This is a genomic window from Prosthecobacter gellanilyticus, from assembly GCF_007992435.1.
Lineage (GTDB): Bacteria > Verrucomicrobiota > Verrucomicrobiia > Verrucomicrobiales > Verrucomicrobiaceae > Prosthecobacter > Prosthecobacter gellanilyticus.
In genome coordinates this window covers 1-57,671 of record NZ_BKAG01000011.1, presented here as the reverse complement: position 1 = coordinate 57,671, position 57,671 = coordinate 1, and the positions used below count along the sequence as shown (strand labels likewise).

Here is a 57,671-nt window from a genome sequence, read left to right as displayed (position 1 = left end):
CCGTTGCCACGGCCTGCATGATGGGCTCACGGAACAACCAGCCGGCAGCCACCAGGAAACCTCCCAGGAACAGCAGCGCCAAACCGATCATGAACACGTTCGAGGCCCGCTTGGGCTTGTTCACAGGACGGGAGCGAGAGGCACTGGCCCCAGGAGAAGACGGCAAAGAGAGGCCGGCATTGCCCTCGGGGGCTGAGCTGGAACTGGCCTGTGGAGCCGACGGGATGCCACGAGAGAGCAAGCCTGCTGAAGGGGACCTCTCTGAAGAGCCCATCATGGGCAGGGTCGGAGCTCCAGGGATCAAGGCACTATGCCCGTGACCACTCGGACGTGTAGGAAGTGAGGGATGCGCCGATTCTGCGGGAGCGAGCGATGGAGCGGGGCTGGATCCCCAGGCAGGCTGCGGGATAGGAGGTGGGCCGCCAGGACCACCGCCCATCAGGCCACCTCCGGGACTACCAGCAAAAGGAATCTGACCTTCGGAACGACGGGGCGGGAGAAATCCACCCGCTTCCTGAGCTGGAGGAATCAAAGAAGGCGTCTGAGGAGAGAGCGCGGAAGCTGGAACCGACTCCAGCATCGTCTGACCAAAACCAGGATTTTGCCAGGCTGGCGCGGCCGGCGGAAAACCCGAAGGTGCGGAAGCTGGAGGCGGAGACAGAAACCCACCCGCCTGAGAAGGAGGAGAACCTGGGAAAGCGCCTGGCAAGGGCATCACCGGACCAGCCCCTGATCCCAACGGGCGGGAAGCCTGCGGTGCCGGGCTGGATGGAGCAGGCATCGACATGGGAGTAGGCCCAGGGGCCGGCGCTGCCGGACCAAAAGCAGGCGGTGCAAAGGCTGGCGGTGCCGAAACCGTAGGCGCAGGAGACGTCACCGTATTCCCACAAACGGGACAGGGGCCGCTGATCCCGGCCAAGTGCGCCGGGACCGTGAGCACATGCTGGCAACTGCCGCATGCAAACTGGATGACCTCTGGGTTCATGGGGAGGGTGAAAATGCTTAACTGTCGTTTAAAATCGCTCAATTAGATGAGTTCGACAAGCAAGGTTTCTCAGTTTTTTATAATTTTTGTAATTCGATTGTCAGTTAGCCATACCCATCAGATGCCTGAGGAGGTCTTCCTCATGGAGGAGGCCGGAGGGTTCCGACCTAGAATCTACGACCAGACATAGAGAACGGCCTCTTTTCCGTAATCTTTGGAGAGCGAGCAGGGCCCCATCAGTCTCATGGACGACGTCCAAAGTACGCATGTGCTGCCTTACTAGGCGGTCAGCAGGAACCACGGCCGGAAGCGTGCTGAGGTCGATCACTCCGACAAAGGTCCCCTTTTCACCAATGACAGGGAGGGTGCTGCGGTCATGCTCGCGAGCCATGATCTGCGCGGCTGACAAAGGCAGATCTGGAGAAAGGGCCACACTGCGCTTCAAGGGACGCATGAGATCCACCGCGCGCAGGCGGCGGTAGTTGAGCACCTGCTCAATCAGATGGCCGGTGCCCGGAGACAACTGGCCCATCTTTTGCAGAGAGCGGGCCTGCTGACGCAGATCTTCACGGCCCACGGACACATCCGGAATGTTTGACTGGGCATCTGCCGCCAGCTCACGACGGGCAAAGAAGCGGAAGAAAGGCCGCATCAATCCCACCAAGTGCACCAGGGGTGCCAGTGAACGAATGCAGCGGAAGGGGTAACGGCGGAAGAGCTTCTTCGGAAGGATCTCCAGGCCGATCAAGAAAATGGGCAGCGCCACGACAAACGCCGTGAGGTAACCCCAGCCCCCCGTGACATTCACCAGCTTCGAAGCAATGATGACGAAGGCGAAGAGATTCACCACATGGTTGGCCACCGTGATGGAACCGAGCAGCGCATCTCTATCTTCCAGCAGCGGCAGGAGACGCGCAGCGCGCCTGTCCCCTGCCCGCGCGGCATGCCGGACGCGCACACGGCTCACCGCCAGGACGGCGCTTTCCAGTCCGGACAGGGCAAAGGAAAGCGCGAGCGTGACGAGCAGGAGGATCGGCCAGGACATGGGTTGGGAGGCAGACTAGATAAAGAGAACTCTCGGCGAGAGAAGTAGCATTTTACGCGCCCATCTTTCACCAGACGCTTTTCTCTCTTTCCCAAAATCACATTCACGCTAGGACTGCGCGTATCTCTTTTCTCAACCCCACCATGATCACCGGACAACACCTCATCGCAGGCCGCGAGGCAGCCGCCTCTTGCTCCCCCTTCCAGGCTGAAAACCCCACGACGAGCCAGAAACTGGAGCCGCACTTTGGTGATGCCACCCTGGCCGAGGCTGATGAAGCCCTGCAGGCCGCTGACGGTGCCTTTGACGCTCTGCGTCTGGCCCCGGTGGAGACCCGGGCTCAGTTCCTGGAAGCCCTGGCCGATGAGATCATGGCTCTCGGCGACTCTCTTCTGGAGCGTGCCCATGCTGAAACCGCTCTGCCGATGGCCCGTCTGACGGGCGAGCGCGGCCGCGCCATCAACCAGTGCAAGATGTTCGCCGCGCTGATCCGTGAAGGTTCCTGGTCTGCTCTTAATATCGACCATGCGCAGCCTGAGCGCGCTCCTGTGCCGAAGCCGGACGTGCGCAAAATGCTGCTGCCCATCGGCCCGGTGGTCGTCTTCGGCGCCAGTAATTTCCCCTTCGCTATCGGCGTGGTCGGCACGGATACCGTTTGTGCCATGGCCGCAGGCTGCCCGGTCGTGGTGAAAGGTCATCCAGCACATCCAGGCACCTGTGAAATGCTCGGTCGCGCCGTGCTCGCAGCGCTGCGCAAGACCGGCCTGCCGGAAGCCAGCTTCTCCCTGCTGCAGGGGCGTGGCAATGAACTTGGTCGCGCTTTGGTCACTCATCCGCTCACCCAGGCGGTGGCCTTCACGGGTTCTCTGCGCGGTGGTCGTGCGCTGATGGATGCCGCGGCTTCCCGTCCGAATCCGATTCCGGTGTATGCGGAAATGGGATCCATCAATCCTGTCTTCCTGCTTCCAGGCGCTTTGAAAGAGCGTGCCGCGAAGATCGGTGAAGCCTACGTCGGCTCCGTGACGATGGGGGTCGGCCAGTTCTGCACGAACCCGGCTGTTGTGCTCGGTTTGAAGAGTCCTGAGCTTGGCACCTTTGTCCAGAGCGCGGCTGAAAACGCCGAGAAGATCGCCCCGCAGACCATGCTGCATCGCGGCATCTGCGAGGCTTATGAAGCCGGCACTGCGGTGTGGAGCACGATCAGCGGCATCAAGCTGGCCGGCCAGTCCGCCACCGAGCCGAACAGCGATGCCACCCAGGCAGCCTGCCGCATTTACACCACCACGCTGGACGTGCTGGAGTCTAACGAAGAGTTGCGTCACGAGGTCTTCGGCCCCTGCTCCATCGTCACCGAGTGCTCGACGCTGGAAGACATGCTGCGCTTTGCCCGCAGCCTGGACGGCCAGCTCACGGCCGCCATCCATGGCACCCCGGAAGATCTGCGTGAATACGCACCGCTCGTCCGCGTGCTGGAGCGCAAGGCAGGCCGCATCATCTTCAATGGCTTCGGCACAGGCATCGAGCCCTGTGCCTCCATGCATCACGGCGGTCCTTACCCTGCCGCGAGCCACAGCTTCTTCACCAGCATCGGCACGGACAGCATCCTGCGCTTCGTCCGCCCGGTGTCCTACCAGGGCTTCCCGGATGACTGCCTGCCCACGCCTCTGCAGAATGCCAATACCCCCGGCGCTATGCGGCTCGTGGACAACAAGCTGACCCGCGACGCGTCCTAACCACCTTTGCCGATTCCCGCCATGCACCTTTACCGCACCCGCCACGGTTTTTATCTTCATCAAACGGACGCCTGGTTTCACCTGCCAGATACCGACTGGGATGCCTTGATCGCTCATGAAGATCTCCATGGTTACCTGACCAAGGTCGCCACCGAGTTCACCACGATCCCAGGTCCGCCTCCTGACCAGTTTCTCGCTCCCATCGGCACGCAGGAAGTTTGGGCCGCAGGGGTGACCTACTTCCGCAGCCGCACCGCCCGCATGGAAGAGTCCAAGGATGCCGGTGGCGGCAGCTTCTACGATCGCGTGTATGCGGCCGAGCGTCCGGAGATCTTCTTCAAAGCCACGCCGCAGCGTGTGGCTCACCCCGGTCAGGCCATGCATCTGCGCGGCGATTCCAAATGGATGGTGCCCGAGCCCGAGCTCACCCTGGCGATCAATCCCAATGGCAAGATCATTGGTTATACCATCGGCAACGATCTTTCCTGCCGTGATATCGAGGGCGAGAACCCGCTCTACCTGCCGCAGGCCAAGTGCTTCAAGCTCTGCGCCGCCGTGGGTCCCTGCCTCAACATCACCAACGAGCCGCTCAATCCGGACACCAAGATCAGCGTCGCCATCAGCCGCAGTGGAGCCGTGGTCTTCAGCGGTGAAACACCCATCTCCCAGCTCAAGCGCGGAGTTCAGGAGCTGGCAGGCTTCCTTTATCGCGACAATACCTTCCCCACCGGAGCCCTGCTCATGACGGGCACCGGCATCGTCCCCGGTGATGAGTTCACCCTCCAGTCCGGCGACGAAGTGGCCATCAGCATCGAGGGAATTGGCACACTCGTTAATCCGATGGGATGACCGATTCATCCGTATCTCAATATCATGAATCCACCTTCTCTGGCTCAAAAGCTCGGCACTACGACCCATATGTCGTGCCTGAGACACGAGGCTGAGAGGTTTGGGTTGAGGACCGAAAAGGATCTGGTCGATGAGGCCATCGCCCGAGGTTGTTTTCATTTCCTCCAAAGCGACACGCCACCAGCAAGCCGGGTGACAGAAACCGAGTTCCCCAACGAAAAGCTCGCGCTCGCCTTGCTGACCATTGCCAATCGCTACGAGCCCTGGTTAATCCGCGTGGGGGCTATGCTGCTAAGCCATACCGACAACGATGTCCGCCAGATCGCCCGACATACGCGGCTTGAACGCAGCGAGTCCGTGATCCGCGAGATCGCCCTGGCTGGCCAGCGCTATGAGCCAGAGAACCTTTTTTGGAGTGAACTGCTGGGCCTGTTGCCAGAGCTTCCGTCGCCCCAAGCAGGTGTCTTGCCACACCACTCGCGTTACGTTTCGATTCCAGGAAAAATCGGGCCAGGGAGAATGGGCAGCCCTGCCTGGCTCCGACCCAAAAAGGTGACTTCGCTCGGATATGCCGCGTGACAATCCCAGCCATATCCTGCGCACTCTGGATGCAACGTTGACGCATTCAGTGGAACTGACTCTCATCGGTAAAGCTGCCATCTGGCTCGGGTATGATTCACCACCGGAAGATTATGGGAGCACGCTAGATGTCGATGCTGTAGTGCCTTCCTCCGACTCACTGGCGCTCGATCAAGATGCAGCATTCTGGGAAGCTCTCAGGCAGGCTAATGAAGCACTGCAGCCATTGGATCTCTACCTGACGCACATCTTTGAGGAAGGACAGATCTTTCTCCGACCCGACTGGGCAGTCCATCGAGTCCGCATTACCCGCTTGGAATTGCAAAAGATCACTCTTTTCCGCCCATCTACATTGGATTTAATCCTGACCAAGATGATGCGTGGTGCCGACCCCACCCACATGGAAGAGATCCAGTGGATGATTAAGCACGATCACGTGACGCATCGAGAAATGCTCGACTGTCTGGCCGCCGCCAAACTCCCCGAAGACTCGCCTGAGTGGCCAGACCTCTTCCAGCAGGCTCAAAACATCATTTGCCAGATGAGCTACGAAAGTTAACCCAGTTTGCCGGTCCCTCACAACCATCGAAGGATTTGCCTCGTTCTCCTCGTTTAAACCTTTCCTCTCCCCCACCCGGTTTCGTTCCACCCCGTATGTCCCTCCCCCATCTTCCCGCTCTCCGCAAAGGCCGCGCTTACGAGTCCCTCGACAAGGTCCAGGTCAAAGATCACAAAACCGGCGAAGTCTGCGCCGAGGTCAGCCAGGTGAATGCTGGCATCGTCCGCAAGGATCTGGCCCGCATCGGCGAGGCACGGGCGAGCCTGAAGAAGTTCACGGTCCAGCAGTTGATCGACATCACCGCGAAGGCTGGTGATCTCTTTTTGAATGGCACTCTGCCGCTCGGTGACCGGGGCCACACGCAGAGCCCGGAGGAATACATCGCGACGCTCTCCCGCACCAGCGGTCTGCCGCACATCATGGTGAAGCGCAACATGACCAAGATCCACTTCGCCATGACGAACATGCCCATGATCCTGAACGGCCTCTCCCGCGGCCTGGACATGAGTGTCATCGACAATGGCTTCGGCACCCAGGCAGGCTGCCCGGTGGCCTACTTCCCGACCGCGAATGCACTCGGTCTGGTGATGCCGAGCAACTCGCCAGCAGTGAACTCACTCTGGCTGCCTTCCATCGCGCTGAAAACTCCGGTGGTGATCAAGCCAGGCCGTGATGAACCCTGGACTCCTTTCCGTCTCATCCAGGCTTTCATTGCCGCAGGTGCTCCTGCAGAGGCTTTCGGCTTCTATCCGACCGATCACGAAGGCAGCGGTGAAGTGGTGAAGATCTGCGGACGCAGCCTGGTCTTCGGTGATGTGAACATCGCCAAGATGTATGAAAACAATCCGCGCGTGCAGGTGCACGGCCCGGGCTGGAGCAAGATCATCATCGGCGAGGACAAGATCGAGAACTGGAAAGAGTACATCGACGTCATCGTCAGTTCCATCAGCGACAACGGCGGCCGCTCCTGCATCAATGCGAGCGCCGTGCTGGTGCCGAAATATGGCAAGGAGATCGCCGATGCCATCGCCCAGCGTCTCGGCCCTGTGGAACCCCTGGCCTCCGATGACGAGAATGCCCGTCTCTCCGGCTTCGCCAACACCAAGATGGCGGAATACATCGACAGCGCCATCGACAGTGATCTCGCCACCCCTGGTGCCGAGGACGTCACCGCGAAGTATCGCAATGGCCCGCGCAAAGTGGAGTTCCAGGGCGGTGTCTTCCTGCGTCCGACCATCATTCATTGCGATTCCTGGGCACACCCTCTGGCCAACCGCGAATTCCTTTGCCCTTACGCCAGCGTCGTCGAAGTGCCGCAGAGCGAGGTTTTGAGCAAAATCGGTTATTCCCTGATCGTCTCTGCCATCACCGCAGATCCAGCCTTCACGGAGCAGCTTCTCGAATGCCAGACCATCGACCGCCTGAACCTCGGGCCTCTCAGCACCATGAAGATCAGCTGGGATCAGCCGCATGAGGGCAACATGTTCGAGTTCCTCTACAAGCGCCGTTCGATTGACCGCGCGGTCGCTTGATGTCTCGTCATCAGACAGACTTCCGTCATGGCCTACCAGGTCAAAGAATCCCTCACCGCCAAGCCCAGGACGTATGCCCTGGAGGACATCCATTCCGACTACAAGCAGAAGCTGCTGGCCGGAACTGCGCTTGTTTGTGAGGAGAGACAGGACTTCTGGTATTCCGTGGCGGAGTTGGTGGGCGATGCGCCCACTGCTCGTTTCTCCTTCGTCTGCCCGAAATGTAAAGGTATGGTTCCAGCCCGGCAGATTGATGTCGGACTGGAAACGAAGTGTCCTCGTTGCCAGACTCTGGCCCAGGTACCAGATGTCAGGGCACGTCAGAATGCGGTGATGGATCGTCACCTGCTCAAGGAAGCCACCCAGACATTGCTGGCAGGCGCTGCGGTCTTTGTTGTCGGGGCAGGCACGACAGTCGCTAGCTATATGGATGCCATTGACCGTGGTGGCACCTCTTTCTACATCTTCTGGGGTCTTGCTGTCGCTGGCGCTGGCATGATGATCACTGGCCAGGGTCGTCGCCGTCTCTATTTCAAGAAGTATCCAAAAGGCGGCAAGCACTGATAACAACAAGACACCTCCTCTCTTTTCATGGCCTACCTGGTCAAAAGCACCCTTACATCACCACCCGAGCAGCACACACTGGACGGCATCCAGTCTGCATATCGAGAGAAGCGCATGACCAGCAATGCCATGGTGCGTGAGGAGCAGCAGGATTTTTGGTACTCATTGGGTGAATTAATGGGTGAGACTTCCGCGAAAGAGTTTCAATTTTGCTGTCCTACCTGTCGTGAAATGACCAATGCACGCGAGATTGATGTGGGGCTACAAGTCCCCTGTCAAAACTGCCAGACCATGATTTTGGCTCCCGACATCCAGCCCGTGACAGATCCTGAACCTGACCGCCCGCTACTGCGCCGTGGCAATCTCCTGCTCATCGTGGGTGCCGTCATTCTTTGCAGCCAGTTCATTGAGGGTCGCTTCAGGCTCATTGTGTCCGGGGTCGGCATTTGCATGATGATCAACGGTTACGGCAAGCGCAGCCTGTTTTACCAAAAGCATCCGACGGCCATATAGAGACCAACCATATTCGACTCCCCCCGCCTGATGTCACTCCCCCCTTTCGACCACCAGCCACGCACGCGGCTGATCTATGGCAATGGCACACTCTCCCGCCTTGGCGAACTGGCCGCTGACATTGGAGGCAAGCGTGCCCTCATTGTCAGTGATCCTGGTATCGTCAAAGCTGGCTATGTCGACAAAGCCAAGGCTGCGCTGGAAGCCGTCGGACTCGCAGTGCAGGTGTATGGCGAGGTGCGGGAGAACCCGAGCACAGAGGATGTGGATCGTTGTGTCAAAGTGGCCGCAGATTTCCAGACGGATCTCATCATCGGTCTCGGGGGCGGCAGCAGCATGGACACCGCGAAGGGCTGCAACTTCATCCTCACTAACGGTGGCCGCATGCAGGACTACTGGGGCACCGGCAAGGCCATGAAACCCATGCTGCCGTTGATCGCCATTCCGACAACGGCAGGCACTGGCAGCGAGTGCCAGAGCTATGCGCTCATCTCAGATGCTGAAACGCATGTGAAGATGGCCTGCGGTGACACCAAGGCGGCGGCGAAGATCGCCATCCTGGATCCAGAACTCACGGTTTCCCAGCCGCATCGTGTCACCGTCTGCACGGGCATGGATGCGCTTTCACACGCGCTCGAAACAGCGGTGACCAACAAGCGCAACGCTTACTCCACCGTCTTTTCCCGCGAAGGTTTCCGGCTTTGCCATGCAGGCTTCAGCCGCGTGCTGCGTGATTCAAAGGACATTGAAGCACGCGGCCAGATGCTGCTGGGCGCCGCCTACTCCGGCATTGCCATTGAAAACAGCATGCTGGGTGGAGCGCACTCCTGCGCGAATCCGCTGACGGCGAAATTTCACGTGGTGCATGGCGAGGCTGTGGGCGTGATGCTGCCGCACATCATTCGCTTCAACCGCGCGCTTCCTGAGATCGCCGCCATTTACGAAAGCTACTTTGATGGTGATCTGGCGGACCGCGTCAGCGAGCTTCTCTGGGAAGCCCAGATGCCACGCCAGATCAGCCACTATGGTGTCACCGAAGCCGACCTCCCTGCCCTGGCCGAAATGGCCGCCAAGCAGTGGACCGCGCAGTTCAATCCGCGTGCATTGACGGTGGAAGATTTCGTCGCTCTGTATCGCGCAGCTCTTTAACCCAACTCATCTCCTCTTCTTATGCGTCATCAGGTTCTCCTCACTCTCCTGCTGCCGCTTCTGGCGGTGGCACAGCAGCCTGCCACACCACCCACGCCGCCCGCCTTGAAGGAATACGAAGGCCGCGTGATCGCGCAGACGATGCACTGGCAGGGGGCAAACTGGCTGATCCGCAACAAGCGTGAACGTGAGGAGGGTGTGGCCAAGATGCGGGAGGAACTGCACCTCAAGCCCGGCATGGCCGTGTGTGACATGGGCGCTGGCAATGGCTACCACACCATCCCGATGGCCGAGGCTGTGGGAGCCACGGGCAAGGTCTATGCGGTGGATGTGCAGCCGGAGATGATTGTGATGCTGAATGAGCGTGCGATCGAGAAAGGCATCACCAGCATCCAGACAATCGTCGGCGAGTATCATGATCCGAAGCTGCCAGCGAACTCCTGTGACCTCGTTCTGTTGGTGGATGTGTATCATGAGTTCTCGCATCCCGTACAGATGCTGGAGGGCATGAAGAAGGCGCTGAAGCCCGGTGGCCAGATCTGCCTTGTGGAGTTCCGTGCCGAGGATGATGAAGTGCCCATCAAACCCGAGCACAAGATGAGCAAGGTGCAGATCCTGAAGGAGATGAAGGCGAATGGATTGAAGCTCGAACGCGAGTTCGACGGCCTGCCCTGGCAGCACATGATGTTCTTCGGACTGGCGGATGCCAAGTGAAGTTAGGTCTAACAAGACATGCTCATCTAAAGTCATGCGACTCCAGCCTGGCTTGCTTGAGTTGATCATAGCGCAGTGAGGTGATGCGATGGGCGAGCACGGTGATGACGCCTTCCTGGTGCTGCAGTTCGCCGTGGATCTTGAGGAATTTTTCCTGGGTGATGACGAGGCGGCTGGACTCGAAAAGCCTGGAAGGCACGAAGGCATTGGAGATGCCGCTTTCATCCTCCAGGCTGATGAAGCAGTGACCGTTGGCGGTGCCGGGACGCTGACGACAGATGACCATGCCGGCAATGGCGAGACGCGAGCGGTTCTTATGCAACGAAAGCTCAGAAGCTTTCACCACCCGCCGGAGCTGATCTCGAATCAAGGCCATGGGATGCTTGCCGACGGTGAGACCCGTGACCGCATAATCAGCGGCCAGACGCTCATAATCTGACATGGCGCTCAGCGGCGAGGCTTCGGAAGTGGTCGCTGATTCGACCAGATCCTGATGCAAGGGCACGGCGGATTCCCACAGCGCACTGCGGCGGTGGTGGCCAAGGGCATTGAAGGCGCCTGCCTGGGCCAGCACCCGTTTATCGCGCTGACTGAGCTGGCAGCGGCTGAGCAGATCTGTGAGATCCTGCCATGGCCTGACGGCGCGTTGATGCAAAAGATGTTGGGCTGCAGCGCTGGAGAAGCCGCGAAGCTGACGGAAGCCCAGCCTCAGTATCTTGTCTTCCACCACGGTGCATGTTTCATCAGACTGGCAGACACACACGGGCAAGATGCGCAGCCCATGTTGCTTGGCATCGCGAACAAGGGTGGCACAACTGTAAAAGCCCATGGGCTGGCAGTTCAGCAAGGCAGCGTAAAACTCAGCCGGCCGATGCACCTTCAGCCAGACACTGGTGAAGGCCAGTTGAGCAAAGCTGATGGCGTGACTCTCCGGGAAGCCATAGAGGGCAAAGGATTTGATGCTGTCCTTGATGCGCTGCTGCACTTCTTCCTTCACGTTTTTTCGATTCATGGCAGCCGTGAGCTTGGCCATGGCCTTGTCCATCCTCTCCTCACTGCGGTGAAAGCTCATGGCGCGGCGCAGTTCCTCGGCCTCGCTGCCGCTGAAATCCGCGATGACCATGGCCATCTTCAGCATCTGCTCCTGAAACAAAGGCACGCCTAACGTTCTTTTAAGAATCGGCTCAAACTCAGGGTCGATGTATTCGATCTTGCTGGGATCCTTGCGACGGCTCAAATATGGATGAACCATCTTTCCCACGATGGGACCTGGACGGATGATGGCGACCTCGACCACGAGATCGTAAAAGTTCTCTGGCTTCATGCGCGGCAGCGTGGCCATCTGGGCGCGGCTCTCGATCTGGAAGACGCCGATGGTGTCCGCCTTCTGCATGAGATCATAGCAGGCCGGATCATTACACGGGAAAGTGTGAAGCGGCACGGGGTGTCCGCGTCGTTCACTGGTATGCACGGCCTCCTCAATGACCGCCATCATGCCAAGCCCCAGGAAGTCGACCTTGATGATGCCGAGGTCCTCACAGTCATCCTTGTCCCACTGCACGACGACGCGGCCCGGCATGCTGGCAGGCTCCAGGGGGACGATGCCATCCAGACCTTTGGTGCAAAGCACCATGCCTCCACTGTGCTGGCCGAGATGCCGGGGCAGGCCGTAAACCATGGAATAAAGGCTGAGGAACGGCCGCAAGCGCGGATGCTCATTTGGCAGACCAGCCTGCTTGACTTGCTCTTCTAGTTTCAAGGTGTGCGGGAAGTCGCCGTTCGCATAAAGATCTGTGAAGCGTTCGATCACGTCCTGCGGCAGGTTCAGCACCTTGCCCATCTCACGCATGGCGCTGCGACCGCGATAGGTGATGACATTCGCCGTCATGGCGGCACCATAAGGCGCAAAGCGCCGGTACATCTCCTGGATCACTCGTTCACGCTGATCACCGCTGGGCAGATCCAGATCGATGTCCGGCCAGCTTTCGCGGCCTTCAGCCAGAAAGCGCTCAAAGAGCAGGCTGTTCCCCACAGGCTCCACATTGGTGATGTTGAGGCTGTAACAGACAGCACTGTTGGCCGCACTGCCCCTGCCCTGCACCAGGATGCCGTTCTCCTTGGTCCAGCGGACAATGTCCCAGACAACCAGGAAATAGCCGCTGAAGCCAAGCTTGGAGATGAGCGCCAGCTCTTTCTCTAGCTGAGCTCGAACTTTGGGAGTCAGCTGGTTACCTGGGTAGCGTTCGCGTGCACCGATAAAGGTGCGCTCGCGCAGAAAGCTGTCTTGATCATGGCCGGCAGGCACATCATGCGAGGGAAACTCATAACCGAGATTCTCCAGGCCGAACTCCACACTTTCAATCACCCGCGCCGTCTCAGCCAAAGCCTGAGGAATATCCGCGAACAAACTTTGCATCTGATCGGCAGATTTAAGACAGGCCTCGGCATTGGGCGCCAGATGCAAGCCTGCGGCATCCAGGTATGTGTGGTGACGCAGACAGGTGAAGGCATCTTGAAGAATGCGCTGCTCCTGCGCGGCATAGAGCGGAGCATTGGAGGCGACCAGGGGAAGACTCAGGTGCTCGGCGAGATCACGAATGGCACTGAGCCGGATGTCTTCATGCCGGAGCCTGCGGCGATGAATCTCCAGAAACACATGCTCGCTTCCAAAGGTCTGGCAGAGACGCTGCATCAAGGTCACGACCTTCTGTTTGTCCCCCATGTCCAGTGCACGATGCAGCACGCCCTCATGATCACCACTCAATGCGCTCAAGCCTCGGGCATGAGTGGTCAGATTATCCCAGGTGATGCGGCTTTGGCCTTTGGCAGCGGCCAGCTTTGCCTGGGTGAGCATGCGGCAGAGGTTTTGATACCCCTCCCGCGTGCGCACGATGACCGGCAGCACACCGCCGCATTCCAAAGTCAGCTCCGCACCGACCACAGCTCTGATGCCAAGCGCCCTGGCTTCGTGATGCGCTCTGGCCGAACCATAAACACCGTCACGATCCGTGATGACGAGATGACTCATGCCAAGCTTCGACGCCTGCCGCATCATGACTTCAGGACTGGCGGCGCCGCGCAGAAAGCTGAAGGCACTGCGGGCATGCAGCTCATGAAAAGGTGGTGAGTCCTTAGCCATAACGGCCCTCCAGCTTCCAGGCTCCCTTTTCACGCACCAGCCGGTAAAGGCCGCCATCCTGAGTATACACATCCCACACCTCCTGCGACCAGGCCTGCCGGGCATCCCACCAATGACCTGACAGGAACCAGGGGCCGCGACAGTCACTGAGCTGGAGGTCACGAGCACCACTGCGCAGCCCAATGGGTCTGGCATCCTGCAACTTCACATCCGCCGTCCATGAAGGACGAAAGCGGAGCAACGGCAGACCTCGGGTGGAGTCGGCAGGCTGCTCGGTTGAGCTTGGCTTCTCCAGGAAAGGAGAGACCGAAAATGCATCAGGCTGATGAGTGGGCAGAAGCTGGCCCCGGCCTGCGTGATCGTGGCCTAACAGGGCTTCGAGAGCGGACAGGGTTTCCGCAAATTTGGCAGGATCACGCAGTCCGCGATCAAAGAGCAAATCCTGGGCCGCGGAAGGATTGACCGCCATGATCTCCAGCGACACACGCATGACCGGAGCGGAGGCGCTGAGGCTTTCCAGATGCGTCTCCAGGATGCGCAGAAGCACCTCCACATCACGGGTGGGTTCGGCGATGCGCAAGTCCTTGGTGTGAGATGCGCCATCATCAAAGCCTAACTTGAAGTGCAGAAATGAGGCCGCCTTCCAGGCATGACTGAGCTGGGTGCAGAGGCGCTGGCAGAAATCACGCAGCAGATGCATCAAAGGCTCCAGCGTCTCGATACCGTTTTCCAGTTCGATCTCCTGCCGATAATGAACAGGAGGGCGAACCAGCTCCAGCAAGCGTTCCCTGCTCCCATCCGCAAGATCCCAAAGGGCGAGTCCTGCGGGACCGAGCCGCTCACCCACGGCTTGTCGCCTCAAAGCCTTCAGCTCTCCCAGGGTATGAATGCCCCACAAACTGAGGGTCTGCTGAAGCTCCACCGGGGGTGAGAGCACGGAGAGAGGCAGTTCGAGAAAGGCCACCTTTTCGTCGGTCATCGAGTCATGAATGACTTTCACCGGAAAGGCCGCATGCGAGGCCAGCAACGCCATGTCCGGTGTCTTCGCCATGCCCACACAGATCTCCAGGCCACGCTCACGGAAGTCCTGATGCATGTGCCGGCCATGCTCTAACCAGCCTGGCTGCTGGAGACGATGCACACGGCGCAGATCCAGCACGCAGAGACCGGGATGCGTGGATTCGAAATCAGCGGTCCAGGTTTCGGCGCCTTGCAGCAGCAGTTCCTGCAGTTCCTTTTCCGCTGCTTCATCCCGATACAAGCACGCGATCTGCGGGCATCTGGCCAGGGCCTGCGAAGACCGCATGCCGACATGCACCCCCTGCTCCTCCGCAGGCTGGCTCACACACAAAAGCACGTGGTCCTCATTCTTGTGCGAGTCCTGGCAGGGTGTGCCATCCAGCACGGCGGCACGCGCTTTTGCCGGCACTTTCAGGGCCTGAAGCATGAACTGCGGCAGTCTCCAGACAGCATACATGACACGTGAAGGAAGACGGAGGTTCAGCTTGGCAGCGAGAGCTCCTCAGGCTTGGAGTCCGGCATTGCCAAACCCGCACCGCGTTGTGGAATCGCGTGCAGAGCGTTGCGCAAAACATCGCGCTCCTGTTGCAGGCTGTTCAGATCAAAAGCTCCCTTCACCGCCCAGCGTGCAGCGGCACAGCCCACCATTTGAAAAGGCGTGAAGACGGCCACGGAAACATGCGCCTTCTCAGCGAGCATGCGCAGGCGATGCCAGATGCTGGAAGGCAGCCCATGGAGCTGCCGCTCAGGCGCGAGCCGCAGATCCAGAAACACGGTTTGGAGATTCCCATCCCGCAGCAGCATGTCAGCGGCTTTGAGGCTGTCCTTCACTCCATGGGCGCGCAGCCAGAGCACGCGCTGCCGCAGTTCCAAGGGCAGCGAAGTCAGATCCAGGCCATCCGCCGCATCCACCCAGGCCAGCGAGCCTTGAGCCTGCTGGCCCAAATGCAGCATGAGCAGGCCTGCGCCCGCAGCGTGATCGGGAGAGACAATCTCCACCAGCTTCCCTGGAAGCAGTCCGACGTTCTGATTCACCGGGGTGGAAGCCCCAAGAAAACATGCCTGCATGGCCGCCGGAAAGCGGGCCGCCACCAGGGAGCGAAGTTGAGCGAGTTGCGCATTCATAACTGTTCTAAAGAACAGTTATTGAGTCTTCGGAAATCTCAAGCGTTAACTAGCTGTTCAGTGCGGATTCATGCGGCGCCACATTCGCCCTCCTCTCCAAGGACGAATCCCTGACCACCTAACAAGGTTTGCATAACTTCACACCAGCCTAAAAAAAACAGCGCAGAGCTTGTGGCTCTGCGCTGCTGGAAAAAAATGAAAGCGGGCCGTCTTACTTGGCCTTGGGTGTCTCCTCGCTCTTGCCATCGAGTGGCGTGATGATCGGGCGGTCCTTCATCTCAGGGGAGATGGTCCAGGAGTCACCCTGCTTGACGAAGGAGATGAGGAAGAGCTCCTCAATGCGGTCGGTCAGCGTTTCCTGGGAGGTGCGGACGGTGGCGTGCACGTAGCCCTTGTCCTTCTCCTCGACGAGACCGAGCACTTCGATCTTGAGGGTCTCCTGCTTGCGCTTGGTGACTTCAGCGGCGGCATTGATGCGCTTGTGCCAGGCTTCACGGTCCAGAATGTAGAACTCCTGGGGGCTCAGCTTTTCCAGGTCACGGATTTCTTTGACGCCGAAACGCTCCAGCATGGCCTGCTCCTCGGACATGGTCGGAGCGGTCTTGATGATGGCGATGGTCTCCTTTTGCTTACGCTCAAGGGAGGAGGCCTGCAGCAGGTTCGCCGCAGTCTTCCACTCCTGGTTCACCACGCAGGTGAGATATTTTTTCACCAGCTCACCACAGGGATGATCCGCAGGAAGAGGAGCGCTGTGAGAAACACCGGCAAAGGCAAGGAAACCAATGGCCAGGGAAAGACGGGCAACAAGACGGGCAGGATGCATAGAGCTGGATTTGACCGAGCAGGGAGAAAAACGTTCGGGCGAGTTTCTAGCCCGCTGCCTTCACGCCGTCAAATGGAGAAAGGCCCTGGGTTTGGCGAAGGTCCGACCTGAAAGAAACGCGAATAACCAGCCGGGGTGTTTCCCAAGCCACATTTAGCAGATGCCTGTTTGCTGCTTCAGCATGCTTGAATGTTCACCTGGAACCTTTCAAAGCTGCGACACATTTTTTCATTCATGCCTGCCGAGGGCTTGCCCCGGGCCTGCGGACTGCTTGCTTCCCGGCTTGTGAAGATCAGCGATCCGGAAGCCACCCCTTATGTCCTCGGCACCTCCCTCATGGCGGTGCTTTTCATTGCTGGCATGGTCCGTCTCTGGCTGCTGAGGCGGGTGGAGGAAAAACTGCTGAAGAACAAGGACGCACTCGAAAAGCAGGTGCTGACCCAGCAGAAGGATCTCCAGTTCGTGCGCTCAGATGCCAATGCCTGGCGCGCCGAGATGCAGCGGCAGTTTGATCTCTATCGTCACCTGGCCAGCGACCAGCTGAAGGTCGAGGAGTCGCGCTTTGACAATCTGCTGGTCAAATCACGCGAGCGTGAGCAGGCCCTTCAGACCACGCTGGACATCACCCGCCAGATGTGTGCCGAGCTGCCATCCACGAAGGCACGGCTGATGCAGCTCGAAGCCCTGCTCGGCATCGATGCCGGTGAAGGCCTGCCCGCGAGCACGATTCCGACCGGCGACTTGTCGGGTGATCTCTCTCCCCTGCCCGATCTCAATGGCAGCGGCTCCAGCGCACCAGCTGAACCCATCATCACCGCGGCACCCCAAACGAGTTCCACCCCCATCGCCACTGGCGGTTCAGCTCATGAGATGGAGAGCCTGCGGCAGCAGAACGTGGCCCTGCAACAAGCGCTGACCGCCGAGCGTCTGCGTGCCCGCATCAAGGAGCGTGCGAACAACGGCTCCAAGGCAAAGAGCCGACGGAACTAACTGAGCGCAGTGGCAGCGTCTTGCGCTTGCTCAAGCCGTGAGCTTGACGATGGTCCCTTCACTTGAGTAAGACAGGCGGGATTGATGAATCTCCTCTACCCGCGTTTCACGCTGCGCCAGTTTGGCTGGATGCTGCTCTTTGGCTGCGGAGGCGCGGTGATCGCGGGCAGCTATGGCATCGTGCATGATCAGATCACCTTCGAGATCGGGCCGGAGTATTTCACGGACTTTAAGTTCCAGCAGTTCTTCTATCTTCCCAAGACGCAGCCGGAGCGCTTGATCGTGGCTGAGATCGGATTTCTGGCCACCTGGTGGGTGGGCTTCTTTGCCGGGTGGTTCATGGGCAGGCTCACGATACCGCATATGCCCTGGCGAAAGGCGGCCGGACTCAGCCTGAAAGGAGTGGCCGTCATGACGGGAACCGCATTGCTGGCCGCCATCATGGCCTACGCATGGGCTCCAACCGATCAAAACGATCCTCGCATGGAGAACTGGGACGGCATGTTTGCAGGACGAGATGTGATCGACACGGTCGCCTTCGCCCAGGTGGGCTACATTCACAATGCCAGCTACCTGGGCGGGCTCATCGGGCTCATTGCAGCGCTGGTATGGATGTGGAGGAAGCGGACCCGAATGGCGAAGACCCAATGAATTGGGGTCTCACCCTCGATGCTCCGCAAAGAGCAATGACCGCTGCGCCTGCCCAAAAGTTCACTGAATCTGGGAAATATATAACCTCGTCAAAGAAGGTCATTTGGAGCATTTCAGCGTCACTGAACACAGAATTTTTACTAACCAAGACAGATTCCTTACCATTTTCGGATCCTATCATTATTGCGACGTATAAAGCATAATTTTCGACATTTTGATTTACTTCCATATTAAATTTCCATAATTTGAGGCAAATACAGGACGACTATGCCAACCTCGAATCTTCCACGACCAGCGATGGCCTCTTCAGGGCCGGTCTCGGGCAATCTCTTGGAAAAACTCGAAGAACGCCGCGCCCACCGGCAGCGACATCAACCCTCGCCCCACCTCTGGGTGCTGGTCTCGATTATGGGGGATTTGATGATGATCGTGCTGGCAGAGCATCTCGCCTACTGGCTGCGCTTTCACTCGTTCATCCGTGACTATGGCAACTGGTCCAACATGGAACTTCGCCAGTATGCAGGCCACATGGCCCTGGGTTCCCTTTCCCTGCTGCTGGCGCTGGGCTGGCAGGGCCTCTATCACCGTAACATCCTGCTGAGAAACCGCTGGATCGCCTCCCGAATCGCCAAGGCAGTCTTGATCTGGACGCTGGTGTTCCTTTCCTTCAGCCTGGCGCTGAAGCTGGAACCCTCCATCTCCCGTGTTTATGTGGCCCTGAATGGAGCTTGTGCTCTTCTTCTGCTGCTGGGCTGGAGAGGGCTTTTTGATGCCTTCTTGCACTCCCCTGGGCGCATCGCGACCCTCCAGCAGCGCACGCTTTTCGTGGGCTGGAATGACGATGCCCAGCGCCTCTGGCAGACTCTCAGCGCCGACCGCGCTCACGCCTTCGACCTCGTGGGCTGGGTGGATGCCTCCGGCTGGCGGGATGACAATCCCATGCCCGAAAACATTCCCTTCGTGGGCTATGTGGAAGACATCCAGCGCGTGATCGCCCGGCATGAGGTGGACATGATCATCGTGGCGGACCTTCCGAGGCAGCAAATGGTGGAGCTGGCGAACCTTTGCGAACGGGAGATGATCCAGTTCAAGCTGGCACCTTCCGTGTTCCGCATCTTTGTCTCGGGCCTGTCTTTGGAAACCATCGCCGGCACCCCGGTGCTCGGCGTGAACCGCCTGCCGCTGGACAGCACGCTGAATGTCATGCTCAAGCGTGCGCTGGATGTGGCTGGAGCGCTCTTTGGCCTGATGATCAGCTCGCCGATCATCGCCTTCTTTGGGGCCATGGTCTATTTTGAATCCAAGGGGCCCATCTTCTACCGTCAGCGCCGCTGGGGCATGAACGGCGTGCCGTTTGAGATCATCAAAATCCGCTCCATGAAGCTGAATGCGGAGGCCGCCGGCGGTGCCCAATGGTGCGTGCAGGATGACCCGCGCCGCCTGCGTGTGGGTGCCTTCATGCGCAAATGGAACATCGATGAAGTGCCGCAGTTCTGGAACGTGCTGAAGGGTGAGATGAGCCTCGTCGGACCACGTCCGGAGCGGCCGGAACTCATCGCCGGATTCAAGCACCAGATCCCACATTACAATGCCCGTCATGCGGCTAAGCCGGGCATGACCGGCTGGGCGCAGGTCAAAGGCCTGCGTGGCGACACCGACCTGTCTGAGCGCATCAAGTGCGACCTCTGGTATCTGGAGAACTGGAGCCTCCTGCTGGACCTCCAGATCATGTTCCTGACCTTCTTCAAGCGCGACAACGCCTACTGAGACCGGCAAATTCGGGTCACCGGGTTCTTTTTTGCTAAAGCGAAGCAGGGAGAAAGCCCTATGAAGGGGCTGCTCATGGCATGAATGTGGGGTCAGAACATGGAAAATAGTGTCCGATGCTTTGACAAAGCAGGGGGGCTGTCCACACTGCGGTTCCCTTGAAAAGCGTCTTGTTCGTCTGCACTGGAAACACTTGCCGCAGCCCTCTGGCTGAGGCGCTTTTTCGTGGTCTGACCAAAGGGCGTGATGACATCAAGGTGGCGAGTGCCGGGACTGGAGCCTATTCCGGCCAGCAAGCGAGCAAGCATAGCGTGACCCTGGCCAGGGAACGCGGAGTGGACCTCTCCACACATCGCAGCAAGGCGGTGACGATCGACCTGATTGAGACGTCCACCCATATCTTTGCCCTCAGCCGTGGCCATCTCGCCTCGATCCTGGATGATTTTCCAGAGGCGGAGGACAAGGTCTACCTGGTGACTGAATTCGTCGCGGATGACAGTCTGCGCGGCCGTGACATCATGGATCCCTTTGGTGGCGACCTGGATGACTACCGCGAGGTGATGGTCCATCTCGAAAAGACTCTCCCCAGCCTTCTGGCCTACATTGACCAAACTTGGAAAGATGAGGCCGGCCGAGGTAGCACGCAGGGTGATTGAGCTTCCAGATTCCAGGAGAGCCGTCCCCTGCTTCCCCGCCGTCATTTTCCATTTTTCATTTCTCCTTTTAGTTATCCTTCTTTCCTTCCTTCAATGTCTGACCTCCCCAAATCTCTCGCCATCGCCTCCGACCACGGCGGGCTCGATCTGAAGAATGCTGTCGTCTCCCATCTCCAGACCAGCGGTTATACCGTTCATGATCTCGGCGTGCACAACACGGACTCCGTGGACTATCCTGACTACGCCGAGCCTGTGGCCACCCGCGTGCTGGATGGCCGCGCTGACGCCGGCATCCTCGTCTGCACCACCGGCATCGGCATGTGCATCACGGCCAACCGCCACAGCGGCATCCAGGCCAGCCTCGTCCATGATGCGGAAACAGCCGCCATCACCCGCGAGCACAATGCCTCCAACGTTCTCTGCCTGGCTGGCAAGACCACCACGGTCGATACCGCCAAGGAGATCGTAGATGCCTGGCTCAAAACCCCCTTCGCTGGCGGCCGTCATGCCCGTCGCGTCTCCAAAATGAACAAAAACGCCCATCCCCTCAGCATCCTCGCCGCCTCTGATCCTGCCGTCGCCGAAATCATCGATGCCGAGCAGCACCGCCAGCAGAACAACATCGAGCTCATCGCGAGCGAGAACTTCACCTCCCGCGCCGTGATGGCCGCCCAGGGAAGCTGCCTAACCAACAAGTATGCAGAAGGTTATCCGGCCAAGCGCTGGTATGGTGGCTGTGAGGAAGTGGACAAGGTGGAGCAGCTGGCCATCGACCGCGCCTGCCAGCTCTTCGGCGCCAAGTATGCGAACGTGCAGCCGCACTCCGGCTCCCAGGCGAACGCCGCCGTGTATTTCAGCGTGCTGCAGCCCGGTGACAAGGTGCTGGGCATGAACCTGGCCCACGGTGGTCACCTCACCCACGGCAATCCGGCGAACTTCTCCGGCCGCTTCTACAACTTCTGCCAGTACGGCGTGAGCCAGACGGATGAACTCATCAACTACGATGAGCTCGCTGAAGTGGCCAAGCGCGAGCAGCCGAAGATGATCACCGCCGGTGCCTCTGCCTATCCACGCATCATCGACTTCAACAAGATGAGCGAGATCGCCAAGAGCGTGGGCGCTTACCTCTTCGTTGACATGGCGCACATCGCCGGTCTCGTCGCCGGTGGCGCGCATCCATCCCCGATGGAGTATGCTGACTTCGTGACCACCACCACGCACAAGAGCCTGCGCGGTCCGCGTGGCGGCATGGTGCTGACGAACAGCGAGGAGCTGATCAAGAAGATCAACAGCCAGGTGTTCCCAGGCGTGCAGGGCGGCCCGCTCATGCACGTGATCGCCGCCAAAGCCGTGTGCTTCGGCGAGTGCCTGAAGCCTGAGTTCAAGGACTACACCGCCCAGATCGTGAAGAACGCGCAGGCCCTGGCCGCACGTCTCAGCGAGCTCGGCTACCGCATCGTCAGCGGCGGCACGGACAATCACCTCATGCTCGTGGACCTGCGTCCGAAGGGACTGAACGGCAAGATCGCCAGCGAGACACTGGACCACGCCGGCATCACCGTGAACAAGAACGGCATTCCTTTCGACACCGAGAAGATCACCCTCGGCGGCGGCATCCGCGTGGGCACCCCTGCCGTCACGACGCGTGGCATGAAGGAAGCCGAGATGGTGCAGATCGCCAACTGGATCGACCGCGCCCTCCAGGGCAAGGACGACGCCGCAGCCCTCGCCCAGATCAAAGCCGAAGTGGCCCAGATCAACGAGCGCTTCCCGGTGCCGTAATACCTCTGGTTAGGCTGAATTGAATCATGAAACCTGCGAGGCCGCGCGGCTTCGCAGGTTTTTTGTTTCCGAGGACAGGCATCGATGGGAGTGCGGACACTCTGCTTCATCATCCTTTTCGATGTCCACGCAAAAGCAGCGTAGCCACCACCAAGGTCCCCGCGAACCACCAAGGCCACCAGGTGAGGCTGGCGGCGAAGACGCTGGGATCCTCGGCGGGAACGTACATGCGCTCCTCCAACCAATGAGTCTGCCAGCCGAAGAGCAGGGTCATGCAGCCGTAGGCCAGATTCAAGGTCAGGCCACGAAAGCTCAAGGCAGTAGCACGGCGGGCGGAATCCACCTCCGCATTCAAGTAATAGGAGAGGAAGAACTGCAGGAAGCGCATGCCGAGCATCAGCGGCATGATGAGAGCCACACCTAACCATCCTTGCTGCGGATGTGCCGCGCAGAGCAGGCTGCCGAAGATGACCAGAGCGAGCCCCACGAAGTTTCGCGTCATGGAGAAGCGCGTGGAGCAGGTCTCCATGAGTCCTGCGGTCAGCAGACCAAGCATGGAAGCGGTGGTGCCGATGACGCCATACCAGCCTTCCGAGATGCCGACCAGACGGTAGAAGTTGGACGAGACCGTGAGGAAGAGGCGGATGATGCTGTCAAACACCACGCCGAGCACGATGATCTTCAGCGCAGCATGCGTGCGCCAGATCCAGCGGCCGGTTTCCAGGATGCCTTGCCAGGCCTGGCTCACACGCTCCGAGAAACTGGCCTGTGTCGTTTGGAAATGAGACACCTCGGTCATGCGCAAGCAGGTCAGCAGACAGGCCACGCCGGTGAGGAAGTTCAGCGCCAGCGGCAGCTTCATGGTGACATCGCGCGGGATGTCCCCCAGACCTAACCAATGAAGCAATGAGGAAATATTCCCGTGATCATAGAGCACGGAGCCTGAGATGGAGGAGACAATGAAACCGAGCGCCATCGCGCGGCTCAGCCTGGCCATCAGCCGCGACCAAAGGGCGGAGCGATCCTCTTCCGGCAGCGAGTCATAGGCCAGCGCCTCATCAGCACCACTGGCACAGGCTTCAGCCGCACCACTGAGGATGCGGTTCAGCACGAAGAGCCAAAGGACGACATCGTGATTCCCCACAGGCATGAGGCAGAGCACGCCCATCTCCAGCACCATCAGCACCCCGGCGGCCACCATGAGACGTTTGCGGCCAAACTGGTCCGCCAGGGCACCGGACGGCACCTCCAGCAGAACAATGGTGATGGCCCAGACGACGTTCAGCGCAGCGAACTCGCCAATGCTCAGGCCGAGGTCGAGAAACAGGACCGTGAAGATAGGATAGTAGAACCGGCAGTTAAACAGCAGCCGGAACCAGATGAAGAGACGGGCATTGAGAGGCATTCGGGAGTCCATGCCATACGCCCCTCAGAGCGCCAGTGACACCGTGAGTTGGATGACAGTTCGCGGTTCTCGGTTCGCAGTTACGGGTCTCGAACCGAAAGTTGAACCTGCTTTTGGCTAGCCAAGGGGGAAGACGAGATGCTGTTTGACAAATATTCGTTCGCCGCGAGTTTCGCGGCCTGATGACCAACCCCTGCGCCAACTATGCTGACTACTCCCACCAGGGAGTGCTTGTGGCGTGGCCGATGGTCGTACTCCTCGGCAAGCGAACCAAGCGCGCATCCCGCCCAGGCCTCCGAGTGGTCTCGATCTGATCCAAACTGACCACTCATTTTCACCCAACCGCAGGCCGGGCTTCCTTCAGGAGTCCGGCCTTTTTGTTTTCCCATCATGTCTCCCCTCATCAACGAACTGCGCACGCTGCCACGGGCCTTCTGGATCCTCGTGGGTGCCACGTTTGTGAACCGGTTCGGACTTTTCGTCTGGCCTTTCCTCACGCTGTACATCACGCGCAGCGGACACAGTGCTTCCGAGGCAAGCTGGGCAGTGGCAGGCTACTCGGCTGGCAGTTTTTGCGCGGCTTTCATCGGCGGCTGGCTGGCGGACAGACTGGGCAGAAACATCACGCTCGCGCTCTCCGCCTTTGGGGGTGCCATCTGCATGATGGCGCTGTCCCAGGCCCATGACTGGCGGTGGCTCAGCGTCATCGCGATGGTTACAGGGCTGATGAGCGAAGCAGGTTCTCCCGCCAGCAGCGCGCTCGTCCAGGATCTTGTGCCTCCATCGCAAAGAGTGATGGGCTATGCGGTGCTGCGGTTCTCCATCAATCTCGGCTGGTCCTTTGGCTCAGCGGTCGCGGGCTGGCTGGCAGAGTCCTCCTTCTTCGGGCTCTTTGTCGTGGATGCAGTCACGTCAGTGGTCTTTGGGTTCATCGCGTGGAGATATCTGCCGCGTGGTGAACGCACCGCTGCCCAGATGACGGGCTGGAGTGTCGCGTGGCAGTCCATCCGGCACAACAGGCCCTTCCTCATCCTGGCGGTGACCTGCGTCTTTATGTCGTGGGTGTTTCGCCAGACGAGCAGCACCTTTCCACTGCACTTCGAGCACAGCGGTCTGCCCTCCCACTGGACGGGCACGGTACTGGCACTGAATGGCGTGATGATCTGCCTCATGGAGGTGCCGCTAGCCTCGAAGACGAGGGCATGGCCGGTGCGGATGATGCTGTCCCTGGGCTACCTGCTCATGGGGGTCAGCTATCTGCTGCTGATGGGCAGGCCGGGGTTGCCGATGTTTTTTGCCATGATGGTCGTCTTCACGGTGGGTGAGATGTTTGCCTTCTCACGTCAGCAGGCCTATGCGGCGAGCATGGCGCCGGATGACATGCGGGGTCGCTACTCCGGATTTCTCAGCCTGTGCTGGGGCCTCGGAGGCATCGTCAGTGCCGTGGGAGCGCTGCATCTCTTCGATGCATCACCGGACATGGTCTGGATGATCACCGTGCTCCTGGGAGTGGCTGCAGCCGTGATGATCTTGAAAAAATAGCCCGCGCAAACGTGCATGAAGGTGGCTTGGTGCATCTGGTCACGGATTGTAACCAAAGGAAACGTGCTTTAGCAGCCCTGCAAAACACGTTTGAATGCCGCAACCTTCATGCACTCTGTATTGATCATCGGCTGCGGCAGCATTGGCGAACGTCACCTTCGCTGCTTTCAAAAAACGGGACGTTGTATTGTCACTGCGTGTGACAGCAATCCCACACTTCTCACGAACATGAAGGAGCGCTATGGAGCGGCCACCTTTGCCTCGCTGGACACGGCTTTGGCGGAAGGAAAGTTTGATGCGGCAATCGTCTGCACCCCAGCTCATCTGCACCTGCCGATGACCATGAAGCTGCTGCGCGCCGGACTGAATGTGTTCATCGAAAAGCCGCTGGCGATCGACATGAGTCTGGTGCCCGACACCCAAGCGACGATCGCTGAATCAGGCCGCTTTGTCGCCGTGGCGTATGTGTATCATTCCATCCCCTGGGTGGCTGAGGCGCGGGAGTTTTTGAAACAAGCACAACTCGGCCGCATCCTGCAGGCGAGCGTTGTCTCCGGACAGCACTTCCCGTCCTTCCGTCCTGCCTATCGCGAAATCTACTATGCGCGGCATGAGAGCGGCGGCGGGGCGATCCAGGATGCGCTGACCCATCTGGCGAATGCCATGGAATGGATCATCGGGCCGTGCACACGCCTCTACTGTGATGCCGCGCATCAAATGCTCGAAGGTGTGAGCGTGGAGGACACCGTCAATGTCAGCGCGCGTCATGGTCATGTGCTGGCCAGCTTTTCCATGAACCAGTTCCAGGCGCAGAATGAAACCACCTTTTATGTCGGCTGTGAGCGTGGCAGTGTGAAGATCGAGCTTCATGCGCGGCGTTGGGGCTTCATGAGACATGGTGAGGATGACTGGACCTGGAAGGCCACTCCGCCAATGGAGCGGGATGATCTCTTCATCGCCCAGGCGAATGACTTCATCAATGGCATCGAAGGCAAGCCCACATCGCTCGCCACCTTTGACGAAGGTGTGCAGACACTGAAGTTCAACCAAGCCGCGCTGCAGTCTGCAGCCAGTGGCGCAGCCGTGGAGATCGTATGAGCCAGGAACTGCGTCTCGCCATGCTCGGCATGATCGAAGGAAACGGTCATCCGTATTCCTGGAGCGGCATCATCAATGGCTACAATCCTGCGGAGATGGCCAAGTGCCCGTATGCCGGCATCCCGGTTTACATGGGCAAGCAACCGCTGGAATCCGTGCGCATTCCCGGTGCTCGTGTGACGCACATCTGGACGGATGATCCAGCGGATGCGCCGAAGGTCTCCGCCGCGAGCCTGATCGAGACGGTGGTGGCGAATCCTGAGGATGTGATCGGTCATGTGGATGCAGCCGTGATCGCCACGGATGATGGTTCCGATCATGTGCGCCGTGCACGGCCCTTCATTGAAGCTGGGATTCCCGTCTTCATCGATAAACCCATGGCCACCACGATGGAAGAGCTGCGCCAGTTTGTGCAGTGGCATCGTGATGGCAGCATCATCCTCTCCACCAGCGGCATGCGCTATGCGCCGGAGATGCGCTTGAATGACGAGCAGCGCGCGCATCTCGGCGATCTGCGCTGGATCACCAGCTTCACTTGCAAGACCTGGGAGCGCTATGGCATCCATGCCCTGGAAGCGGTGGAACCTTTGTTAGGCCAAGGTTTCCTCACCGTGCAGGCGCATATGGATGCAGGTGGTGATGTGATGCACATCACTCATCGCAGCGGGGTGAAGCTGACCATCGGCGCGCTACATGATGCGTATGGCAGCTTCGGCGCGGTTCATCTGTATGGCACGAAGGGTGATCTCCCGCTGAAGCTCAAGGATACTTATCACGCCTTCCGTGGCCAGCTGGTTGCTTTCATTGACATGCTGCGCAGCGGCACACCTCCCCTACCCTTTGATGAGACGGTGGAACTCATGGCCGTCATTATCGCGGGCATCCGCAGCCGCGAGCAAGGGGGCACCATCGTAAACGTCGCAGACATTCTCAGCGAGATCTGATCTTCCACCGAAGCTGCCATGAAACTCACGCTCCTTGCTCTTCTGCTTTCGTTGTCGGCCAGTGTGGCTGCTGATCCTCTGCAGATCGGCTCACGCCGGGAGTTGTTTGTGGATGACTACCTCATCGACAAACTCGTCGGGGATGCCGAACAGAGGCTGCATCATCCGCAGCCGCAGGAGATTGTGATGCTGCATGATGCACCGTGGGAAGGCAGTGGCAGCGGCTATCACAGCATGTTTCAAGACGGGGACCTGTATCGCATGTACTACAAGGCCTGGCAGCTCACGGTGACGCCGGGAAAGGTGAGCACGAACGAGCATCCGCTGTTTTGCTGCTATGCGGAAAGTGATGACGGCATCCACTGGCGAAAACCCGAACTCGGGCTGCATGAGTTCAAGGGATCAAAGGCGAACAACATTGTCATTCCTGACGGCATGATGGGAAAGACAAAGCCGGATGGCGGACATCCTGCCGTCTTCAAAGATGAAAATCCTGCGGCCACAGCGGATGCGAAATACAAAGCGCTGGTGCGATCTCATACCCCAAAGGGTCTGCTCGCGCTGAAATCTCCGGATGGGGTGCACTGGTCGCCGATGTCTGACACGCCGGTGATCACCGCCGGTGCCTTTGATTCACAGAACCTGGCTTTCTGGGATGCCGAGCGTGGAGAGTATCGTGCCTACTGGCGAATTTTCACTGGAGGCGTGACCGATGAGAAGAACTGGAAGCCGAGCGGATTCCGCGCCATTCGCACGGCGACCTCGAAGGACTTTCTGCATTGGGAGAATCAAGCGGATGTGACCTATGAGGACTCGCCGGTGGAGCATCTGTATACCAATCAGGTGAAGCCCTATCATCGTGCGCCGCATGTGCTCATCGGCTTTCCGACCCGCTATGTCGAACGTGCCCCTGGAGCCTCCATGAAGGCCCTGCCAGAAGCCGAGAACCGCGAATGGCGGACCAAGACCACTCCTCGCTATGGCAATGCCATTACCGAGGGGCTTTTCATGAGCAGTCGTGATGGCGTCAAGTTCAAGCGCTGGAATGAAGCCTTCCTGCCACCGGGCATCGAGCGTGGAGGCACCTGGAACTACGGGCACCAATACATCGCCTGGCATCCGGTGGAGACAAAGTCAGCCATGCCTGGCGCGCCGAACGAACTTTCACTCTACGCAACGGAGAGCTACTGGACCGGAACGAGCAGCGCGCTGCGCCGTTACACGCTGCGTCTGGATGGCTTCGTGTCCATTCATGCACCGATGAAGGGCGGCGAGATCATCACGAAGCCTTTCCATTTCAAGGGCAGCAAGCTCACGCTCAATTTTGCTAGTTCAGCCGCGGGCGGTATCGAGGTCGAGATTCAGGATGCAGAGGGTAAGGCCGCCCCTGGATTTACCCTCACGGATGCCGAAGCTCAGTTTGGAGATTCCATCGAGCGCGTGGTGACGTGGAAGAGCGGCGCTGATGTTAGTGCTCTGACCGGCAAGCCTGTCCGCCTTCGGTTCGTGCTCAAGGACGCTGACCTCTACTCTTTCCGTTTCACCGACAACTGATTTCCCCCTTCATGAAGCTCACCTTCCTTCCTCTTCTCTTTGTGGCCCCGACACTCTATTCGGCGGACCCATTGCACATCGGCTCACGCTGGGAACTTTTCGTCGATGAGTATCTCGTCGCCCAGAAAACCGGAGTCGCGCTGAAGCTGCATGATCCGATCAAAAAGGAGATCGTGCTGGCCACGGATCAACCGTGGGAAGGCAAGACCTGCGCCTACTTCACCGCCATCCAGGACGGCAAGAAGGTGCGTCTCTATTATCGTGGTTCATCAGGTGGATCTGATCACTCGGATGATCAGGTGACCTGCGTCGTCGAGAGTGATGATGGCATTCACTTCACGCGGCCGAAGCTGCGCATCATCGAGGCCGGTGGCACGAAGGATAACAATGTGATCTGGCGCGGAGTGGAGGCGCATAACTTCTCGCCGTTTCTCGATACCAATCCCAACACGAAGCCGGAAGAGCGCTACAAGGCGCTGGGTGGTGTGAAGCAGCCGGGCAAGAACTGGCATCAGGGCGAGACACCCGGCGGCCTGTATGCCTTTGCCTCCGCAGACGGTATTCAGTGGAAGAAGATCAAGGATGTGCCGGTGATGACGAAGGGCGCCTTCGATTCACAGAACCTCGCCTTCTACGACAATCTGAGAAGCCGCTACGTCTGCTTCAGCCGCATCTTCAGCAACAAAGTGCGCGCGGTGCAGAGCAGCACTTCCAATGACTTCCTCGGATGGAGCGATGGTGTGCCCCATCAGTATGCCGAGGGCGTGCCGATGGAGCATTTTTATACTTCGGCCACGGTGCCCTGCCCCACGGCGCCGCATTTATTCCTCTCTTTTCCAAAGCGCTTCATCACCACTCGCAAGAAGGTGCCGGAGCATGAAGGGCCGGGGGTGAGTGACGCGGTCTTCATGTCCAGCCGGGATGGGGTGAAATGGGATCGTCCGTTCCTCGAGGCCTGGGTGCGCCCTGGTCCAGATCTCAAGAACTGGACGGACCGCAATAACATGACGGCTAATGGCATCGTGGTCACTGGCGAGGGTGAGTGGTCGCTCTATATCAGCGAGCACTATCGTCACGCCGATCATCGCATCCGTCGCATTGCCGTGAGAAAGCAGGGCTTTGCCTCCATGCATGCCGACGCCAAGGGCGGTGAGTTTACAACCCACCCGATCAAGTGCAGTGGCAGCAAAGTGGCCATCAACTACTCCACTTCAGCGGCAGGCAGCATCCAGATCGAGGCGCTGGACGAGTCCGGCAAAGTCCTCGCCACCATGCCTGAGCTCTATGGAGATGACTTTGACGTGCCGGCCCTGGATGTCTCCAAACTCAAGGACCAGACCATCAGCCTCCGCATCAAGATGAAGGATGCGGATCTGTATGCGCTCCGCTTTGCGGACTGAACCCTATTCTAACCACTTTTGATCATCCCCCCCTTTTCATGAAGCCACTTCTTCCTCTCTTTCTCCTCACACTCTGCACCTCACTCTCCGCTGAGACTGGCACTGTCATTGAAACCAAGGTCATCAGCCAGCAGCCCGAATATTATCATGGCTGGCCCACGGTCGCACGTCGTGCGAATGGCGAGTTGTGGGTGACGTGGTCGGGTGGACGCGACGCGCATGTATGCCCCTTTGGCCAAGTGCATGCGATGACCTCGCGCGATGATGGTAAGACCTGGACCTGGCCACGTGTGCTGCTGGACAGCGCGACGGATGATCGTGACTCCGGTGTGCTGGAGACGAGCAAGGGAACATTGATCGTCTCGACCTTCACCTCACTGGCTTATGAGCCCTTTCTGAAGGAGCAGACTGAAGGCAAGAAGAAATCCCACTTCATTGCCGAGGGCAAGCTGGCCGCTTGGCAGGCAGCGCATGCGCGCCTCAATGATGAAGAACGCAAAGCTGAACTTGGGCAGTGGGTCATTCGCTCCACGGATGGTGGCAAGAGCTGGTCACCCCAGATCCCGACGATCGTGAACAGCCCGCATGGTCCCATCCAGCTCAAGGACGGACGTCTCCTCTATGCTGGCAAGCAGCTTTGGACGAAAGAACGCAAGATCGGCGTGTGCGAATCCAAGGACGATGGACTCACCTGGCAATGGCTGGCGGAGATCCCGGCGCGCAAAGGTGATGATGCAGGTGAGAGCTATCATGAGCTCCATGCTGTCGAGGCGGCGGATGGCACACTCATCGCGCAGATCCGCAATCACAACACTGCCGACAAAGGCGGGACGCTGCAGAGTGAATCCAAAGATGGCGGCAAGACCTGGAGCGAGCCGCATGCGATCACTTTTGGTCTGCCATCACATCTGCTGAAGCTGCGTGATGGTCGCCTTGTGATGACGTATGGCCACCGCCGCGCGCCCTTTGGCAATCAAGCACGCATCAGCACGGACAATGGTAAAACCTGGGGCGAGCCCATCATCATCTCCGGTGACGGCAAGGGCGGTGACCTCGGCTATCCGAGCACGGTCGAGATGACTGACGGGACACTGCTCACCGTCTGGTATGAAAGCATGAAGGAGCCCAAGCTGGCTGTGCTGCGTCAGGCCACCTGGAAGCTGAACCCCTAACCTATTTTGCACTGACATGAAGATGTTTGTCCTCATTCCACTGGTCGCCTTGACGGTCGGTCACAGCACCATCGCTTTGGCCGAAAAGACCAAGGCCAAGGTGCCGCCCCAACCGAACGCCCCGCCACCGCCCGCCGTGTCACGCTTTGTCGGCATTGATCATGTCTGCGCCTGGCCGAACCTGACACTGCTGCCGGATGGCAGCATCAATACAACCATCTTCGGCCAGCCAAGTCATGGTCAGATGGCCGGGGCTGCCGAGTGCTGGAACAGTCCTAATGGCGAGTTCTGGACAAAGCGTGGGATTCCAGCGCCGAATGATGCGAACACGAACCGAATGAACGTCGCCTGCGGCCTGGCCAAAAACGGCGACTTGCTGGTGATCTGCTCCGGCTGGACGGATGAGAAGCAGCCTGAGCGGCCCAAACAGCCGATCTTTCGCGATGCCATTCTTTCGTCGTGGGTCTGCCGTAGCAGTGATGGCGGCAAGACGTGGTCACAGATCAAGGACTTCCCCGCGCCTGACGAAGGCTGGACGCCTTACATTCCGTTTGGCGACATCAAGCAAGGTGAAGACGGTGCTCTCCACGTTTCTTGTTATGGTGGCGAATGGACAGATCCGTCCAAGAGCACGAAGACGAAGAGCTATCGCTCATGGCACTTCCGCAGTGACGACGATGGCAAGAGCTGGAAGCGCACCGCGACCATTGGCGAGAAGTGCAATGAGACGACCATTCTGCATCTGGGTGGCAAGCGCTGGATGGCAGCAGCACGCTACGTGAGCATGGAACTCTACTTCTCCGAAGACGATGGAGCGACCTGGGGTGAGCCGCAGATCGTCACGCAGAAGAATGAGATCAATGGTCACCTGCTGCGACTGAAGGATGGCCGCATTCTGCTGGCTTATGGCAATCGCATCAAGACGGGCAACCAACTCGGTGTGCTGGCCAAGTTCAGCAAAGACGAAGGCAAGACCTGGGGCGAGCCGATCCGCATCGGGCACACAAGCACCTGGGATTGTGGTTACCCTAGCACCGTGCAGCGCGCCGATGGCAAGCTGGTGACGGCATGGTATGCCGGTGCCTCGGACTATCACAACCGCTATCACATGGCGGTCGCCATTTGGGATGCGGACCATCCTCCAACCGAACCATGAGGCACGTCGCGTTCATTCTTCTCACGCTGCTTTCCCTGGCATCAGCCCAGGAGAAGTATCCGCCGATGCATCGGCTGACCTGGGAAGAGTACGCTGCTACGCTGGCCCACTGGTCGAAGAAATATCCGAAGGTGGCCCGGCTATACAATCGCGGTCTCAGCGGCCTGAACATGCCGGTGTATCTGCTGCGCATCAGCGATCCGACGGTGAAGGAAACGGACAAGCAAGTGTGCCTGGTGACCACGCTGCACAGCGGTCCCGAGCGCACAGGCACCACTGGTGCGATGGCTTTTGCTGAATGGTGTCTCAGTGATGATCCGCTGGCGATGGAAACGAGGAAGAAGCAAGTGGTGCTGGTCATGCCATGCGTGAATCCGCTGGCGATGTTCATCACGGATCGTTTTCGCAATGAGCATGGAGTCGATCCGTATACTGGCACAGGACGTCTCGGGAAGCTGTGGGATGTGAAGACAGTCACGCTCACCAAGCCTGAGGATGCTCCGGAATTGAATGCCGTGCTTTCGGTGATCGATGAGTATCAACCTGAGGTGCATGTGGACCTTCACGGCACTGGCTTGCAGGAATACTCACCGCAGCAGCTCGGGCCACGGCGCATGTACCATGGCCAGATCATGACGGAGGTCACAGGTGGCGCGTATTCGAACTATGCTTTGAGGCCCTGGGACTGGCGCGTGACGGAGGCGATGATCAAGGCCGGACAAGAGGCAGGCTTTCCATCCGACCGCTTCGAAGCAGATGCGCAGCGCACCTTCTGGGGACCAGAGCTGGCGCCGCTGGGGCGCAAGCTCTGGCATGGAATGCCGCTCTTTTACTCAGCGCACTACAGCTACGCGAAGTATCACACGATGATCATGACCCAGGAGGTCGCGTGGGAGCAAAGTTTGGTCGCCAGGATGAAGGGACTGCTGAGCATCGGCAATCAAGTGTGGATGGATGAGCGAGAGCCAGGTTATCCGGTGAATCGCATGCGGCACTTCGTGGGTCATTATGTCACCACCTATGGCAAGACTGCGACTGAGCGCAGAGCGAGCCGTCACGAACTCTGGAACAAGCAGAGTGATCTCGCGCTAGGCTTTCTCTATCCGCAGACGGACGGTCGGGAGAGCTTCGTGGTCGCCACCACGGCTGCCGCCAAGAAGCTTCTGGCGGTCGATGATCTGCCAGCACTTCGATCCAATCTGAAATCCGCCCTTGGGAAGTATGCGGCCAATGTCGAGCGCTTCATCGAAGAGGGGCCTGAGATCAAACTCGCGATGGAACTGGCCAAGGAGCAGCTCTTGAGCGCCCAGGAGTCAGCTGACATCAAGATCGAGCATGGCATCGGTTTTCGACTTAGATTGCCCTACAAAGCGCCGAGCGGGCTGGTGGTGCAGCTCAATGGCGCGGCTTTGAAGAACAACGCGGTCGATGGTTTCACAAGCTGGTTTGCGGATGGCTTCACGCAGATTCAGGTCAGTGTGCCTCCGGCGAAGGTGCCGACGAACGGTCTCTTCTTCATCACCTGCGCCTATGAGCCTGATGAGAAGCGTCCCACGGGCTGGATGCCGCCCGCTGAGGTGCAGAAAGCTTCCTTCACAGCGACCGCCGATGCCACACCGCCGACCTTCACCGATCTCCACTATGGCGAGCACTTCCGCCAGACCATGGACCTGTGGCTGGCAAAATCGGAGAAGCCGGCGCCGGTGCTCTTCTACATCCATGGCGGAGGCTGGGGAGCGCAGGACAAAGGAGACATCCACCAGCATCTGAAGGTGCAGGACTTTTTGGACAAGGGGATCGCCGTAGTCTCGATCAACTATCGCTTCCTTGTGGATGCGAATGCCGCAGGTGTGAAGCCTCCCCTGCAATGGGCGCTGCATGATGCGGCACGCGCATTGCAGTTCGTGCGATCCAAAGCGAGCGAGTGGAATCTAGACAAGAGCCGCGTGGCCGCGAGTGGAGTGAGCGCGGGCGGATGCTCATCCCTCTGGCTGGCCATGCATGATGACATGGCCGATCCGAAGAGCACTGATCCCATCGCCAGAGCATCCACGCGGGTGCTCTTCACGGCCACGAAAGCCTCACAACCGTCCCTGGATCCTCAAGAGATCAAGGAGTGGATACCTAACAGCGAGTATGGTGGCCATGCCTTTGGCTATGTGGGGAAAAAACGTCCGGAGACCTTTGCGCCATTCCTGACGAATCGTGAGCAGCATCTGCCAGACATTCAACGCTACTCTCCGCTGGCCCATGCAAGCGCGGATGATCCACCGGCCTACATGGTCTGCACGAAGGATGACAAGCCGCCGGTCAAAGGTGAGCCGCAAACTGATCCGACGCATAGCGCTGTGCTTGGCATGATGATGCAGGAGAAGCTGAAGGCCCTCGGGGTTCCCTGTGAAGTGCATCATCCCTTTGATGGTCAGCCCACGACGACGATTCAGGAGATTCTGCTTCGAGGCCTAGCCCCTGCCACTCCGTGAAATCCAGCCTCATCCTCACCGCTCTCTATCTATTGCCCTGGCTGGTCAGCGCGGAGACACTGCTCTTCGTGGATGATCACGAGATTCTTTATCGCCCATCCACGAAACGCACGTTGCATCAGCCTGTGCGGCATGAAGCCAATCCGCTGATCGTCGGCCCATCGATCAAACATCAGATCGCGTATTGCAGTGTGCATCGCGATGAAGCGACGGGACGATATCAGATGTGGTATCAGATGACTGGAGCGGGCTGCGTGGTGTGCTATGCGGAATCCAAGGATGGGATCACGTGGACCAAGCCGGAGCTGGACATTCTCACCTTCAAAGGCATCCCCGACCGCAATGTGGTGCTGACGAGCAGTGACCACTATGATGCCTCTGTGGTGGTGGATGCGCCAGGAGGAGCCGATCCTGCGCGGCGCTATAAGATGGCGTATTGGTCGATCCCTGAACCTGAAGGTGTGCCGGTGGATCCCAAGGAGCCGCGTGGCCGCAATGGTGGCATGTATGTGGCCTTTTCGCCGGATGGCATCCACTGGACGAAGCATGAAGGGCCGGTGCTACTCGGCACCTATGGACGCATCACCGATCCGCCATTCTCCGGCGACACGACACAGCTGGGGCTGCTGAATTCCGTCAGTGATGTGATTGATGCCACCTATGATCCGGTGCGAAAAAAGTATGTTGTCATCGCCAAGGGTTGGATTGATGGACCCGATGGCCGCACGTTTTGGAAGCGCAGTGTGGTGCGGACGGAGAGTGATGATTTTATTCATTGGAGCCCGGCGCGTCAGATCATCACGCCGGATGAACATGACGGAGTGAATCCAGGTGCCTATCCTGGAACTCGTCAAGGAGTGCAACTGCATAGCGCACCGGCCTTTGCCTACCAAGGAGTGTGGTTGGGGCTCATCCAGCTCGCGGACTTTGAGACGCATGGCCAGCAGCCCATCGAGCTGGCGCTGAGCCGTGATCATGGGTTCACCTGGACGAGGCCTTTTCGCGACTCGATGTTCCTGTCCGTGGGCAAACCTGATGCCTTTGATACCGCACGCATCTGGAGCAATGCCACACCGGTGGTGCTTGAGGATGAGATCCGCTTTTACTTCGGCGGCGCGGAGAATCCCTGGGGCTTTGGCAAACGAGAGAAGGAGTGGGGCTCCAAGCTGAAGATGCCCAAGACAGGCATCGGCCTGGCTACTCTGCCACTCGATCGATTTGCCGGACTGAAGCCGCTGGAAAGGATCGGCCAGATCACTCTCAAGCCACGCTCGCTAAAGGGGGTGAAGAGCATCACCGTAAACACTTCAGCCGTGAAAGCAGCGGTGCGTGTGGAGCTGCTGGATGCTCAAGGCTACCGCATCCCAGGCTTCGCGAAGACGGATGCGACACCGATCACGGGAGATCATCTGCGACATGCTGTGAGCTGGAAGGAAGCGAATCTTTCCAAGCTGCCCGATGGCGAGGTCGTGATCCGCATTCATCTCGACCGCGCCGAGGTCTTTGCACTCACTCTCAACTCTGACCCTTCATGAAAACCACCTGCATACTCTGGCTGCTCGGCATGATGTTTCTTCAAGCCGAGGAAAGGACAATCCTGCTCGTGGATGATGAGGAGGTGCTTTATCGGCCCGGCACCCTTCGCAAAGTGGTGCAGTTGAAGCGGCGCTCGCCTGATCCGGTGATTCCGCCAGACAAACCCTGGGAGGCGATGCTGGGCTGGACGAGCGTGCATCGCGATGCCAAAACCGGCAGGCATCAACTCTGGTATCAGGCCTATCAGGAACGCCGCGTGGAAGACAAGGTGATGAAGAATGTGGTCTGCTATGCGGAGTCCATGGACGGCATCACCTGGACGAAGCCGAACCTCGGGCTGTTTCCCTTCTATGAAGAGAAGGACACGAACATCGTGCTCATCGGAGAGCGTGGTGGATATGGCGAACGCTACTGTAACTCTGTGGTGGTGGATGAGCGTGACCCTGATCCGAAGAAGCGCTACAAGATGGCCTACTATGACTGGGTGCCTGCGGAGGGTGAGAAAGGCGGCTCCGGCACGCATGTGGCCTTTTCGCCGGATGGCATCCACTGGACCAAGCATGATGGGGGGATCGTCTCAAAGAGCTCCTTTGGCGCGAAGGGCCGTGAGGCGCCTTTTGCCGATGAGAGTGTGTATGTGGAGGAGCACCTGCCTGATGGCCGCGTGCGCAGGGCCTGGCGAAATCCCATGAGCATGTCAGATGCGCTGGATGTGTTCTACGATCCACGGCTCGAACGCTTTGTGGGGTATGGCAAGATGTGGACCCCCTGGCAGGATGGCACGCTGGGATACAAACACGCGATGGGGCGCATGGAGAGCACGGACTTCATCCACTGGAGCAAACCTGAACTCATTCTCGCGGTGAATGATCGTGACGCGCCGCAGCTCGAGTTTCACACATCGCCGGTGTTCTTTTACAATGGCATGTATCTTTCGATGAACCAGATCCTGGACCGGAGTGTGGGATCCATGGATGCGGAGCTGATGAGCAGCCGCGATGGCAAGCGCTGGGACCGCAGCCTTGCCGGAAGCTTTGCCATCCCACGAGGTGAGCCCGGGAGCTTTGATGCGGGATCGATCATCACGAATGGCACGCCGGTCATCCTGGAGAAAGAGATGCGCTTTTACTATGGAGGATATCGCGGAACGGCCATCGGTGGAGTGGGCCTGAATGAGCAGAAGGTGGGAGGCAAGGACTACCACAGCGGCATCGGCCTAGTGACCACACCACGAGACAGGCTGGCCGCGATCACGATCAATCCAGACAGCCCGGTGAAGGCGCAGAAGAAGGACAAGCCGAAAATCATCAACACGATCGGGCATGTGACCCTGAAGCCGCTGGATCTGAGCGGTGTGAAAAGCGTCACGCTCAACGCGGATGCGAGCAAGGGGCGTGTGCGCCTGGAGGTGCTGAACGAGGATGGCTATCGTCTCCATGGATTCACGAAGGATGAGGCCGTGCCGCTGAAAGGTGACAGCCTCTCCCATGCTCCACGTTGGAAGGAGAAGCAGATCACCGACCTGCCGCCGGGCCGCTACCTCCTGCGCATCCACCTGGAAAAGGCCGACCTCTTTGCCCTCACGCTGAAATGAGCACCACCAAACGCTACCGATCCTGCATCCTGGGCACCTGCTGTGTGCCATGGAGCGGGACTTTTGATTTTGAGGAGGACATCTTCCGCCGGTCGGTGAGGCATCAGATCGCCAGCGGCATTCATGATCTTTATATCTTTGGGACTGCCGGCGAAGGCTATGCGGTGACTGACAAGCAGTTTGATGAAGTCACCCGAGTTTTTTTGGAGGAGACTCACGCGGACGGCATTCAGAGCATGGTGGGCCTCATCAGCATTTCACTGCCGACAGTGATCGAGCGCATCGAACGGGCACGCGACATGGGAGCACGTTGTTTTCAAATTAGTCTGCCAAGCTGGGGTGTGCTGAATGATGCGGAGATGGAGGTGTTTTTCCGCGAAACCTGCGGACGTTTCGCTGACTGTGAGTTCCTGCACTACAATCTCATGCGCACGGGGCGCATCATCACAGGCGATGAGTATGGACGGCTGGCGGAGATGTACCCGAATCTCGTGGCCACCAAGAACAGTACAGCGGATGTGCCGAGACTGACCAGCCTAATGAAGGATGCTCCGCAGCTTCAGCATTTCATCACCGAGGGTGGATTTCCGATTGCTGCGATGATGGGTGAGTGTGGATTTTTAATCTCCTACATCTCGACGAACTTTGCGCGTGCCACGGAGTTTTACCAAGCGGGACGCGCTCAGAATGAGGCTAAGCTGGCAAGTATCTCCAAAGACTTCCCTGGGCTCATCGCAGCCTTCAAGGATGCTGTGGGCACCTCAGCGCATATCGACGGAGCTTTTGATAAGATGTTCTGCCGTGTTCACGACCCGGAGTTTCCGCTCCGGCTGCTGCCACCTTACTCGGGGGTCAGTGATACGGCATTCGCACACTACCTGGAGCTTCTGAAACAAAACCATCCTGACTGGCTGCCATGAAAACTTGGTTTCTTCTCCCGCTCCTCATCAGCAGCGTACTTCAGGCTCAAACAGCCCCGAAGCTGCCCGCGCCGACTTTTGCGAATGTGAGCTATGGTGCGCACGAACGAAATGTGCTGGACCTCTGGCAGGCTAAATCGGCCCAACCAACTCCACTCCTGATCTTCATTCATGGAGGAGGCTGGGCTGGAGGTGAGAAGACGGATCTGCCACCAAAGCTGCTGGCTTACATGCTGAAGGCGGGCATCTCGGTGGCCTCGATCAATTATCGTTATACCAAGATGGCTCTCCTGCCTGCGCCGGTGCATGATGCGGCGAGTGCAGTACAGTTTCTACGCAGCAAGGGCGCCGAGTGGAATCTGGATCCGCAGCACATCGGAGTCTATGGCATCTCCGCAGGTGCCACGACATCACTCTGGCTGGCTTTTCATGATGATCTGGCGGATAAGAACAGTGCTGACCCCATCGCGCGGCTTTCCACGAAGCCGCAGGTGGCGGTGGCGCTATCACCGCAGACCTGTCTTGAGCCACAGATCATCCGGCAGTGGACGGGAGATGAGGTGCTGAAGCATCCGATGATAGCCCGGGCGGTCGGGGCGAAGAAACTGGAAGAGATGGAGAAGCCGAAACCGGAGTGGCTGGTGCTACTGAAGGAGTTCTCCGCCATCAATCACGTGACCGCAGACGACCCGCCGGTGATGGTGCAGAATCCGCGAGTGGATCCGCTACCCGCCGCCAATCAGGGCATCGCCATTCATCATGCGATCTTTGGTGTGAAGCTGAAGGAGAAGGCGGATGCCGTGGGTGCCAAGTGCATCCTGCGTCTGCAAGACAAGCCGGACGCCACACCTGATCCAGAGTCATTCCTGATCGACCATTTGAAAGCAAAATGAAACCCCTCTGCCTTACCACTGCCCTGCCGTTCATCGAGTCCGCACCGGGGAGCGAACCAGCCATTGAAGGACTCGATGTGCGGGTGCTGCGCGGAATGAAGGCTGGAGAGGCGTGGCCGGAAGATGAGGCGGACAGGGTGGAGGTCATGTTTTGCACCACGCCACCGCCGAATCTGGCGAAGTTCAAGAAGCTGCAGTGGCTGCAGATTGAGTCGGCGGGGTTTTCACAACTGTTTCCGTTTGGACTGAATGACGGAAGGATCACGGTGACGAATGCACGCGGCATCTTTGACTGCCCGATTGCGGAATGGAACATCGCGATGATGATCAATCTGGCGCGTGATCTGCGCACGCTGATCCGGCATCAGGATGCGCATATCTGGGAGCGCTCGGCACAGTTCACGGGAGAGATCCGCGGACGCACGGTCGGCATCTGGGGATATGGAGGCATCGGGCGCGAGACGGCACGACTGGCCAAGGTGATGGGCATGCGGGTGCATGTGCTGACACGGTCGGGAGTGAAGTCGCGCGTGGACTCGACCTGCATCGAAGGCTCGGGGGATCCTGATGGCTCACTGCCGGATCGTTATTTCACCGAGCAGGAGAAGGAGGAGTTTCTCAAAGGACTCGATTTCCTGATTCTGGCGCTGCCACTCACGAAGAAGACGGATGGTTTGTTAGGCGAGCCGGATCTGCGGTTGCTTCCCAAGGGTGCGTTTGTGCTGAATCCGGCACGCGGCCCGCTGATTCAGGAACAGGCACTGCTTGCGGTGCTGCGTGACGGGCATCTGGGAGGTGCGGCGCTGGACACTCACTATGCTTACCCGCTGCCCGCAGAGCATCCGCTGTGGAGCTTTCAGCATGTGATCCTGACGCCGCATATCTCGGGCACCTCCTTTTCGCCCAACTTCAGCACCGGGTTGCTGAACATCTTTCGTCTGAATGCGCCCCGTTACCTCGCAGGCGAGCCGCTGCTCAACATCATCCCACCCACTGACCTCCAATGAAAATCACCCGAGTTCGCACTCTTCTCTCCACCGCGCCACAGCGAGACATCTTTATGAAGTCCCGCGTGCGACGGTCCGCTGCGTTCATTCTGATCGAGACTGACACGGAGCTTGTCGGCCTGGGGGAAACCTATGCCGGCTACTTTGTTCCAGAGATGGTGCCGGAGATCGTGAAGTTCTATGAGCCGATCCTGGTGGGGCAGTCGCCGATGGATGTGGATGTGCTCAGTCGTCGTATGTTCACTTCCGGCAAGTTCTGGGCGCGTGTGGGGCTGGGGTCCATAGTGCTGAGCGGTATTGAGTCGGCGCTATTGGATCTCAAAGGTAAGGCACTTGGGGTGCCGGTGTATGAGTTGCTCGGAGGGCGCTGCCATGACACACTTCCTTGTTATGCCACGGGTGGCACGAGTCCGCATGACCGGGGGGAGCTTGAGGGTAAGGTGTCGCAGTATTTGAGTCTGGGATTTCACGCCGTGAAACTTGGTGCGGGGACGTATCGCGGGCCGGGACATCCGATTGTAGGCTCGCGCACGCCGCAGGAGGCGCGTGATGTGGAAGTGAGCAAGGTTGAGTTTTTGCGGCAGCGCTTTGGGGATTCGTTCCAGCTCAATCTGGATGCACACATGGACTTTCTGGGTGAGGCAGATCATGTGTGGAATCTCGCGACGGCGCAGTTTGTTCTGAAAGCATTGGAGACGTATCCTATAGGCTTCTTTGAGGAGGCGCTGCCGTATACGGACATGCGGGCTTACGGAGAGCTTCGGAAGTCCACGACGATTCCAGTGGCGGGGGGTGAGACGCTGACGAGCCTGGAGGAGTGGCGTGACTGGCTGGAGCACAAGCCGTTTGCGCTGGCGCAGCTCGATGCGTCCTTCATGGGCGGCATCATGAACTTCATCAAGATCGCGAGACTGTGTGAGTTGCAAGGCGTGTCCATCGCCACGCATGCGTGGTCATCGACTCCAGGGGTGGCGGCGAATCTGCATGCGGCGTTTGCGTGCCGAAACACGGCGGTGTGTGAGATGGCGGCTTACAATCCGACACGGCCTGAGCTGAACACACACATTGTGGCGCCGCTACTCACGGATCTTTGGATTGAGCCGCCGGTGATTGAGAACGGGCGGATCCGGCTGGCGGATACTCCGGGGCTGGGTGTGCGGTTGCCGGATGGATTTCTGGACAAGCATCCGTTTGAGCCAGGGAGCGGTGAGTTCAGCTCGGTGACGGGCAAGATCCTTCAGCCATGAGTGGAGGTAAAAAGATGAAGGGTAGAAATATTTTCCGAACCATGAAGGCACTCACTTTTTTATTTACTAGTCTTGTCGCAGTTAGTGCTGCGGCGGAGCCGATTTCGTTGGAGGGCCGGCGAGAGCTGATGCTGGATGACTATCTGATTGAGAAGATGCAGGGGGCGGCTTTGAAGCTGCACAGGCCGGAGGCGCAGTATGTGGCGCTGGTGTGTGATGCTGAGTGGGAGGGCAATACTTCCGGCTATTTCAGCCTGTTCCAGGATGGTGATCTGTTTCGGTGTTACTACCGTGGATCACATCACGGTGAGGAGGGTGGGAAGCCGAGTCATTCCGGCGTAACATGCTATGCGGAAAGCCGTGATGGCATCACCTGGACGAAGCCGAAGCTGGGACTGTTTGAGTTCAGAGGGTCGAAGGAGAACAACATTGTCCACATGGGAGACGGCTGCGGCACCTTTGCGCCCTTCCTTGACTCAAATCCGAACTGCCCTCCCGAATCACGTTTCAAGGCACTCGCCACGATGGGCAACGACGTGGAGCGCAAGAAGAACCCTGCCCTGCAGGCCTATCAGTCCGCGGATGGATTGCACTGGAAGCTCATGCGCGACAAACCGGTGATCACCGCGGGCTCGTTTGATTCCCAGAACACGGCGCACTATGATAATGCGCGCGGGGAGTATCGGGCTTACTGGCGCTACTTCACGGGTGGTTATACCGATGAACGAGGGTGGAAGCCGAAGGGTGTACGAGCCATCCGCACGGCGACCTCGAAGGACTTTCTGACTTGGGAGAACCATGCCAACCTGGACTATGGCAAGGATGCGCCGGAGGTACAGCTCTACACGAATGCCACGCGCCCTTATGCGAGGGCACCGCATTTGATGCTGGGCTTTCCGACACGCTATCAACCAAAGCATTCGCAGGTGGAGCCGGTCTTTATGAGCAGCCGGGACCGCGTGAACTTTAAGAGGTGGGAAGAGGCGCTCATTCCTATCACCGCGCCGAAGGATCGTGATGGCAACCGAAGCAACTACATGACCTGCGGAATGCTCTTTCTGCCGGGCAAGCCGAGCGAACTTTCTGTCTATGCCAGCGAGGCTTACTATGCGGGACCCGGAAGCAGGATCCGGAGGTTCAGTTTTCGTGTGGACGGGTTCGTCTCGGCAACAGCCAAGCAAGGAGAGCTGTTAACCAAGGCGCTGACGTTTGCAGGGACGAAGCTGAATTTGAACCTGGTGAGTCGCGGTGAGTCACGGGTCGAGATTCTGGATGAGGCTGGAAAGCCGGTGCCGGGATTCACGGCCGAGGATTGCCAGCCTTTGAAGGGGGATTTTGTCGATCAAGCGGTGAGCTGGAAGGGTGGCGATCTCTCGAAGCTTGCTGGCAAGACGGTACAACTGCGGTTTGTGCTGAGTGATGCGGATCTGTTTGCGCTTCAGTTTTTTCCTTAACCTTCAGTCACGCTCACTTTCCAATCCAGACCACTATGAAGCATTCCATCTCTCTGATCTTCCTTGCTCTGCTTGTGATCGCGAACGGCGCTATTGCTGAAGATCCGCAGAAGGTGGAGGGGTATGACAAGGTGGTGTTTCATCATGGGGCGAACCGAGGGATTCCGACGCGGGACTTTCTCGGAATGGCTGGAGGACACATGACGGCAGGATGGTGGTCTGAGGAGCAGATGAAGAAGAACATGCTCTCGTGGAAGACGGCGGAGGTGCCGGAGAAGCAGATCACGACCTTTTCATTTGTGGGTGCGACCAGTGTGCTGCCTTCGGAGTTCTCCATCGGGCCGGAGGTCAAGATGTCGCTCAACGGGAAGTATGTTCTGACCTTCACGCTGGGGATGAATCGGGATTTCGTGTGGAGCGGGTCGGGTTGCAAACTGCGCTATGTGTCGAAGCGGGTGGAGTTTCCTTACTTCAACTCACACCGGGAGTTTGATCTGCATGGCAACAGCGGCGTGTATGAACTGACCGTGCCTGCGGAGATGGTGGAGGCAGGGCAGGCGGCGGAGATCCAGGTGAAGGTGCAGCCGTTCCCGACCTGGACGCATGGCTGGTTCATGGTCAAGGCGCGCAAGGAGACGCTGAAGAACTCGACGGCCTCGCTGAAGAACGAAATCGAGGCGCTGCGGCAGGATCTGGCGATGCTGCAGCAGCAGACTCATATTCTGGCGACGAAGGCTTATCCTGAACTGTCCGGTGCGGACAAGTTTCAGCATCAGGTCATCTACAACAATGGCTTCCGTCATCTCCATCCGGCGGATTTGGTTCGGCTGAAGAATGGGGAGTTGCTGCTGTTCAGTCGTGAGGGCACGGAGCACATCTCCAATGATGGGGATGTGATCATGCTGCGGTCCAAGGATGGCGGCCAGACGTGGGGTGACAAGCAGGTGGTAGCGAAGATCGAGAAGGTCGATGAGCGTGAAGGCTGCGGTGTGCAACTGAGTGACGGCACCATTGTGCTGGGGATCTTTTACAACAACCTTTACCGTGAGGACGGCATCTACAACTATGAGCACAAAGCTCTACTGAATGAGAAAAACCGGCTGGGGGCTTATGTGATCACTTCCAAGGACAACGGACACACGTGGTCCGAGCCTAACTATATCGACACCAGTGGCATGTCTTTCCGCAATGTGGAAGGGCCCACGGATGCTCCGATCGAGATGCCGGATGGATCCATCCTCATGGCGATCATCGGCTACAATTATGAAGGAGATCAGGGCAACCGGTCCTCGGTGATGCTGCGCTCCACGGACCAGGGGAAGACATGGAAGCATCACTCCACTATTGCCAGTGATCCGGGGAATAAGCTGGGTGGGTTTATGGAGCCTGGTATTGTGAGGACGAAGTCGGGTCGCATCATAGCCGCGATGCGCAATCATGCGGGCGAGAATGCCATCTGGACGGCCTACTCCGATGATGATGGCAAGACGTTCTCGCCCGTGCAGAAGACTTCTATGATTGGGCATCCGGTGGACTTGATTCAACTCGCGGACGGCCGGGTGATGGCGAGCTACAGCATCCGCACCATGCATGCGCGGCCTGGGGGTGTGCGTGCGTGCTTCAGCCCAGATGACGGCAAGACCTGGGACCTCAGCAGCGAGGTGCAGCTGCGCAACGACTTCATCAACTGGGACATTGGGTATCCGGAATCCATGGAACTGCCCGATGGGCGAGTACTGACGGTGTATTACTACAATCTGTTTAACAAGTATTACATCGGAGGGACGGTCTGGAAGCCCTGACGCATGTCTGATCCTACTTCATCGCTAACGCCGGTTCAGGAACATCAGATGGCGGCGCGGGTGCGCTCGCGGGTGATGTGGAGGCTGATGCCGTACCTGATCCTGCTGTATGTGGTAGCGTATCTGGACCGGGTGAATGTGAGCTATGCGGCACTGGAGATGACGGCGGACCTTGGGTTCACCGACCAGACGTATGGCTGGGGAGCGGGCATCTTCTTCATCGGCTACTTTCTTCTGGAAGTACCGGGAGCCGTGTTTGCCTCGCGCTGGGGAGTGCGGCGGATGATCTGCAGGATCATGGTCTCGTGGGGCATCCTGGCGATGATAATGGGATTCATCCAAAGCGCGACGCAGTTTCACTGGCTGCGTTTTTTCATCGGCGCGGCGGAGGCCGGTTTTTTTCCGGCGATGATTGTGTATCTGGGGCAGTGGTTTCGCGCAGCAGATCGTGGCAAGGCGGTGGCTTGGTTCATGTCAGCGATCTCACTGGCGATGGTGCTTGGCGGGCCGGTCTCGGGGGCGCTTTTGCAGATCAAATGGCTAGGCCTGGAAGGCTGGCGATGGCTTTTTATTTTGGAAGGATTGCCAGCGGTGATTCTAGGCATTTCGGTGCTCTTCATCCTCACGGAAAAGCCGGAGGATGCGAAGTGGCTGCCCGAGGATGAGAAGGCCTGGCTGATCCATGAACTGGCACGTGAGAAGCTAGAGCGTGAGATGTCCGGGCTGACGAGCTCGCCTTCCATTGTTCGGGCTTTGGCTGATCCGCGAGTGTGGTTGTTCTCGGGAGCGTATTTCTTTGGGCTCATCGCCTCCAATGGACTTGGTTACTGGCTGCCAATGATCATGAAGTCGCTGTCGGGCTTCTCGAACTTCGCCGTGGCCTTGATGGTATCGCTGCCCTATTCGCTCGGTGTGATTGCGAAGCTCACGGCGGGGTGGTCATCAGATCGCACGCGAGAGAGGCGATGGCATACGGCGGGACTGCTTATGATCGGGGCCTTCGGACTGGCGGCGATGTCGCAACTTCAAGGGCAACTCGTGCTGGCGCTGGTCTTTCTGTGCATCGGAGTGATCGGGCTGACGGGCTACACTCCGAGTTTCTGGGCCTATGCGACGAGTTTCCTTGCAGGTTCGGCAAATGCGGCGGCCATCGGATTGATCAACAGCATCGGTAATCTCGGCAGCTTTGTGGGGCCGTATGGGATGGGCTGGCTGAAGCAGCACACGACGGGCTACACGGCGGGACTGCTGGTGCTCGCGGGAGCATCCGTGATGACGGCGCTTCTGGTGTTATTGGTAAACAAGCTGAACTCTAATCCCGTCGTGCCGGGCGCACGGACGAAAGGATCAGACCGCTGATCAGCACAAGCACGGCAGAGGTGACGAGGAGGACACTGAGATCGACTTTGTTCTCCTTGAACCAGCCGCCGAGGTAGGAAGCCAGGCCGCCGATGAGACAGGCGAGGAAATTCAGGATGCCGTAACCGGTGGCGCGATGCCGTGGTTCCACCACCTGGCAAAGGATGGGCATCATATTGGAGTCCGAGCAGCCACGAGCGAAGCCGAAGACGATCATGCCAGCCACGGCGATCCAAAGGGTGTCTGTGTTGGACGTGAGGAAGATGAAGGGGGCTGCGACAGAGAGAGCGATGGCAGGCACGAGGGTGCGTCCGCGAAGGTTAACACGACTCCAGCGGTCCGCCCACACACCGCCGGTGAGCACACCCGCCAGTGCGGCGACCTGCATGTAGGCGGTGGCGGTGAAGCCGGCTTTGGTTTGCGTCAGATGGAAACGCTCCTGAAGGAAGGTGGGCATCCAGGTCACGAAGGCCCAGCCCGCAAAGCCTAACAAACTCCAATGCAAGGTGATCACCCAAAGCCTGCGGTTGCCTGCCAGGATGGACAAGGTTTCCAAGGGGTGAGCATGAGGCGCGGCACCGGCACTGCCAGGGCGCGCACCGGGAGCATCACGTAGCAGGGCCATCATGACGAAGGCATAGACGACACCGAAGATGCCGAAGACCATGAAGCTCGAGTTCCAGCCGTATTCCGAGGCCATCCAGCCGCCGAGGCCGCCAAGCGCCATGCCCGCATAGATGCCGATCATGTGAATGCCGGTGGCGAGCGAGCGTGTGCTGCCGCGATGATAGTCAGCAATCAGCGCCAGGGCTGCTGGGATGTAGCAGGCCTCGCTCACGCCCATGAGGATGCGGGTGGCGAGAAGCTGCTGATAAGTCTGCACGTAGGCCGTGGCCCAGGTTACTGAAGACCACACGATCAGGCTGAGCAGGATGACGCGGCTGCGGCTGAAGCGGTCCGCGCACCAACCACCCACCGGACTGAGGACGCCGTAGACAATGAGGAAGGCCATGGTCAGCGCGCCGAAGTCATCATCGCCCATGGGGATGGCGGCCTTGATGGAATCCCGCATCGTGTTCAGCATGACACGATCCAGGTAGTTCAGGCAGCCGATCACCCATAAGAGCCCGACCACCAGCCATGCCCCTGGAAGAGGACGCGTGTCGTCAGAATAGGAGAGGGTGTCGGGAGCGGAGGCCATCGCCACAGTTAACGCTCTGCGAGGGCTGATCATATCCTGGTCATCGGACAGGACCAGGAAGCCTGGCTTGTTCCGCACGTTTTGATTCCCGTAACCTTTGCAGCGGCGTTTGAGCCGCCCAATCACGTTCATCACGCATGAAAATTCTCGCCCGCGTTTTTGCCTTTCTGATCGCGCTTGGTGGTCCAGCCGCTAGCAATGCCGCCGAGCCCATGCTCCAGGCTGCGGCGCTGGAGTTTGGCATCACACCGACGACGGGAGGCCATACCTCAAGCAAAGTGGGGGCCCTGGTACAGAAGGTGGAAGGGCCGCTGAAGACGACAGTGACTCTTTTCAAGTCGGGCGAGACTCGCGTGTGCATCATCGCCTCACACATGAACTCGCCGAAGGGGGCGAACATCAGCCCGCTCATTCGTCGCACAGCCGCTGAGGCACTTAAGCTGCCGCTGGATCATGTGCTGCTGATGCTCTCACACAATCACACAGATCTGAATCTGGTGAGCAATCACATTGAGGCGTATTCGACGGTCTCCATGAAACCTGAGGAGATCCCGGCCCCGAAGCTGGTGCCTGCGGGTGAGGAGTTCATTAAACAGCTCGAGGTTACCGCCAAGCAACTGCCGGCACTGCTGCAACCGGTGACCGTCTCATGGGCGGAGGGCACGGAAAGCCGGATCAGCTATAACCGCAAAGGGCGTCGGGCCGATGGCAGCAGCTATCTCATTCGTGAAGAGGACCGCGATCTGCTGGGTGTAGACTTCAATGGTGACATGGACCGGCAGGCGCCGATCGTGGTGCTGAAGAACGCGAAGGGCGAGGTGGTGACGGCAATCACGCATTTCACCGCGCATCCGTGCACGTGCTTCCATCCTGAGAAGCCGATCATCTTCGGCGACTGGCCGCAGGTGGCCTGCGAACACATGGCGACGCATCTTTCGCCTAACAAACAGATTGCGGTAAGCTTTCTGCAAGGCTGCGCGGGCGATGTGAACTCCAAGGGGATGTTTCGCGGTGATGTGGAGCTTTCGAAGAAGTATGGGCGCATGCTGGCGGACAGCTACATCGCGGCCCTGAAGGATCTGAAGCCTTCGAAGCGGGATGGGATGGACTTCGCGGTGGAGAAGGTGAAGATCCCGCTGGCCCCCCTGCCCTCTGTAGAATCCCTGAAGGAAGAAATTCGCGTGATGGAAGACTTCATCAAGCGGGCTACGGCTGGTGATGAGAACACGCTGACATGCATGGGTCACAATTTCCCGCGTGAGCTGACGCCGGCTTATCGCGGCAAGCTGGTGGAGATGATCCTGCCCTGGAGCAAGTGGGCGCTGGAGCAGCATGAGAAGGGCAAGGCGGATCAGGTGGAGAAATTTTTACCGGTGGACATCCAGATCTTCCGGCTGGGAGATGTCGGTTTTGTGGGGATGCCGTTTGAGCCGTTCCAGGGCATCGGGCGGCAGATTCGCGAGGGATCACCGCTGCCCATTTCCATTCCTTGTGGTTATACCAATCTCTCCTATGGCTACCTCACCGACGGGGCCAACACAAATCCGGGTGATGGTGAGTACATGAGCGCGCACTATCGCTACAGCCGGTTCCGCGCGCCTTATGCGAAGCCAGCGGGAGATGTGATCGCCACTCAGGGTCTGGCGACTTTGAAACGTTTTGCCAAATAAGATCACGACCATGGGCTTTCCTATTCTACCTTTTCATGAGATCGGCGGGCATGCGCAGATCGATCCGGATGTGATACTCGGGTATCGCTATCCCGGTGATTCAGAGCCGACGAAGATCGGTGATCATGCGATCATCCGCAGCGGGAGCATCATCTATGCGAACACGACGATTGGGAATCGTTTTCAATGCGGACACCAGGTGTTGATCCGCGGGGAGATCAGCATCGGGCATCGCTGTGTGGTGCATCACAAGTGCACGCTGGAAGGCAGGCTGCGCATGGGCAACGGCGTGAAGATCATGGCGCATGTGTATGTGCCGAGCCGGACCACGATTGGAGACATGGTCTTCATTGGTCCGGGCACCACGTTTCTGAATGCGAAGTATCCGATGCGGCAGGATGGTGTGCAAGGAGCGACGATTGAGGATGGAGTGACCATCGGTGGAGGTGTGACGATCTGTCCTGGCGTGACGATTGGGAAGGGTTCGTTCATTGGTGCGGGGACGCTGGTGAACAAGGATGTGCCGCCGAATGTGCTGGCTTTTGGCGTGCCGGTGCAGTTCCGGCCAATGCCAGAGTCACTGGCGGGAGGAAACCTCCCCGAACAACTTTTGCCGCAAACGGACCTGTTTGGGGCGCACCACGATGACACTTGGAAAGACGACTATCCTTTCAACTCATGAACTCATTGTCGCTCATCACAGCCCTCCTAGGTGTTCTGGCACTTGGCTCCCCTCTTGCGGCCCAGGAGAAGACGAAGGTGCCCGTTCGTGAGACAGTGCTGTTTCCGTTTGATGATCATGGGCTGCCCTTCAGCAAGGGGCTGATCCTCACCCTCAACCCTGGGCACAAGTCAGATCATTCGCCAAGCCTCGGAATCGATCCCAAGCATCCTGGAACGCCGGTGATGCCGATTGGCAAGAAGGGTGATCCAGATTTCCCTCGCGCCTACTTCTGCGGCACGATCCTGCGGGTCGAGGGTGAGTACCGGATGTGGTATTCAGGCTTTGATGGTCACAAACGACAAGTTTGTTATGCCACGTCCAAGGATGGCGCGCACTGGGAGAAGCCAAAGCTGGGTCTGGTGGAATACAACGGTGGCAAGGAGAACAACCTCGTGTGCATTGATGGCCAGGAAGCCATGAAAGGGATGATCAACCTGGTGCTGCATGATCCTGAGGATCCAGATCCGGAGCGCCGCTTCAAGATGGTGCGCGAGATCAATCCGGAGCTCAAACCCGCTGCGATCAGCGCGGATGGTCTGCATTGGAAGAGTGTGGCAGGCGGCCGGGACATCATCCATGGCGGGAACATGGAGCCGAGTGGACTGATCAAGTTCAACGGTGCCTACTATATCTATGGTCATGGCGGACCTGTGCCGCATCCCATCCAGATCCGTGGATACATGCGTGCGCAGAAGCGCATGATGGTGACCCTGATGTCTTATGACTTTGAAAACTGGACCGCGGCGGGTCATGTGAGTTTCCGGCGTGATGATCTACCGCCGCGCGGCATCCCGGACTTTGAGTTTCATCGAGGAGAGCAGGTGCATCTGGGCGCGAGCGTGTGGAATCGCGGCAATGTGCTGCTGGGCTTCTACGGGCAGTATCACAACCCAACGAATGACCGCCGGACTTCGAGTTGTGACATCGGTCTTGTGGTGAGCAGTGATGGCATTCACTTCAAAGAACCGCTGCCCGATTTCAAGATTATTCCAGGCTTCGAAGAAGATGACCGCGCGGAGCCGCGCATCACGCAGGGGCAGGCATTTCATAACATCGGCGACCGCACTTTTGTCTACTATGGCATCTGGACGGAGAATGATCGTAACAGCCCGACGGGCGTGCGTGTGGCGACGTGGCCACGCGACCGGCTCGGTTACTTTGCGCCTGTGCCCAGCGCGGAAGAGGCGCACTGTATTTCCAGTCCCATCTCAAACGTGGCCGATGAGTCGCGTGTCTGTCTTAATGTCACCGGGCTCTCGGATGCAGGTGCGATGACGGTGGAGATTTTAGACGAACAGTTCCGTCCGCTGCCGGGATATGCTGCTGCGGACTTTGTGCCCATCACGGCAAAGTCAGGAATGCACCTGCCTGTAGCCTGGCGTGGTGGAGCGACGCTGGGCCAGGTGAAGCAGCCCATCCGTATCCGCGTGAACTGGTCAGGCGAGAACCAGGAGAATGTACGTCTTTTCGCCATCTATCTCGATCAACCTTCCGCACCCTCCAAATGACTATCCGCACTTCTTTTCGCGCGTGGAACTGGCTTCTGGCCAGTGCGCTGCTTTATGTCCCTGTTTCACATGCGGCGGATCTCTTTGATGAGACGAAGGTGACGACGCTGTTTGGCTTCGACACGGTCTCGATCCCGCACACGCAGAATCTGCGGATTGAGATGCGGCAGCCGAAGAAGCATCCGGCAAATCCGGTGGTGAAGCGTGGTGCGCCGGGCACGCCGGATGCGCAGGGGGTGCAGTTTTATGGATCGATCATCAAGGAAGGTGCGAAGTATCGGATGTGGTATGTGGCCTTTGATGATGACAAGGAGAACTCTGAGGCTTCGAATCGCTGGCGGGCGGCCTACGCAGAGAGCACGGACGGGCTGAACTGGACGAAGCCGAACCTTGGGCTGGTGGAATACAAAGGGAACAAGAATAACAATCTTTTGGACATGGGTGGTGGTCCGTGGGGATTTGTGAATGTGAAGGTGCTGAAGGATGATGCAGATCCGGATGCTTCACGCCGCTACAAGATGACCTCGCACATCTATTTCAGACATCAAACGAGGCTTGGAAACCTGCTGCCTTTTGTGAGCGCGGACGGGCTGACCTGGAAGCCGGTGAAGGATGTGAAGTCGGTGAAGTCCGAGCTGCTCATGAAGGATGTACTGCTGCCGGCGATCCACTTCGAACCCAGTGGCGGGCTTTATCAGTGGGACGGGATGTTTTATGCCTCGGGGCAGAACTCGATGAACTCGACGAGGCCGTATCATGGACGGGTGACACGGATGTATCGTAGCGCCGATTTTGTGAACTGGTCCCAGACGAACACGCTGGGGTTTGTGCGCCACTTTCAGCATACGCTGTTAGGCCCGGGTCGCAGTCGCGAGGGCGAGCAGACGCATGAGGGGATCAGTGTGTGGAACCGTGGCAATGTGCTGCTCGGTGTGTCCGGCATCTGGCATGGAGCGAAGGAGTGGAAGGATCTGACGATCGATCTGGGCTTCATGATCAGCAATGACGGGAACCAGTTCCGCGAGCCTGCGCATGAGTGGGTCTTCATTCCTCGCGGCAAGGACGGCGAATGGGATCAGGGTGGTGTGATTCAAGCGCAGGGCTTTGAGAACATCGGAGAGGAGACGTTTATCTATTATGGCACCTGGGATCCGCGCCATTGGCAGGATGCTCCGCCACGTGGTGGTGTAGGTATTGTGGCAGTTCCGCGTGACAGGCTGGGAGATCTCGTGGTGGAAACGGCTGGCAAGGGGCCGGGAGACTACCAACTGCCGGAGATTGTGAGCGAGTTTGTGACAGCAGCGCTGACGGTGAAGAAGCCGAAGTTCTTCCTCAATGCGGAAGGGCTGGGAGAGAAGGCCACGCTGAAGGTGGAACTGCTGGATCATGTGGAGCGTCCCCTGCCCGGTTATTCAGGCAAGAACGCGGTGGTGATCAGCCAGAATGGGTTTCAGACTCCGGTGGAGTGGAAATCGACCGAAGCACTACCGGAGAGGATGAAGCTGCATGTCGTGTTTGAAGGTGAGAAGAACACGGACATCCGGCTGAGTGCAATCTATGTGAGGGATGGGAAGTGAGTGACGGCTCATAAAACAAAGCGACCTCGACTCACAGTGTGAAGTCGAGGTCGTTGAGAGGAGTGGCTTTGGGATACTCGGAGGTGCTGCGTATATTCCACGCGCTCAGTCCTCTCGACGGAGCGAGAGGACTACTTTGCTAGCGCCTGCGGGAGTTTTCATCCGCGCGGCGGCGGGAATCTTCGGCGGCGCGGCGTGAGGCGTCTTCTTGCTGACGACGCATGCTCTCGTCACGCTGACGTTCGCCATCTTCCTGCTGGCGACGCATGTTCTCGCGCTGGCGATTGCCTTCCTCCTGCTGACGACGTGCACCTTCCTCACGGGCACGCTCCATGGCCTCGCGCTGGGCGCGTTCGGCGGCTTCACGCTGGGCTTGCTGCATGGCTTCGCGCTGGCGTTCGGCAGCTTCCTGTTGTTGACGCATGGCGGCTTCTTGCTGCTGACGTTGAAGCTCGGCTTGGCGTTGACGTTCGGCCTGCTCTTGAGCCTGTTTCATCGCGGCCTCTTGAGCGGCGCGCTGTGCTGCTTCCTGCTGCTGGCGCTGAAGTTCGGCCTGGCGCTGACGCTCGGCCATCTCCTGCTGCTGTTTCATGGCGGCTTCTTGAGCGGCACGCTGGGCAGCCTCGCGGTGAGCGGCCTCTCTTTGAGCTGCTTCCATCTGGGCGGCTTCGCGCTGCTGCTGCATCAGGGCTTCACGCTGGGCGGCGGCTTCCTGCTGCTGCTTCATGCCAGCGGCTTCCTGCTGACGACGAAGGGCCTCCTCCTGAGCAGCCTTCATGGCGGCTTGCTGCTGCTGTTCCTGCTGATCGCGCATGGCGGCCTGCTGGCGGCGGGCCTGCTCCTCCTGGGCAGCCATGGCGGCCTGGCGCTGTTGCAATGCTTCTTGTTGGGCCTGCTGACTGGCCATCTGCTGGGCTTTGGCGGCTTCCTCACCTTCACGCTGGCGGCGTGTCTCGACTTCCTTAGCTTCAGCTTGAGCGGCCATGGCGGCTTCACGAGCTTTCTTAGCCTCCTCCTGGCGCTGCTTCATGAGGGCTTCCTGCTGAGCGCGGGCTTCCCCGGCTTTTTTTTCCTGCTCGGTGATCTGCTGCTGCATGGCGACGGCTTCGGCCTGCTTGCGGGCAAGCTCCTGCTGCTGGGCAGCCATTTCTGCGGCCTGCTTTTCCTTCAGGGCGGCGGCTTCCTTGGCGCTCATGTCAGCGGCTTTCTTCGCGAGGTCCTCCTGAGCGCGGCGCTGCTGCTCGGCGATGCGCTGCTGCATGGCTGTGGTCTCAGCCTGACGACGAGCGAGTTCCTGCTGCTGCGTAGCTATCTGCTTCTCACGGTCGGCCTGGGCTTCCTGCATGCGAGTTTCAGCGGCACGGCGAGCGAGCTCGGCCTTGTTCGCGGCATCTTGGGTGATTTGGAGATCGGGCATCTGGCCTTGGCCTGGGCGGCCACCTCTGCCGGGCTCGCGATCACGATCACGACCGGGGATGCCCGCAGGCATCTGTGGCATGTTGGGGACGTTGGCATTGGGCAGGTTTGGAACGTTCGGCACAGGGATGCCGGGGCGCACTTCGGGCTCGTTCTCACCCGGGCGACGGCCGGGACGACCTGGAGTGCCGGGCTGGCGAGGCTGCTCAGGAAGAGGGTCCGGAAGCTTGGGCACGTCCGCGATCACAGGCTTGGGCTGCGGCTGTTTCGACTGACGATCAACGGTGCGGCGGAGATCATCGCGCTTATTATCAGGCACGTCTTTCCATGCATCCACGATGACCGGCTTGCTGACACGCTCGCTCACCACGCGAGGAGCGGGGCCGCGGCCTTTACCTTGGTCACCACGGCCACGATCGGCGCGGCCGGAAGGCATGGGGGCGGCGATGAAGTTCGGGCGGTCGCGATCCTGACGGAAGTCGACGGGACGTTCGAGGTTACGCACGACCTGCACGGGGGCACGGACGACGCGGCCACCGATGCGTTTTTCCAGCCAGTCAAGCTGCGGACCACCGCGCTGGATGCAGATGTCACGCTGCGGCACCTGGACGATGTTGGTCACGTTGATGGTCTGCGAGAAGAAGCTGGTGATGTTGGTGATGGAGAGGCTGACATTCACGTAGCTGCCACGGCCAAAGTTGGAGGCATTGATGAAGGTGTAGCTGCTCGGGGAGAGGCCGTAGCGGGTATCACAATCATGGCCAATGCTGCCGTAGCCGGCACTAGGTGGCAGAGGTGCCCAGCCGACGTAGTCGCTGCCGGAACGCCAGGAAACCCAGGCCGGTGCCCACTGGCGGCCAGGGACCCAAAGCCAGCCGTGGCGGTTGACTTTGACCCAGCGGCCATAGTGATAGGTGGCCCAACCAAAAGGTTCGTTGGAGTCCCAGGCCCAGCCTTGATCTGTCCAAGCCCAGCGGCCATCAGTGTAGGGACGCCAGGTGGAGCGATCCGCATAGTCCGGGCGGAAGGCATAGCCGTAACCGTCCACGTCCAGCCAGCGGCCGTGGGGATTCAGCGAATCGTAGAACATGGAGTAGTCCGCATCGGGATCGACCCATGGCTGGTCGACGACGGGTTCTGGAACGTAGGGGGCGGCGACGGGCACGTTGACTGGTGTGCGGGCGAGTTCGTCGCGAAGCTGGTCGCTCTTTTTCCGGGCGGCCTCGGCATCGGCCAGGAGGCGGTCGTTTTCCTGCTGGAGGCCTTCGAGGCGGGCCTTCAGGTCTGCGTTTTCCTTGTCCTGCATGGCGCGCTGGAGGTCGGCGAGCTGCTTTTGCAGGGCTTCGCTGCGCTGCTGCATCTCGGCGGCCTGCTGGGCGTAGGTGGCCTGGTTTTGCTCCATCTGGCGGCGGGCTTCGTCGGCAGCGGAGTTGTCCGGTGGTTTGCAGCCGGTGAGGGAGAGGGCAATCAGACCACCGAGGGACAGAAGATTTGAGGTTTTCATGGCTAGGGAGACGCCACTCTGACGAGGGGCTCGGAAGAGATGTTCAGATGGATTTTGCAAAAAGATACGAGGGAGACGGGGTTTTGGCCTTGGGAGATGGCGGGGGCGGCATGGGTGGGGCCGCCGGATTTTTAACCGCAGATAGCGCAGAGGGCACAGATGGTCTGAGAGTGCAACTGGCAGGACACAGCAGGTCCACCACAGAGGGCACGGAGGGGCACAGAGGTTGCTGCGGGGAATATTTGAGGGAGGAGATGACTCTGAGGAAGCTGTTGTTGCGTAACGATTTTAGCTTCCCATCTTCGGCCCTCCTTTTCCCACCCCCATTCGATCACCCCTCCCATGGAAAACGTCATCATCATCGGCACAGGCTGCGCAGGCTTCACGGCAGCGATCTACACTGGACGCGCGAACCTGAATCCGCTCATTCTTTCCGGCAACCAGCCCGGCGGCCAGCTCACGACGACGACTGAGGTGGAGAACTTCCCGGGCTTCCCGAACGGCATCATGGGTCCTGAGCTGATGATGAACATGCAGCAGCAGGCGGAGAAATTTGGCGCGCGCATTGAGTACACGCTGGTGAGCTCCGTGGAAAAGACGGCGGAAGGCCACTTCGACATCAAAACCGAAGACGGGACGGTGTATCAGGCCCGCTCAGTGATCATCGCCACGGGTGCGAGTCCGCGTCACCTAGGTCTGCCGAATGAGAAGGGACTCATTGGTCATGGTCTGACGAGTTGCGCGACTTGTGACGGCGCTTTCTATCGTAATGTGCCGGTGTGCGTGATCGGTGGTGGTGACAGTGCTTGTGAAGAGGCCAGCTTCCTGACGAAGTTTGCCAGCACGGTGTATCTGATTCATCGTCGCGACACGCTGCGTGCCTCGAAGATCATGGCGGACCGCGCGCTGGCGAATCCGAAGATCAAGCCAATCTGGAACAGCACGGTGTCCGAATACCTGACCGATGAAAAAGGTGAGGTGCGTGCTGTGACACTGGAAAATCTGGTCACGGGCGAGAAGAACGAACTGGAATTGAAGTGCGTGTTTGTGGCGATCGGCCACGTGCCAAACGCAGGCTTCCTGGGCGAACTCGTGGATAAGGATGAGAACGGTTACATTCTGCAGACAGAAGGCACGCGCACGAAGACGACGGGCCTCTTTGCTGCCGGTGATGTGGCGGATCATGTGTATCGCCAGGCGATCACGGCTGCGGGCCAGGGTTGTGCGGCGGCGCTTGAGGCTGAGCGTTACCTTGCCGATATCGGGGTGCACTAAGGCCGGTTCTCGGTTCGCTGTTCACGGTTCGCTGTTCACGGTTCACGGTTCACGG

The 57,671-nt window shown here is 58.9% G+C and carries 45 protein-coding genes (1 of these 45 running past the window's edge); 36 read left to right on the top strand and 9 right to left on the bottom strand.

All coding sequences use genetic code 11. The annotated features are described in order from the left end of the window. Together BGE01nite_RS09575 and BGE01nite_RS09570 are read right to left on the bottom strand one after the other, a co-directional pair. On the bottom strand, positions 1 to 124 hold the 5' end (the start) of the coding sequence (locus BGE01nite_RS09575; protein ID WP_146850228.1) for a hypothetical protein. The gene continues 1,190 nt to the left of window position 1, outside the view; only the first 124 of its 1,314 coding nucleotides appear in the window; its start codon is at positions 122 to 124; the stop codon falls past the left edge of the window. A 961-nt stretch (positions 125 to 1,085) separates the two neighbouring features. Beyond that, positions 1,086 to 2,030 carry a CNNM domain-containing protein gene (locus tag BGE01nite_RS09570; RefSeq protein WP_146850227.1) on the bottom strand — a complete coding sequence of 315 codons (945 nt, stop codon included), beginning with the start codon at positions 2,028 to 2,030 and terminating at the stop codon, positions 1,086 to 1,088. Between the two features lie 143 nt (positions 2,031 to 2,173). On the opposite strand from BGE01nite_RS09570, the gene BGE01nite_RS09565 reads away from it, so the two are divergent. The 9 genes from BGE01nite_RS09565 (at position 2,174) to BGE01nite_RS09525 (ending at position 10,222) form a co-directional block, all read left to right on the top strand. Next, the gene (locus BGE01nite_RS09565) at positions 2,174 to 3,763 is read left to right on the top strand and encodes an aldehyde dehydrogenase (NADP(+)) (RefSeq protein WP_146850226.1); all 1,590 of its coding nucleotides are present in this window, start codon (positions 2,174 to 2,176) and stop codon (positions 3,761 to 3,763) included. A 21-nt stretch (positions 3,764 to 3,784) separates the two neighbouring features. Next, positions 3,785 to 4,612 carry a fumarylacetoacetate hydrolase family protein gene (locus tag BGE01nite_RS09560; protein ID WP_146850225.1) on the top strand — a complete coding sequence of 276 codons (828 nt, stop codon included), beginning with the start codon at positions 3,785 to 3,787 and terminating at the stop codon, positions 4,610 to 4,612. 24 nt (positions 4,613 to 4,636) lie between these two features. Continuing rightward, positions 4,637 to 5,191 carry a hypothetical protein gene (locus BGE01nite_RS09555; protein WP_146850224.1) on the top strand — a complete coding sequence of 185 codons (555 nt, stop codon included), beginning with the start codon at positions 4,637 to 4,639 and terminating at the stop codon, positions 5,189 to 5,191. Continuing rightward, positions 5,181 to 5,750 carry a hypothetical protein gene (locus BGE01nite_RS09550; RefSeq protein ID WP_146850223.1) on the top strand — a complete coding sequence of 190 codons (570 nt, stop codon included), beginning with the start codon at positions 5,181 to 5,183 and terminating at the stop codon, positions 5,748 to 5,750. Before BGE01nite_RS09555 ends, BGE01nite_RS09550 begins: the two co-directional genes overlap by 11 nt. 95 nt (positions 5,751 to 5,845) lie before the next feature. Then, positions 5,846 to 7,282 (top strand): aldehyde dehydrogenase family protein, encoded by a 1,437-nt coding sequence (locus BGE01nite_RS09545; protein ID WP_146850222.1) that lies wholly within the window; start codon positions 5,846 to 5,848, stop codon positions 7,280 to 7,282. A gap of 27 nt (positions 7,283 to 7,309) precedes the next feature. Next, positions 7,310 to 7,846 (top strand): zinc ribbon domain-containing protein, encoded by a 537-nt coding sequence (locus BGE01nite_RS09540; protein ID WP_146850221.1) that lies wholly within the window; start codon positions 7,310 to 7,312, stop codon positions 7,844 to 7,846. 27 nt (positions 7,847 to 7,873) lie between these two features. Then, positions 7,874 to 8,359, top strand: a complete 486-nt coding sequence (locus BGE01nite_RS09535; RefSeq protein WP_146850220.1) for a hypothetical protein — start codon at positions 7,874 to 7,876, stop codon at positions 8,357 to 8,359. A 30-nt stretch (positions 8,360 to 8,389) separates the two neighbouring features. Next, a complete protein-coding gene (locus BGE01nite_RS09530; RefSeq protein ID WP_146850219.1) occupies positions 8,390 to 9,508 on the top strand; it encodes an iron-containing alcohol dehydrogenase in 1,119 nt (372 codons plus the stop codon). A 21-nt stretch (positions 9,509 to 9,529) separates the two neighbouring features. After that, entirely contained in the window at positions 9,530 to 10,222 is a 693-nt protein-coding gene (locus BGE01nite_RS09525; RefSeq protein ID WP_146850218.1) for a class I SAM-dependent methyltransferase, read from the top strand. Between the two features lie 22 nt (positions 10,223 to 10,244). On the opposite strand, the gene BGE01nite_RS09520 is transcribed toward BGE01nite_RS09525, so the two are convergent. The 4 genes from BGE01nite_RS09520 to BGE01nite_RS09505 form a co-directional block, all read right to left on the bottom strand. Further along, positions 10,245 to 13,361 carry a DNA polymerase III subunit alpha gene (locus BGE01nite_RS09520; protein ID WP_146850217.1) on the bottom strand — a complete coding sequence of 1,039 codons (3,117 nt, stop codon included), beginning with the start codon at positions 13,359 to 13,361 and terminating at the stop codon, positions 10,245 to 10,247. Further along, positions 13,354 to 14,838, bottom strand: a complete 1,485-nt coding sequence (locus tag BGE01nite_RS09515; RefSeq protein WP_146850216.1) for a Y-family DNA polymerase — start codon at positions 14,836 to 14,838, stop codon at positions 13,354 to 13,356. The genes BGE01nite_RS09520 and BGE01nite_RS09515 overlap by 8 nt, the downstream gene beginning before the upstream one ends. A 23-nt stretch (positions 14,839 to 14,861) precedes the next feature. Beyond that, a complete protein-coding gene (locus BGE01nite_RS09510; RefSeq protein ID WP_146850215.1) occupies positions 14,862 to 15,506 on the bottom strand; it encodes a hypothetical protein in 645 nt (214 codons plus the stop codon). A gap of 211 nt (positions 15,507 to 15,717) precedes the next feature. Continuing rightward, on the bottom strand, positions 15,718 to 16,329 hold the full coding sequence (locus BGE01nite_RS09505) for a hypothetical protein (protein ID WP_146850214.1): 612 nt from the start codon (positions 16,327 to 16,329) through the stop codon (positions 15,718 to 15,720). Positions 16,330 to 16,563: 234 nt separating this feature from the next. Between BGE01nite_RS09505 and BGE01nite_RS09500 the strand changes: the two genes are divergently transcribed. From BGE01nite_RS09500 to rpiB, 5 genes are all read left to right on the top strand, one after another. Further along, positions 16,564 to 17,319 (top strand): hypothetical protein, encoded by a 756-nt coding sequence (locus tag BGE01nite_RS09500; protein ID WP_146850213.1) that lies wholly within the window; start codon positions 16,564 to 16,566, stop codon positions 17,317 to 17,319. A gap of 84 nt (positions 17,320 to 17,403) precedes the next feature. Continuing rightward, positions 17,404 to 17,970: a hypothetical protein gene (locus BGE01nite_RS09495; protein ID WP_146850212.1), complete on the top strand. Its 567-nt coding sequence runs from the start codon at positions 17,404 to 17,406 to the stop codon at positions 17,968 to 17,970. Between the two features lie 420 nt (positions 17,971 to 18,390). After that, positions 18,391 to 19,737: an exopolysaccharide biosynthesis polyprenyl glycosylphosphotransferase gene (locus BGE01nite_RS09490; protein ID WP_170266695.1), complete on the top strand. Its 1,347-nt coding sequence runs from the start codon at positions 18,391 to 18,393 to the stop codon at positions 19,735 to 19,737. A gap of 158 nt (positions 19,738 to 19,895) precedes the next feature. Next, positions 19,896 to 20,393 (top strand): low molecular weight protein arginine phosphatase, encoded by a 498-nt coding sequence (locus tag BGE01nite_RS09485; RefSeq protein ID WP_146850210.1) that lies wholly within the window; start codon positions 19,896 to 19,898, stop codon positions 20,391 to 20,393. Between the two features lie 93 nt (positions 20,394 to 20,486). Continuing rightward, positions 20,487 to 22,175, top strand: a complete 1,689-nt coding sequence (gene rpiB / locus BGE01nite_RS09480) for a ribose 5-phosphate isomerase B (protein WP_146850209.1) — start codon at positions 20,487 to 20,489, stop codon at positions 22,173 to 22,175. 109 nt (positions 22,176 to 22,284) lie between these two features. Here the strand turns inward: rpiB and BGE01nite_RS09475 are convergent, their stop codons facing one another. Continuing rightward, on the bottom strand, positions 22,285 to 23,592 hold the full coding sequence (locus BGE01nite_RS09475; RefSeq protein WP_146850208.1) for an MFS transporter: 1,308 nt from the start codon (positions 23,590 to 23,592) through the stop codon (positions 22,285 to 22,287). 378 nt (positions 23,593 to 23,970) lie between these two features. Between BGE01nite_RS09475 and BGE01nite_RS09470 the strand changes: the two genes are divergently transcribed. From BGE01nite_RS09470 to BGE01nite_RS09390, 17 genes are all read left to right on the top strand, one after another. Continuing rightward, complete coding sequence (locus BGE01nite_RS09470) at positions 23,971 to 25,122, top strand: MDR family MFS transporter (protein ID WP_146850207.1); 1,152 nt, start codon at positions 23,971 to 23,973, stop codon at positions 25,120 to 25,122. A gap of 108 nt (positions 25,123 to 25,230) precedes the next feature. Continuing rightward, complete coding sequence (locus tag BGE01nite_RS09465; protein ID WP_146850206.1) at positions 25,231 to 26,220, top strand: Gfo/Idh/MocA family protein; 990 nt, start codon at positions 25,231 to 25,233, stop codon at positions 26,218 to 26,220. Further along, positions 26,217 to 27,164: a Gfo/Idh/MocA family protein gene (locus tag BGE01nite_RS09460; protein ID WP_218032945.1), complete on the top strand. Its 948-nt coding sequence runs from the start codon at positions 26,217 to 26,219 to the stop codon at positions 27,162 to 27,164. Before BGE01nite_RS09465 ends, BGE01nite_RS09460 begins: the two co-directional genes overlap by 4 nt. A gap of 18 nt (positions 27,165 to 27,182) precedes the next feature. Continuing rightward, entirely contained in the window at positions 27,183 to 28,718 is a 1,536-nt protein-coding gene (locus BGE01nite_RS09455) for a glycoside hydrolase family protein (RefSeq protein WP_146850205.1), read from the top strand. An 11-nt stretch (positions 28,719 to 28,729) separates the two neighbouring features. Further along, entirely contained in the window at positions 28,730 to 30,118 is a 1,389-nt protein-coding gene (locus BGE01nite_RS09450) for a hypothetical protein (protein ID WP_146850204.1), read from the top strand. 38 nt (positions 30,119 to 30,156) lie between these two features. Further along, positions 30,157 to 31,290, top strand: coding sequence for a sialidase family protein (locus tag BGE01nite_RS09445; RefSeq protein WP_146850203.1), 1,134 nt, complete (start codon positions 30,157 to 30,159; stop codon positions 31,288 to 31,290). A gap of 16 nt (positions 31,291 to 31,306) precedes the next feature. Beyond that, positions 31,307 to 32,446: a sialidase family protein gene (locus BGE01nite_RS09440; RefSeq protein WP_146850202.1), complete on the top strand. Its 1,140-nt coding sequence runs from the start codon at positions 31,307 to 31,309 to the stop codon at positions 32,444 to 32,446. Further along, positions 32,443 to 34,929 (top strand): carboxylesterase family protein, encoded by a 2,487-nt coding sequence (locus tag BGE01nite_RS09435; protein ID WP_170266694.1) that lies wholly within the window; start codon positions 32,443 to 32,445, stop codon positions 34,927 to 34,929. The genes BGE01nite_RS09440 and BGE01nite_RS09435 overlap by 4 nt, the downstream gene beginning before the upstream one ends. Further along, entirely contained in the window at positions 34,926 to 36,464 is a 1,539-nt protein-coding gene (locus tag BGE01nite_RS09430; protein ID WP_146850200.1) for a glycoside hydrolase family protein, read from the top strand. Before BGE01nite_RS09435 ends, BGE01nite_RS09430 begins: the two co-directional genes overlap by 4 nt. After that, positions 36,461 to 38,059: a hypothetical protein gene (locus BGE01nite_RS09425; protein ID WP_146850199.1), complete on the top strand. Its 1,599-nt coding sequence runs from the start codon at positions 36,461 to 36,463 to the stop codon at positions 38,057 to 38,059. Before BGE01nite_RS09430 ends, BGE01nite_RS09425 begins: the two co-directional genes overlap by 4 nt. Continuing rightward, complete coding sequence (locus BGE01nite_RS09420; protein ID WP_146850198.1) at positions 38,056 to 38,979, top strand: dihydrodipicolinate synthase family protein; 924 nt, start codon at positions 38,056 to 38,058, stop codon at positions 38,977 to 38,979. Before BGE01nite_RS09425 ends, BGE01nite_RS09420 begins: the two co-directional genes overlap by 4 nt. Continuing rightward, complete coding sequence (locus BGE01nite_RS09415) at positions 38,976 to 39,872, top strand: alpha/beta hydrolase (protein ID WP_146850197.1); 897 nt, start codon at positions 38,976 to 38,978, stop codon at positions 39,870 to 39,872. Before BGE01nite_RS09420 ends, BGE01nite_RS09415 begins: the two co-directional genes overlap by 4 nt. Continuing rightward, positions 39,869 to 40,879: a D-2-hydroxyacid dehydrogenase gene (locus tag BGE01nite_RS09410; protein ID WP_146850196.1), complete on the top strand. Its 1,011-nt coding sequence runs from the start codon at positions 39,869 to 39,871 to the stop codon at positions 40,877 to 40,879. The genes BGE01nite_RS09415 and BGE01nite_RS09410 overlap by 4 nt, the downstream gene beginning before the upstream one ends. Further along, complete coding sequence (locus tag BGE01nite_RS09405; RefSeq protein WP_146850195.1) at positions 40,876 to 42,126, top strand: mandelate racemase/muconate lactonizing enzyme family protein; 1,251 nt, start codon at positions 40,876 to 40,878, stop codon at positions 42,124 to 42,126. Before BGE01nite_RS09410 ends, BGE01nite_RS09405 begins: the two co-directional genes overlap by 4 nt. A 41-nt stretch (positions 42,127 to 42,167) precedes the next feature. Continuing rightward, the gene (locus BGE01nite_RS09400) at positions 42,168 to 43,580 is read left to right on the top strand and encodes a hypothetical protein (protein WP_146850194.1); all 1,413 of its coding nucleotides are present in this window, start codon (positions 42,168 to 42,170) and stop codon (positions 43,578 to 43,580) included. A 35-nt stretch (positions 43,581 to 43,615) separates the two neighbouring features. Further along, complete coding sequence (locus BGE01nite_RS09395; RefSeq protein ID WP_146850193.1) at positions 43,616 to 45,382, top strand: sialidase family protein; 1,767 nt, start codon at positions 43,616 to 43,618, stop codon at positions 45,380 to 45,382. An 87-nt stretch (positions 45,383 to 45,469) separates the two neighbouring features. Beyond that, positions 45,470 to 46,741, top strand: a complete 1,272-nt coding sequence (locus BGE01nite_RS09390) for an MFS transporter (RefSeq protein WP_170266693.1) — start codon at positions 45,470 to 45,472, stop codon at positions 46,739 to 46,741. Here the strand turns inward: BGE01nite_RS09390 and BGE01nite_RS09385 are convergent. Next, positions 46,695 to 47,942, bottom strand: coding sequence for an MFS transporter (locus tag BGE01nite_RS09385; RefSeq protein WP_146850191.1), 1,248 nt, complete (start codon positions 47,940 to 47,942; stop codon positions 46,695 to 46,697). The two genes, BGE01nite_RS09390 and BGE01nite_RS09385, sit on opposite strands and share 47 nt — an antisense overlap. Positions 47,943 to 48,079: 137 nt before the next feature. On the opposite strand from BGE01nite_RS09385, the gene BGE01nite_RS09380 reads away from it, so the two are divergent. The 4 genes from BGE01nite_RS09380 to BGE01nite_RS09365 are packed head-to-tail and all read left to right on the top strand — an operon-like array spanning position 48,080 to position 53,421. Beyond that, positions 48,080 to 49,612, top strand: coding sequence for a hypothetical protein (locus tag BGE01nite_RS09380; RefSeq protein WP_146850190.1), 1,533 nt, complete (start codon positions 48,080 to 48,082; stop codon positions 49,610 to 49,612). A gap of 10 nt (positions 49,613 to 49,622) precedes the next feature. Beyond that, entirely contained in the window at positions 49,623 to 50,294 is a 672-nt protein-coding gene (locus BGE01nite_RS09375; protein WP_146850189.1) for an acyltransferase, read from the top strand. Then, positions 50,291 to 51,844, top strand: a complete 1,554-nt coding sequence (locus tag BGE01nite_RS09370) for a glycoside hydrolase family protein (RefSeq protein ID WP_146850188.1) — start codon at positions 50,291 to 50,293, stop codon at positions 51,842 to 51,844. Before BGE01nite_RS09375 ends, BGE01nite_RS09370 begins: the two co-directional genes overlap by 4 nt. Beyond that, positions 51,841 to 53,421 (top strand): hypothetical protein, encoded by a 1,581-nt coding sequence (locus BGE01nite_RS09365; RefSeq protein WP_146850187.1) that lies wholly within the window; start codon positions 51,841 to 51,843, stop codon positions 53,419 to 53,421. Before BGE01nite_RS09370 ends, BGE01nite_RS09365 begins: the two co-directional genes overlap by 4 nt. A 139-nt stretch (positions 53,422 to 53,560) precedes the next feature. Here BGE01nite_RS09365 and BGE01nite_RS09360 read toward each other — a convergent pair whose 3' ends face one another. Beyond that, positions 53,561 to 56,341, bottom strand: coding sequence for a DUF6600 domain-containing protein (locus BGE01nite_RS09360; protein WP_146850186.1), 2,781 nt, complete (start codon positions 56,339 to 56,341; stop codon positions 53,561 to 53,563). A gap of 342 nt (positions 56,342 to 56,683) precedes the next feature. Here BGE01nite_RS09360 and trxB point away from each other — a divergent pair, with 342 nt between their 5' ends. Next, positions 56,684 to 57,616 (top strand): thioredoxin-disulfide reductase, encoded by a 933-nt coding sequence (gene trxB, locus BGE01nite_RS09355; protein WP_146850185.1) that lies wholly within the window; start codon positions 56,684 to 56,686, stop codon positions 57,614 to 57,616. The last annotated feature ends 55 nt before the right edge of the window (positions 57,617 to 57,671 follow it).

Coding starts and splice junctions, on each gene's coding strand:
- BGE01nite_RS09570 (WP_146850227.1), bottom strand. CDS start 2,030: ATGTCCTGGCCGATCCTCCTGCTCGTCACGCTCGCGCTTTCCTTTGCC.
- BGE01nite_RS09565 (WP_146850226.1), top strand. CDS start 2,174: ATGATCACCGGACAACACCTCATCGCAGGCCGCGAGGCAGCCGCCTCT.
- BGE01nite_RS09560 (WP_146850225.1), top strand. CDS start 3,785: ATGCACCTTTACCGCACCCGCCACGGTTTTTATCTTCATCAAACGGAC.
- BGE01nite_RS09555 (WP_146850224.1), top strand. CDS start 4,637: ATGAATCCACCTTCTCTGGCTCAAAAGCTCGGCACTACGACCCATATG.
- BGE01nite_RS09550 (WP_146850223.1), top strand. CDS start 5,181: ATGCCGCGTGACAATCCCAGCCATATCCTGCGCACTCTGGATGCAACG.
- BGE01nite_RS09545 (WP_146850222.1), top strand. CDS start 5,846: ATGTCCCTCCCCCATCTTCCCGCTCTCCGCAAAGGCCGCGCTTACGAG.
- BGE01nite_RS09540 (WP_146850221.1), top strand. CDS start 7,310: ATGGCCTACCAGGTCAAAGAATCCCTCACCGCCAAGCCCAGGACGTAT.
- BGE01nite_RS09535 (WP_146850220.1), top strand. CDS start 7,874: ATGGCCTACCTGGTCAAAAGCACCCTTACATCACCACCCGAGCAGCAC.
- BGE01nite_RS09530 (WP_146850219.1), top strand. CDS start 8,390: ATGTCACTCCCCCCTTTCGACCACCAGCCACGCACGCGGCTGATCTAT.
- BGE01nite_RS09525 (WP_146850218.1), top strand. CDS start 9,530: ATGCGTCATCAGGTTCTCCTCACTCTCCTGCTGCCGCTTCTGGCGGTG.
- BGE01nite_RS09520 (WP_146850217.1), bottom strand. CDS start 13,361: ATGGCTAAGGACTCACCACCTTTTCATGAGCTGCATGCCCGCAGTGCC.
- BGE01nite_RS09515 (WP_146850216.1), bottom strand. CDS start 14,838: ATGTATGCTGTCTGGAGACTGCCGCAGTTCATGCTTCAGGCCCTGAAA.
- BGE01nite_RS09510 (WP_146850215.1), bottom strand. CDS start 15,506: ATGAATGCGCAACTCGCTCAACTTCGCTCCCTGGTGGCGGCCCGCTTT.
- BGE01nite_RS09505 (WP_146850214.1), bottom strand. CDS start 16,329: ATGCATCCTGCCCGTCTTGTTGCCCGTCTTTCCCTGGCCATTGGTTTC.
- BGE01nite_RS09500 (WP_146850213.1), top strand. CDS start 16,564: ATGCCTGCCGAGGGCTTGCCCCGGGCCTGCGGACTGCTTGCTTCCCGG.
- BGE01nite_RS09495 (WP_146850212.1), top strand. CDS start 17,404: ATGAATCTCCTCTACCCGCGTTTCACGCTGCGCCAGTTTGGCTGGATG.
- BGE01nite_RS09490 (WP_170266695.1), top strand. CDS start 18,391: ATGATGATCGTGCTGGCAGAGCATCTCGCCTACTGGCTGCGCTTTCAC.
- rpiB (WP_146850209.1), top strand. CDS start 20,487: ATGTCTGACCTCCCCAAATCTCTCGCCATCGCCTCCGACCACGGCGGG.
- BGE01nite_RS09475 (WP_146850208.1), bottom strand. CDS start 23,592: ATGGACTCCCGAATGCCTCTCAATGCCCGTCTCTTCATCTGGTTCCGG.
- BGE01nite_RS09470 (WP_146850207.1), top strand. CDS start 23,971: ATGTCTCCCCTCATCAACGAACTGCGCACGCTGCCACGGGCCTTCTGG.
- BGE01nite_RS09465 (WP_146850206.1), top strand. CDS start 25,231: ATGCACTCTGTATTGATCATCGGCTGCGGCAGCATTGGCGAACGTCAC.
- BGE01nite_RS09460 (WP_218032945.1), top strand. CDS start 26,217: ATGAGCCAGGAACTGCGTCTCGCCATGCTCGGCATGATCGAAGGAAAC.
- BGE01nite_RS09455 (WP_146850205.1), top strand. CDS start 27,183: ATGAAACTCACGCTCCTTGCTCTTCTGCTTTCGTTGTCGGCCAGTGTG.
- BGE01nite_RS09450 (WP_146850204.1), top strand. CDS start 28,730: ATGAAGCTCACCTTCCTTCCTCTTCTCTTTGTGGCCCCGACACTCTAT.
- BGE01nite_RS09445 (WP_146850203.1), top strand. CDS start 30,157: ATGAAGCCACTTCTTCCTCTCTTTCTCCTCACACTCTGCACCTCACTC.
- BGE01nite_RS09440 (WP_146850202.1), top strand. CDS start 31,307: ATGAAGATGTTTGTCCTCATTCCACTGGTCGCCTTGACGGTCGGTCAC.
- BGE01nite_RS09435 (WP_170266694.1), top strand. CDS start 32,443: ATGAGGCACGTCGCGTTCATTCTTCTCACGCTGCTTTCCCTGGCATCA.
- BGE01nite_RS09425 (WP_146850199.1), top strand. CDS start 36,461: ATGAAAACCACCTGCATACTCTGGCTGCTCGGCATGATGTTTCTTCAA.
- BGE01nite_RS09420 (WP_146850198.1), top strand. CDS start 38,056: ATGAGCACCACCAAACGCTACCGATCCTGCATCCTGGGCACCTGCTGT.
- BGE01nite_RS09415 (WP_146850197.1), top strand. CDS start 38,976: ATGAAAACTTGGTTTCTTCTCCCGCTCCTCATCAGCAGCGTACTTCAG.
- BGE01nite_RS09410 (WP_146850196.1), top strand. CDS start 39,869: ATGAAACCCCTCTGCCTTACCACTGCCCTGCCGTTCATCGAGTCCGCA.
- BGE01nite_RS09405 (WP_146850195.1), top strand. CDS start 40,876: ATGAAAATCACCCGAGTTCGCACTCTTCTCTCCACCGCGCCACAGCGA.
- BGE01nite_RS09400 (WP_146850194.1), top strand. CDS start 42,168: ATGAAGGCACTCACTTTTTTATTTACTAGTCTTGTCGCAGTTAGTGCT.
- BGE01nite_RS09395 (WP_146850193.1), top strand. CDS start 43,616: ATGAAGCATTCCATCTCTCTGATCTTCCTTGCTCTGCTTGTGATCGCG.
- BGE01nite_RS09390 (WP_170266693.1), top strand. CDS start 45,470: ATGCCGTACCTGATCCTGCTGTATGTGGTAGCGTATCTGGACCGGGTG.
- BGE01nite_RS09385 (WP_146850191.1), bottom strand. CDS start 47,942: ATGGCCTCCGCTCCCGACACCCTCTCCTATTCTGACGACACGCGTCCT.
- BGE01nite_RS09380 (WP_146850190.1), top strand. CDS start 48,080: ATGAAAATTCTCGCCCGCGTTTTTGCCTTTCTGATCGCGCTTGGTGGT.
- BGE01nite_RS09375 (WP_146850189.1), top strand. CDS start 49,623: ATGGGCTTTCCTATTCTACCTTTTCATGAGATCGGCGGGCATGCGCAG.
- BGE01nite_RS09370 (WP_146850188.1), top strand. CDS start 50,291: ATGAACTCATTGTCGCTCATCACAGCCCTCCTAGGTGTTCTGGCACTT.
- BGE01nite_RS09365 (WP_146850187.1), top strand. CDS start 51,841: ATGACTATCCGCACTTCTTTTCGCGCGTGGAACTGGCTTCTGGCCAGT.
- BGE01nite_RS09360 (WP_146850186.1), bottom strand. CDS start 56,341: ATGAAAACCTCAAATCTTCTGTCCCTCGGTGGTCTGATTGCCCTCTCC.
- trxB (WP_146850185.1), top strand. CDS start 56,684: ATGGAAAACGTCATCATCATCGGCACAGGCTGCGCAGGCTTCACGGCA.